This is a genomic window from Pseudarthrobacter sp. MDT1-22, assembly GCF_054511035.1.
Genome location: NZ_JBTNDK010000003.1, coordinates 1 through 57092 on the forward strand (window position 1 = coordinate 1; position 57092 = coordinate 57092).

The following is a 57092-nucleotide window of genomic DNA, read 5'->3' on the forward strand; positions in this document are numbered from 1 at the left end:
GGCCTCGTCCGCGGCCGGTGCACCCAGCGGGACCTCCTCGATCCGCAGATCCCCCGCCGCATGCGCCACCACCGCCAAACCCGACACCGGCACCCCGGAACCAGGCAGGGCTGTTGCTTCGGTCCCCTGAGCCACTGCTGAAGCGCCCATCAGACCACCACCGTCATTCCGCCGTCGATAAAGATCGTCTGCCCGTTCACAAAATCCGACCCGTCCGAAGCCAGCCACACCGCCGGGCCCGCCAGGTCCTGGACCGTGCCCCACCGGTGCGCCGGGGTCCGGCCCAGAATCCAGGCATTGAACTGCTCATCATCCACCAGGTTCTGCGTCATCTCCGTGTGGATGTAGCCCGGGGCGATCCCGTTGATCTGCAGCCCGGAGCCCGCCCACTCCGCCGTCATCGCCCGGGTCAGGTTCCGCAGCCCGCCCTTCGCCGCCACATACGGGGCGATCGTGGGCCGGGCCAGGTCCGTCTGCACCGAACAGATATTGATGATCTTGCCCCTGCCCCGCGGGATCATGTGCCGTGCCGCCTCACGCCCCACCAGGAACGCGCCCGTCAGATCCGTCCTGATCACCCGCTCCCAATCCGCCACATCGAGCTCCAGCATCGGCACCCGGTGCTGGATCCCGGCATTGTTCACCAGGATCTGCAACGGACCCACATGCTCCTCCACCCACGAAACACCCCGGGCAGCCTCGGCATCACTCGTGACATCAAACGCGACACCATGCACCCGCCCCGGCGCGAAGTCCGCGGCCATCGCCNCCACTCATGGTGCAGCTGTCCCTTTCGTTGCGGCATCCGCAGGTTCCGCGCTAGTGGTGTTGTCGCTCAGATTCGAAATGGCCTGGCGGACCACGGCAAGGTCCTGATCGCCAAGGCCCTGGCGCTTCAGTTCGGCGTAAAGCTCGACGCCGGCCGTCGCCATCGGCACGGCAGCGCCGGCCGCCCTGGCTGATTCGAGCACAAAGGACAGGTCCTTATGCATGAACTTCGCCGGGCCTGTTGGTGTGTAGTCCTTCCGGGCCAGTCGCGGTCCCACGTTCTCCAGCACACGGCTGCCCGCAAGGCCTCCGGCCAGGACGCCGAAAAGCGCCGCCGGATCCATCCCGGAGCGCTCGGCGAGCTCGGCCGCTTCGGCGAGCGCCGCCGTCGTGGTTCCTACAATGAGCTGGTTGCAGGCCTTGGCGAGCGACCCCGCGCCCAGTGGGCCCATGTGCCTGACGGTTGTCCCCATCGCGTTGAAGAAGGGCTCGAGCCGCCGGAAGTCGTCCGCGGTACCGCCGGCCATGATGGCCAGGGTGCCGTCGGTCGCGCCCTTGGTCCCGCCGCTGACTGGGGCGTCCACCACAGTGGCGCGGCCGTGGCTTGCCGCGTGGACCCGTCGCCCGAAGTCCTGGACCTTCGCCGGTGAGACTGAGCTTGCGACCACTACGGCAGTGCCGGCGTGCGGCGGATTCGCATCCCAGCTCGCCAGCAACCCCGCCGAGGCCTCCTCGATGAAGGACAGGTCCGGGAGCATAAAGGCGATGATTGGCAGGTCCCGCAGGGATGTAACGTCGGGCGCGGAGTGGCCACCCTGCGCCACGAATTCCTGGAGGGGAGCTTCGGATCTGTTCCAGGCGGTGACCGCCCAGCCGGCGCGGACCAGATTCGCTGCCATGGGCAGCCCCATCAGCCCCAGGCCTACAAAGCCCGCTGTTCTGTCTTCCATATCTAGGCCTCGACTCACATCGTTGTGTGGTTAATGAAGGGAAATCTGTCCAATATCCTAGCCGCTATTCAGTATGATGAACACTATGACGACTCTAACCACCGTCGCGATCGCCGTCCCGCTCGAAGCAGAGCTGGTGGACCGCATCCGCGCCGTAGACCCCTCCGTAACTGTCCTCTATGAGCCGGACCTGCTTCCGCCCGAGCGTTTTCCGGCCGACCACTCCGGGGATCCGGACTTCAAACGGACTCGCGCGCAGGAGGAGCAGTACTGGGCCATGCTCAACAAGGCGCAGGTTCTGTACGGCCTGCCCAATGAGAGCCCCTCGGGCCTTGCCCGCATCGCGAGCGAGAATCCACGGCTCCAGTGGGTCCACGCGATGGCCGCCGGCGCCGGCGGTGCCGTCAAGGCCTCCGGGCTGGACCAGAAAACACTCCTCAAGTTCAAGGTGACCACCTCCGCCGGCGTCCATGCCCTGCCGCTGGCAGAATTCGCTGCGCTGGGAATCCTCAATGGCTTCAAGCGCAGCGCCGAGTTGGCCCAGGACCAGGCCGCCAAGGTGTGGCCCGAGCTTCGGACCCCCACCCGTCTGGTCAGCGGTTCCACGCTGGTTGTGACCGGCCTGGGCGAAATCGGCCTGGAGACCGCCCGGATCGCCCGCGCCCTGGGCATGACGGTCAGCGGCACCAAGCGGAATGTTGAGCCGATCGAAGGAATCGAGCAGGTTGCCGGCAACGACGGACTGGCCGGGCTGCTCGCCTCGGCGGACGCCGTCGTCAATACGCTGCCCGGCACGCCGTACACGGAGAAGCTCTTCAACCGTGAGGTGTTTGCCGCAATGAAGCCGGGAACGGTGTTTGTGAACGTGGGCCGCGGCATTGTGGTGGACGAGGACGCCCTGCTGGAGGCCTTGGACAACCGCCAGGTCTCCTACGCCTGCCTTGATGTCTTTGCCGTGGAACCGCTCCCCCAGGACAGCCCGCTGTGGAAACACCCCAGGGTCATGGTGTCGCCGCATACCTCGGCGCTCAGTGCCGCGGAGAACCGCCTGATCGCGGAGCGCTTCTGCAGCAACCTGCGCACGTTCCTCGACGGCGGCGACCTCCCCCACCTGGTGGACCCGGTCCACTTCTACTAAGGCGCAGGCCCCGGCCCGCACTACAGAGCCCCTGCCGTGGATCCTGGAAACAGGAATCCGCAGCAGGGGCTCTTTTGTGTCAGGCGGTTGTGTCCGCGTGCTGTCAGCGGCGAATTAGTTACGTACTTACGCTGAGCAGCGGCGCCCAATTAGCGAGCGGCACGGAAATAGGCGGCCTCCCCATCAAGGGGAGGCCGCCTATTGCATGGGTGGAGTGCCTAGCGTGCGTCCTCCACCAGGATCAGGTCCCGGCCGTTGGTTTCCGGGGTGAAGAAGGTGGTGCCGAAGGAGATCAGCGCCAGGACCAGGGAGTAGATGGCGGGAACCAGCCAGGAATGGCCTGTCGCAGCCAGGAGGGCCACACCGATCATGGGTGCGAATCCGCCGGCCAGGACGGCGGAGAGTTCACGGCTCAGCGCCACGCCGGTGAAGCGGTGCTGGGAGCCGAAGAGTTCCGGCAGCATGGCGCACTGCGGACCGAGCATGGACTGCACGCCAAGTGAAATGCCCACCACCATGATCATCCAGACGAGGGTGACGTTGCCGAGCGTGACCAGGTAGAAGGCCGGCAGGGCGATGACGGCCTGAAAGAGGGCGCCGTAGCGGTATACAGGAACGCGTCCGAAGCGGTCGGAAAGGGCGCCGAAGGTGACCACCATGACCGCTGCGAATCCAGCGGCAATGAGGAGGCCGGTGGGGCCAATGAACTTGTCGCCGGCGAAGATTCCGGCGGGCATGCTGATGAAGGATACCAGGAGGGCGGAGTAAATGGAGGAGTTTCCGTTTTCTCCCATCCGCAGGCCGATGCCGATGAGCACGTTCTTCTTCGAGTGCTTCCAGATCTGCACGACGGGGTTCTTGACCACGGCCTTGTGCTTTTCCAGTTCCTGGAAGACCGGCGTTTCCTTGAGCCGGAGTCGGATGAAGACCGCGATGACAATCAGGATGACGCTCGCCAGGAACGGAACGCGCCACAGCCAGCCCTGCAGTACTTCCTTGTCCGCCAGTGCCATCAGGGCGAAGGTGCCTGCGCCGAGCAGGGTGCCCAGCTGGATGCCGACGAACGGCAGTGCGGCGAAGAATCCACGACGGCGGCGCGGGGCCACTTCTGAGATCAGGGTGGTGGCGCCTGCCTGCTCGGCACCGGCGCCCAGGCCCTGAAGGATCCGAAGGGCCACCAGGAGCACTGCGCCGACCATTCCCGCCTGTTCAAAGGTGGGCAGGAGCCCAATGGCGAAGCTGGCCATGCCCATCAGGCCGATGGTCAGGATCAGGACCATCTTCCGGCCGAACCGGTCACCGATGTAGCCGAAGACGATGCCGCCGAACGGCCGGGCTGCGAAGCCCACACCATAGGTGGCGAATGACGCGATCACGGCGCCGCTTTCCCCCAGCGGTGAGAAGAAGAGCGGCCCAAAGATCAAGGCCGAGGCGAGGCCGTAGATGTAGAAGTCGTAGTACTCCAGTGCGGAGCCTACCGAGCTGGCAAGGGTTGCCCTTCGCAGCTGCTCCGGATCGACGGCGGCGCCGTCCATGTCAGTCTGCGGTGATTTAGTACGAGTTGTCACAAGAACTCCCTCAAAAACACTCCAGGCCCCCGTTGGCCTGGTGGGATAGCGAGGACACTCCGTGGTGTCGATCACTATATTGAACAGAGTACAGCAAGTTGAACACGCAGCAAGTGGTTGACGGATGTTTTGTTCACAACCGGGGTGATGAACGTTAAATAGGGCCGCCAGAGCGGGGGCACTCAGCCCATGGGGTTGCCCAGGGACCGCGCCAGCTCGTTCAGTTCCTTGACCATCCGGGAACCCTGCTCCGCGGAGTATGTGGCCTTGAGGGCCGTGACTGACAACCCAAGGCTCGGGCCGTGGGCGCCGCGCGTAGGCACGGCCACAGCCAGGCAGACCACTCCAATAGTGGATTCCTCATCTTCGAACGCATAGCCCTGTTCACGGATGGTTGTGAGCTGTGCCTTCAATTCGGCCCCCGTGCGGAGGGACTTCGGGGTCAGCACCGGAAGTTGGGCGTCATCGGAAAACATTGCGTCGACGTCGTGGTCATGAAGGCGGGCAATCAGGGCCTTGCCCACGGCACACAGGGACACCGGCATCTTGTCGCCGATGTTGGACGTCAGGCGGACCGCCGGATGGCCCTCGTAGCGGGCCAAATAGATCACGTTGGTTCCGTCCAGCATGGCTATTCGTACCGTCTCCCCGGAAAGGGTCGGCGCCTGCTCGCAGAACCGGTAGAACTCCTGTACTTCGTCGAGCCGGCTGAGATAGGCGGCTCCGAGTTCCACGAGCTTGCGGCCCAGCGTGAATTCGGCGCCCTGGCGGCTGATCAGCCGGGCTTCTTCCAATGCCAGCAACAGGTTGGAGGTGGACGACTTGGGGATACCCAGCTCGCGGGCCAGATCGCTCAGTGTCAGCCGCCCCGTCGCAGAGGCTGACAAGGCGTCCATGACGGCGGCGGCACGCGTGACCGCCGGCGCCGGCGATGTGCTCCCCAAACCCTCGGAGGAGCGGGAAGTGCGGGAATCGGCCATGATTCTCCTTCGATCGGCACGCCGGGGCGCGTCGCGTAGATGCGTTCATTCTGCTGAACAGTAACCATCATAATGGCTTAGCGGCGATTCAGGGCCCGGGCCAAGGCACCGTCCACCGCGCCCCGCACCCCGGTTCGCGTGGCATTTGTTTGTTTCAGGAAGTTCACGGTATATTCATTTCAGACCCTCCACCGCGGCATCCCCCAATAGTCGCGGTGGAGGGTTTTCCAATGCCTGAATGTTGTCGTGGCCTTGGCCGCCGGGTTCAGGCGACGTCCACCACGGATTCCCTCAGCCTCCAGCCGCCACCAAGGCCGTCGCGCTCCAGCACCATGGTGGTCAACGCGGACTGCGGATTGCGGCCCAGCCGCACCTGGACCTGCAAGACCTCAACGTCCACGCGGCCCAGACCTTTGGGCATACGCCGCTGCGCCTCCCACCAGCTCACACGCTCAAACCATCTCACTGCGTCGGCACCGACGGCCCATTCCCTGCCGTTGCTGACCACCGCCGTCGGGCTGCCGTCCCTGGCCGTCTTCACCACCACATATTCCATAGCCGGAACACTAGGGACAGCCACCGACAATTTGGCGCCCTAGCGGTATTGAGCCAGGAGGGCACGGATTGTTGAACCCTTGGCTTCTGCGTAGTCCTGCATGAAAGTCCATTCCTGATCCGCCAGCCTACGTTTGAGCTGCTCGTATTCGATCCGGGCGTCCTGGCTACTTCGCAGGTAGTCCCGAAACCGGCGGTGTTCGAACCACGCCGGCTCGCGCTTCGAAGCAAGCTCGGGAACAGATGTCGAGCCGACGTGCTCCACTGTGATGCTTGTGGAGCCCAGTGCCGAACGGATGTTGTCGCGGAGGTCGCAAAAGATCTCCCGCTACCCTGCGTCGTATGCCACGAGCTCCACGGGTCTATTGAGGGAATCCCTGCCGCGGAGATACTCGACCCCATTCACATTCATGGGCCGACCCTACGCCCTGAACCGCACAGGGCAACAAAAACCCCGCCGTTCCCGGCCACTCGGGCCAGGAACAACGGGGTTTGGTGGTGGGTCCTACCGGGATCGAACCGATGACATCCACGGTGTAAACGTGGCGCTCTACCAGCTGAGCTAAAGACCCAAACTGCCGGCTTTTCGCACCTCAGCGCGTCAGCCAACGAACATAAATTCTACCTGACGGGCGGGACGAAAAGCCAATCGACACGGTCGGCCCCGAACGGTCAAAGATCGGGGAGTTCGGCGGCGAGCCAGGTCAGTGCCTCGCTGACGCCTGCGTCGAGCTTGATGGTGGCGTACTGGTCGCCCCGGGTACCGCCCCTGTTGATGATCACCACAGGCTTGCCGTCCTTCGCCGCGTGACGGACGAACCGCAGTCCGCTCATCACGGTCAGCGATGAACCGGCAACAAGCAATGCCTCTGCACTGTCCACCATCGCGTAGGCGGCTTCTGCGCGTTCTTTGGGCACGTTCTCGCCGAAGTAGACAAAGTCTGGCTTGAGCATTCCGCCGCAGGCGGGGCAGGCAGCGACCACAAAACTGCTGATCAGAGCAATGTCCTCAACAGTGGCGTCGGCGTCGGGCGCCATTTCCACCAGCCCGGAAGTTGTGGCGCGCGCCAGGAAGCCGGGATTGAGTTCTTCGAGCACCTCCGACAGCAGGCGGCGGGTGTACGTGCGCTTGCAATCGAGGCAGACTACCCGGTCATAACGGCCGTGGAGGTCAATGACATTCCGGCTGCCGGCGTCTTCATGCAGCCGGTCGACGTTCTGGGTGATCAACCCAGTGAGCAGGCCCCGCCGCTCAAGTTCTGCGGCCGCATTGTGCCCAGGGTTTGGATCTGCGTGCCGCAAGTGGGACCAGCCGATATGGTTCCGCGCCCAATAGCGCTGGCGGTTGGCGCCGTCGCGCACAAACTCCTGGTAAGTTATGGGCGAACGTGGCACGGCGTCCGGCCCGCGGTAATCCGGTATGCCCGAATCGGTGCTCAGCCCTGCGCCGGTAAGTAACACCAGCCGCTTGCCGGACAATAGCTCCCGGACGCGTTCAAGCCCCTGAAGGTCCGCACTGGACAGCGCGGCAGGGTCAGCGGCCGGCAGGCTGGCGAAGCCTGTCAGGCCGATGCCGTGCCGCTGCTGGTCCATGCGGCCTCAGGCCTGTTCCAGACCTGCCAGAGCATCCTGGTACTCGGCGAGCTCGCGGGCCTGCCCGCGCGGATTCACCACGACGTAGCGGATTGTTCCTGCTGCATCGATGATGAACGTCCCGCGCCCAGCCATGCCACTCTCCGGGTCGAAGACTCCATAGGCGGAAGCGACAGCGCCGTGCGGCCAGAAGTCAGCCAGAAGGTCAAAGCCGTAGCTTTCCTTCTCGGCATAAGCCCGCAGGCTGAACTTGCTGTCCACGGACACGGCCAGGACGGTGGCCCTGGCATCCTCGAACGCGGCCAGGTTGTCCCGGATTTCGCAGAGCTCGCCGGTACAGACACCCGAAAAAGCAAACGGATAAAACACGAGCACAACGTTCTGCCCGCGGAAACTGGATAACCGGACAGGTTCTCCGAACTGGTTTACCAGCTCAAAGTCCGGGGCAAGCTCCCCCACCGCCGGAACAGTCTGCCCGGCTACGGCAAGAGCTGCCGTCACTTGTTCTTCCTGCTGACCAGGCGGGTGGCACTCCAGTCCTTTGACACACCTGCCGAGGTGGTGAGGTGCAGGCCCGCAGTGGGCGCCGCTTCCTGAATTTCCGCCGGCGACACGTACCCGGTGCGCCCTGACTTTGGCGTCAACACCCAAACAACCCCGGTTTCACTCAGGGTGGTCAGGGAATCCATGAGGCTGTCGACCAGATCCCCGTCGCCGTCCCGCCACCAAAAAATGACGGCGTCAACAACGTCGTGGTCGTCCTCGTCCAGGAGCTCGGACCCTGTCAGGTCCTCAATATCATCACGTAAGTCGAAATCGACGTCGTCGTCGTAACCGAACTCCTGAATCAGATCCCCGTTTTTGAAACCCAATTTTTCCGCCACATTTACCGAAGTGGCGGCGTCGGCCTCGCTCACGTGTTCCTCCAATGCCTAATACATGCAATTCGCATAGTGATTTCCATTACTCCCAGCCAACACCCTTTGTGCCTGCGCTTCAAGCTGCCGCCACCGCGATCCGCCATATTCTGCGTCACATCCGGCGCCGTCAGCCTGCGTTGCAGCGGCTTTCGTCACACAACCAGTATGACGGCGAAATACAACAGGGACGCCATGGACGCGGCTACGCATCGTGCTGGAGTCACAGCTAGAGTGACTGGTGACAACTATGCCTGCGGGGCGACCGCCTGGAACAATGGCAGACATAGGCGTGATAGGACCCTGCCCGGCGCACATGACCGGGCTGTTGTAACCGATACGTCGCACACGTCGCATTCATGCCGGACAGTCACCCTGCCCGGCATGTGGGCGCCGATGCATGCGCGCAAAGAGAGGTTGGACGTGGCTGCAGGAGAAGATACCTCCCATATCCTCAGCGGGTTGACAAACCAGCTGCCTGATCGTGATCCGGAAGAGACCGCCGAATGGGCTGAGTCCCTGGATGCACTGATCAGGGAACAGGGCACGGAACGTGCCCAATACATCATGCGGAGCCTGCTGCAGCGCGCCGGCGCGCAGAGTGTCGGTGTGCCGATGGTGACCACCACGGACTACGTGAACACCATCCCGGTGGACCAGGAAGCTCCGTTCCCCGGCAACGAAGAGTTCGAGCGCCGGTACCGGGCGTACATGCGCTGGAACGCCGCCATCATGGTGCACCGGGCACAGCGGCCGAACATCGGGGTGGGCGGGCACATCTCCACGTACGCCGGGGCCGCCACACTGTACGAGGTCGGTTTCAACCACTTCTTCCGCGGCAAGGACCACCCCGGCGGCGGTGACCAGGTCTTCTTCCAGGGCCACGCCTCCCCCGGCATGTACGCCCGCGCGTTTATGGAAGGCCGGCTCGCCGAGGAGGATCTGGACGGATTCCGGCAGGAAAAGTCCAAGGAAGGCCACGCGCTCTCCTCCTACCCGCACCCGCGCCTGATGCCGGAGTTCTGGGAATTCCCCACGGTGTCCATGGGCATCGGTCCGATGAACGCGATCTACCAGGCCCAGTCCAACCGGTACCTGCACAACCGCGGCCTCAAGGACACCTCGGACCAGCAGGTCTGGGCGTTCCTGGGCGACGGCGAAATGGACGAGCCCGAGTCCCGCGGCCTGCTCCAGCTCGCCGCGAACGAGAACCTGGACAACCTGAACTTTGTGATCAACTGCAACCTCCAGCGCCTGGACGGTCCCGTCCGCGGCAACGGCAAGATCATGCAGGAACTCGAAGCGTTCTTCCGTGGCGCGGGCTGGAACGTCATCAAGGTCGTCTGGGGCCGGGAGTGGGATGACCTGCTCACCAAGGACGCCGACGGCTCGCTCGTGAAGATCATGAACGAGACCCCGGACGGTGACTACCAGACCTACAAGGCAGAATCCGGCGGGTTCGTCCGCGAGCACTTCTTCGGCAAGACCCCGCAGACCAAGGACATGGTCGCGGACCTGAGCGATGACGAGATCTGGAACCTCAAGCGCGGCGGCCACGACTACCGCAAGGTCTACGCCGCGTATAAGGCTGCCACCGAATTCAAGGGCAAGCCCACCGTGATCCTGGCCAAAACGGTCAAGGGCTACGGACTCGGACCCCACTTCGAGGGCCGCAACGCGACCCACCAGATGAAAAAGCTCACCCTCGATGACCTGAAGAAGTTCCGCGACCACCTGCGGATTCCGGTCACCGACGAGCAGCTGGAGAAGGACCCGTACCAGCCTCCGTACTTCCACCCGGGCACCGATGCGCCGGAGATCCAGTACATGATGGAACGCCGTGCCCAGCTGGGCGGTTCTGTTCCGGAGCGCCGCTCCAAGCACCAGGAGATCGCCCTCCCGGAGGCAAAAACGTACGAAGTCGCCAAGCGCGGTTCCGGGAAGCAGCAGGCCGCCACCACCATGGCGTTTGTCCGGCTCCTCAAGGACCTTATGCGGGACAAGAACTTCGGCAAGCACATCGCGCCGATCATCCCCGATGAGGCCCGCACGTTCGGCATGGACGCGTTCTTCCCCACGGCCAAGATCTACAACCCCAAAGGCCAGAACTACCTCTCCGTGGACCGGGACCTGGTCCTGGCCTACAAGGAATCGGCCCAAGGCCAGCTGATCCACCCCGGCATCAACGAAGCAGGCGCCGTGGCAGCGTTCACCGCCGCCGGAACCGCGTACGCCACCCACGGCGTACCGCTGATCCCGGTGTACGTGTTCTACTCCATGTTCGGATTCCAGCGCACCGGCGACGCCTTCTGGGCCGCCGGGGACCAGATGGCCCGCGGGTTCATCATCGGCGCCACCGCCGGCCGCACCACGCTGACCGGCGAAGGCCTCCAGCACGCCGACGGCCACTCCCCGCTGCTGGCCTCCACGAACCCGGCAGTGGTCACCTACGACCCCGCGTACGGGTACGAGATGGGCCACATCATCCGGGACGGCATCGAGCGTATGTACGGGCCCGATTCGGCTGACCGGAACCTGATGTACTACATCACGGTCTACAACGAGCCCATCACGCAGCCCGCAGAACCCGAAGAGCTCGACGTGGAAGGTGTTCTCAAGGGCATCTACCTCCTGGCTCCGGCGAAGATCGACGGTCCCCGGACCCAGATCCTGGCTTCCGGCGTCTCGGTTCCCTGGGCCATCGAAGCCCAGCGGCTGCTCGCCGAGGACTGGGGCGTCTCCGCCGACGTCTGGTCCGTCACGTCCTGGAACGAACTGCGCCGCGACGGCATGGCCGCCGAGGAAGAGGCGTTCCTGAACCCGGGCAAGCCCGCCCGTGTTCCGTTTGTGACCCAGCAGCTTGCCGGTGCCACAGGACCCGTGGTTGCGGTCTCGGACTACATGAAGGCCGTCCCGGACCAAATCCGCCAGTTTGTGCCGAACGAGTTCGCCACGCTGGGTGCGGATGGCTTCGGCTTCTCCGACACCCGCGCAGCGGCCCGCCGCTTCTTCAAGAACGACATCCACTCCATCGTGGTCCGTTCCCTGCAACTACTGGCGCGCCGCGGCGAAGTCGATGCCCAGGCCCCGGCCCAGGCAATCGAGAAGTACAAGCTGCACAACGTCAACGCCGGTTCCACCGGCAACGCGGGCGGCGAGTCCTGATCATCTCCCGCTGACCTGCTTGTCAGCGTAAATGAACGACGACGGCGACCCTCACCGAAAAGGCGAGGGTCGCCGTCGTCGTCCCCCTGCCTTTCTGGACAGGAGGCAGCCTGTGACGCAGGTCCAACAACGTTGTAGCCTTTGCACAAATAGAGCTTGCCGGGCAGGCACCGTATGCTCGTAGGATGCCAGAGCCAACCACCCCGCCCGTGAAGCGCAAGCCGTCCTCGCGCAGCATGACACCGGAGAAATCCGAAACCCTGAAAAAGCTCCGGGCAAGCGTGGGCCAGCTCTCCACCACCACCCTTCGCCAGCTGGAAAAGTCGCTGCCGTGGTATTCGCGCCTTAGCTCCGACGAGCGCTCGGCCCTGGGCATGGTGGCGCAAAACGGCATCGCAGCGTTTGTCACCTGGTATGAGCGGCCCAGCTCACCGTCGTGGATCCTCACCGACGTTTTTGGGACGGCCCCCACCGAGCTGACGCGCTCCATCAGCCTCCAGAAGGCGCTCCAGCTCATCCGCATCGTGGTGGAAGTGGTGGAAGACCAGGTGCCGGTCATCGCCCCGGAAGCTGACCAGCCCTCCCTCCGCGAGGCGGTGCTGCGGTACTCACGGGAAGTGGCCTTCGCGGCGGCAGACGTGTACGCACGGGCGGCCGAGTCCCGCGGTTCCTGGGATACGCGGCTGGAAGCGCTGATCGTGGACGCCATCCTCCGTGGCGAAAACACGGACGCGCTGCGGTCCCGGATCGCCGCGCTGGGTTGGAAGGCACAGGAGAGGTTCACTGTGATGGTGGGCAATTCGCCGTCTGAACCCAGTGCCAGCTACGTCAGCGAACTGCGCCGCCTGGCAGGCCGCTACGCCGAGGATGCGTTGGTGGGCATCCAGGGCGACCGGCTGATCCTGATCCTTGGCGGCGTCCAGGACCGCGAGACCGCATACCTGAAACTCAGCGAAATGTTCGCCCCCGGCCCGGTGGTCTACGGTCCGGAAGCCGGCTCCCTGCTGGAGGCCAGCGGCTCAGCGCAGTCTGCCTTTGCCGGCCTGACCGCGGCAAGGGCGTGGCCCGCCGCCCCCCGGCCCGTGGCCGCCGATGACCTGTTGCCGGAACGCGTCATCTCCGGTGACGAAGCGGCGCGCCGTTCCCTGGTCAAGAACATCTACCGTCCGCTTGTCGCCGCCTCCAACGGGCTGGTGGAGACCTTGGGCACCTACCTGGAGCTGGGCCATTCCCTTGAGGCGACCGCCCGCGAATTGTTTGTCCACGCCAACACCGTCAGGTACCGGCTCAAGCGCGTCTGCGACGTCACGGGCTGGGATCCGCTGCTCCCCCGGGAGGCGTTTGTGCTGCAGGCGGCGTTGGTTGTCGGGCGGCTGTCGGCGCCGCCAAAAGCCCCGGCGGAGCGTCATCCGGCGCGGAATCAGCCGTGAGTCGTTGTAGACTTCCTACAAACTGACCCCTTGAGCTTGGTGCAGTGAAACACCGCTGGATGACCCCGAAATTTGGAAAGCTGGATACGTGCTTGCAATAGTCTGCCCTGGACAGGGCTCACAGACCCCGGGTTTTCTGGCCCCTTGGCTGGAACTGCCTTCGGTAGCAGGCCATCTGGCCTCCCTCAGTGAGATCGCAGGCATCGACCTGACTGCCCACGGGACCACCTCTGACGAGGACACCATCAAGGACACCGCCGTTGCGCAGCCCCTGATTGTTGCCGCCGGACTGGTGGCCGCAAAGTCGCTGTTCGACGTCGAACTCGGCACGCTTCCCGTGATCCTTGCCGGCCACTCCGTCGGTGAAATCACCGCCTCGGCCCTCGCCGGCGTGCTCACCGAGCAGGAAGCCATGACGTTCGTGCGTGAACGCGCCAACAGCATGGCCGCCGCCGCTGCCGTAACCCCCACCGGCATGAGTGCCGTTGTGGGCGGGGACCCCGCAGAGGTCCTGGCCGCCATCGAGGCTACCGGCGCGACACCTGCCAATGTCAACGGCGCGGGCCAGACCGTGGCAGCCGGAACCTTCGAACAACTCAAGGCCCTGGCGGACAACCCGCCGGCGAAGGCGCGGGTCATCCCGCTGAAAGTGGCCGGGGCGTTCCACACCTCACACATGTCCCCCGCCGTGAGCGCCCTCGAGTCGCTCAAGCCTGGCCTCAAGCCGCAGAAGCCGCAGGTGCCCCTGCTGTCCAACTTTGACGGCCGGGAAGTGACCGACGGCGGCGCCGCCGTCGAGAGCCTCATCGCGCAGGTCTCCCGGCCGGTCCGCTGGGACCTCTGCATGGAAACCCTTGTGCAGCGCGGCGTCACCGGTGTCATTGAGCTGGCCCCGGCCGGCACCCTGGCCGGGCTCGCCAAGCGCGGCATGCCCGGCGTCAAGACCGTTGCAGTCAAAACCCCGGACGACCTCACGGCCGCACTGGCACTCTTCGCAGAACTGGAGGGAAACGCATGAGCGTTCCCACGCTGAAACAGGTTTCCGTAAACGAATACAGCCGCATCATCGGCCTCGGCGCATTCCGGCCTGACGTCATCGTCACCAACGACGACGTCTGCCAGTGGATTGATTCCTCGGACGAATGGATCCGCCAGCGGACCGGCATCGTGACCCGGCACCGGGCCGCTGCCGACGTCAGCGTCATCGATATGGCCGAGGGCGCTGCCCGGGAGGCCCTGCAGCAGGCAGGCATCGAAGCCTCCCAGCTTGGTGCCGTCATCGTTTCCACCGTCACCCACCCGTACGCCACGCCGTCGGCTGCCGCCGCCTTGGCTGACCGCATCGGTGCGACGCCGGCTCCGGCCTTCGATATCTCGGCCGCCTGCGCCGGGTACTGCTACGGCATCGCCCAGGGTGATGCCTTGGTCCGCTCCGGCACGGCCACCTACGTGCTGGTGGTCGGCGCGGAGAAGCTCTCCGACGTCATCGACAACCGGGAACGTACCATTTCCTTCCTGCTGGGCGACGGCGCGGGCGCTGTTGTCATCGGCCCCTCGGACACCCCCGGCATCGGACCCTCAGTGTGGGGTTCGGACGGCAGCAAGTGGGACGCCATCGGCATGACGCGTTCCATCCTGGATGTCCGCGACCTCAGCATGGCCGCCCGCCAGTCCGACGAGCCCGGCGACTTTGCCCTGCTCGAAGAAGCGCAGGAGCTCTACCCCACACTCCGCCAGGACGGGCAGACCGTCTTCCGTTGGGCGGTCTGGGAAATGGCCAAGATGGCACAGCAGGCTTTGGAGGCCGCGGGCGTCAAGGCTGAAGACCTCGTTGCGTTCATCCCGCACCAGGCCAACATGCGGATCATCGACGAGATGGTCAAGAAACTGAATCTTCCTGAATCCGTCACCGTGGCCCGGGACATCGCTGATGCCGGAAACACCTCGGCGGCCTCCATCCCCCTTGCTACCCACCGCCTGCTCAAGGAAAACCCTGAGCTCAGCGGCGGCCTCGCACTCCAGATCGGCTTCGGCGCCGGGCTGGTCTTCGGTGCCCAGGTAATCGTCCTTCCTTAGGAACGCCCCATACAGCCCGCATCCGCGGACTGCACCGTTTCCGGCACCCCCTGCCGGCAATAACAAGAAAAGGAGCCATCAATGGCTAGCAACGAAGAGATCCTGGCCGGCTTGGCTGAAATCGTCAACGAAGAAACCGGCCTTGCCCCCGAGGCTGTGGAACTGGACAAGTCCTTCACCGAGGACCTGGACATCGACTCCATCTCCATGATGACTATCGTGGTCAACGCCGAAGAGAAGTTCGGCGTGCGTATCCCGGACGAAGAGGTCAAGAACCTCAAGACCGTGGGCGACGCCGTCAGCTTCATCGCAGGCGCACAGGCCTAGCCAAGGCTTCAGCCCCTTAAGGCTGACTGGACTGCCGGTCCGTGCTCAGGCCGGACCGGCAGTCCACCACATTTTTCGGCAGCCAGCTGCCCCACACGCGGGACCCCGCCGGACAACCGGATACGGCCTGCCCACCGACAGAGAGTGATCCAATGACACGCAAAGTAGTCATTACCGGTCTGGGTGCCACCACGCCCATCGGCGGCGACGTACCCACCATGTGGAACAACGCGCTGAAGGGGGTCTCCGGTGCCCGCACGCTGGAAGACGAATGGGTCGCCAAGTACGAACTGCCGGTCCACTTCGCCGCCCGCTGCTCCACTCCGGCACTATCGGTCCTGAGCCGCGTTGAGGCCAAGCGGATGGACCCGTCCACCCAGTTCGGCGTCATCGCCTCCCGTGAAGCCTGGGCCGATTCCGGCATCACCGAGATTGACCCCGACCGCCTTGCCGTCGCCTTCGCCACCGGCATCGGCGGCGTCTGGACGCTGCTGGACGCGTGGGACACGCTGAAGGAAAAGGGCCCGCGCCGCGTCCTGCCCATGACGGTGCCCATGCTGATGCCCAACGGCGTCGCAGCAGCCGTCAGCCTTGACCTTGGCGCCCGGGCCGGCGCCCACACCCCGGTTTCGGCCTGCGCGTCGGGCACCGAGGCCCTTCACCTGGGCCTGGAGCTGATCCGCTCCGGCAAGGCCGACGTAGTGATGTGCGGCGGCGCCGAGGCAGCCATCCACCCCATGCCCCTGGCCGCGTTCTCGTCCATGCAGGCCCTCTCGCGCCGCAACGACGACCCCCAGGGCGCCTCACGCCCCTACGATCTGGGCCGCGACGGCTTTGTGATGGGCGAAGGCGCCGGCGCGCTGGTGCTCGAAGCTGAGGAACACGCCATTGCCCGCGGCGCCCGCATCTACGGCGAACTGGCCGGCACCTCCGTGACGGCCGATGCCTACCACATCACCGCCCCGGACCCCCAGGGCCTGGGCGCCACGCGCGCGCTGAAGGCAGCCATGTTCGACGGCCGGATCCAGGCCGAGGACGTTGTCCACGTCAACGCGCACGCCACTTCAACTCCCGTCGGTGACAAGCCCGAGTACACGGCCCTCCGCGCATCGCTGGGGAACCACCTCGACAACGTCGCAGTGTCCGCCACTAAGTCACAGATGGGCCACCTGCTGGGCGCGTCAGGTGCCGTGGAGGCAGTACTCACTGTGCTGGCCGTGTACCACCGCAAGGCCCCGGTCACCATTAACCTCGAGAACCAGGACCCGGAGATCCCGCTCGACGTCGTCACGTCGGCGAGGGATCTGCCGGCAGGCGACATCGTGGCCCTGAGCAACTCGTTCGGCTTCGGCGGCCACAACGCCGTGATCGCTGTCCGCAGCATCTAGCAGCAGCGCGGGAACAGCAAGTACCGCAGACGAAGCAGAGGCCCCGCCATGTGGCGGGGCCTCTGCTTTTGCTATGGAGCGCCGCCTTCCGATCCGGCACGTCTTCTGCCGGGACAGCGGACAGGAAGTACGACGTCGTGATGTCCGACGGCGGTCAGCCCACCTGGTGCAGCCAGCGGACCGGTGCGCCCTCGGCTGCGTGGCGGAACGGCTCTAGTTCCTCGTCCCACGCCTCACCCAAGGCCAGGGAAAGCTCGTGGTACACGGCCGAGGGATCGCCGGCACCCGATTCGTAGGCGTAACGGATGCGGTCCTCTGAGACCATGATGTTGCCGTGGACGTCCGTTGTGGCGTGGAAGATTCCCAGTTCGGGGGTATGCGACCAGCGGCCGCCGTCAACTCCCTGGCTCGGCTCTTCAGTGACCTCGTAGCGAAGATGGGCCCAGCCGCGAAGTGAGGATGCCAGCAGCGATCCGGTGCCCGGGGTTCCTGTCCAGGAGAGCTCGGCGCGGAACATTCCGGGCGCGGCAGGCTGAGGGGTCCACTCTAGATCCGTCCGCTTGTCCACGACGGATCCAATGGCCCACTCAACGTGCGGGCACAGTGCTGTAGGGGCTGAGTGAACAAACAGCACACCGCGGGTCATTGCAACAGACATTCCATCCTCCATAGCTGTAGGTACGTCTTCCCCAACGACCTCTGCCTGGATGAAACTGCCCGGTGCTGTATGTTCCAGCGGCGGTGTTCCCTGCCTGATTATTAAGCTGTGTCCGGACTTGCGGGTGACGCGCGAAGCGAAAGAGCTTCAAGCGTCACTTGAAAGTTGCCGGACGTGACTCTTATTGTGCCGTACGCCGCGTAATTACGCCAGTGCGATCCGCCATAGGTAACACAGTCCTGGAATTAACCCCGCGTTGGCGGGAATCCACGGCTCTCAGGCCCGGGGATGGGCCTGCTGGTAGCTGCTCCGGAGCCGCTCAACGGACACATGGGTGTAGATCTGCGTGGTGGCGAGGCTGCTGTGGCCCAGGATTTCCTGGACCGCACGAAGATCCGCGCCGCCATCGAGCAGGTGCGTTGCCGCAGTATGCCTTAGCGCGTGCGGACCGGTTGCTGAGGTGTCGCCCAAAGCTTCGAAGAGAGCATTCACCACGGTCCTGACCTGACGCTGGTCAACACGGTTTCCTCTGGCGCCCAGGAAAAGCGCCGGTCCGCTGTGGCCCGTCGCCAGGAGCGGCCTGGCCCTGCGGAGCCAGTCGTCGACCGCTACAGCTGCCGGGACGCCGTAGGGAACCGTCCGTTCCTTGTTGCCCTTGCCGACCACCCGTAGGGTCCGGCGGTCCGGGTTGAGATCGTCCACATCCAAGGCGGCCAGCTCCCCCACCCGCAGCCCCGTGGCGTATAGGAGCTCCACCATGGCCCGGTTACGCACCGGAACCGGTGACCCGTTAGCCGCGGCTTCTTCCAGACTGTTCAGCAGCCTGAGGAGTTGTTGGGACTGCAGCACCCCGGGCAGTGACTTTTCCGCTTTGGGAGCCCTGAGACGGAGGGCAGGATCGGTCTCGATGAGCTCTTCCCGCATGGCCCACGTGGTGAAGGAACGCGCTGTAGCCGATCGCCGCGCAAGGGTGGCCCGGGATATCCCGGCCTGGCTCTGCGCCCCGAGCCAGCGTCGGAGAGTGCCCAGCTCCAGTTCCGGCAGATCCGTGACGCCCTCGGAGGCGGCGTATTCCAGGAGGCTTCGAAGATCGGACAGGTATGCCCGAAGCGTATGCCCGGACCGGGCCCGCTCGGCGGTCAGGTATCTGCCGAAGTCTGCGAGTGCCTGCTCAAACGCCCGGGACAGTTCCTGATTCTGCACTGTTCCACTGTCCCAGAACTCCGCGGGAATCCCGTGCCGGACACAGGCAACTACGCTAATTCCCTGGCCCGTTTCCAGCCTCCCCTTTCTGAAGCTGCGAGCCCCAGCAGGCCTAGCCTGCCCAACCCGGCCCGCACGGAGTCCGCACTGAGGCCGGCAACTGCGCAGAGCTTGTCCACGGACGTGGTGGACCGCAGCGGCAGGGCGTCAAGAAGGATCAGATCCTCCAGGGTCAGTCCGTCATGGTCGGCCGCATGCGCTGTCCCGGGCGCCGCAAGCCCCACGCCGCTTGGGGAGGCCAGTTCGGCGATCTCCGCGGCGTCAGTCACGCAGACAGCCCCGCCATCCCGGAGTAGACGGTGGCAGCCGGCGGAGTTGGCGCTGTGCACGGACCCCGGCACAGCTCCCACCGCCCGGCCAAGCGTCTCCGCGTGGTGGGCCGTGTTCAGCGCACCGGACCGCCAGCGCGCTTCCACCACCACCGTCACAGCGGCCAAGGCCGCGATCAGCCTGTTCCGTTGGAGAAAGCGGTAGCGAGTGGGCGCCGACCCCGGCGGCACCTCTGCGAGCACCGCTCCCTGGTTGCAGACCGCCCGCAGGAGATCCTCATTGCCGGACGGATAGAACCGGTCCACACCACCAGCCATCACCGCGATGGTAGGCACCGCCGCTGATCCCCCGGCCAGTGCTGCCCGGTGCGCGTGGGCGTCGATGCCGTACGCGCCCCCGGACACCACGGTGAAGCCCCGCTGAGCCAGGGAGTAGGCGAGGTCCCCGGTCACCGATGCGCCGTAGCTGGTGCTGTCGCGGGACCCCACCAGCGCCACGCTCCGGGCCGGACCGGGAAGCTCCTGTTCCAGGCCCCGCCACCACAGACAGATGGGCTCCTGCATCCCAAGGTCCCCGAGCTGGGCAGGCCAGAGATCATCCGACGGGATTATCAGCCGGCCGCCAAGGCGTGCCATGGTGGCCAGGTCACGCTCGGGCGCCAGATCCGGAATGCGGGGAGCCCAGCGTTTGAGGGAGGCAGCCATCCCCGCCCAGCTGGTTCCGGCGCCGTTGTCCGCCAGCAGTCCGGTGATCTCCCGCTCCAGTGCCGGGCCGGCGGCCGCCTGGCCCGTGGCGATTTTCAAGGCGTCGGGTGCGCCGGTGGCCTGTACCAGGGCCAGTCCGGCCGCGTCCTGCGGTTCCATGAGCCGCGACAGGGCGGCCCGGGCGATCCGTTCGTTGTCCATGTGGTTTCTTCCTTCACGCAGCTGCCGAGGCAGCCTGCCGGAGGCCAAGGGCCTGGCCGATGTCGTTGGTGTCGGGCATGTCGCGGTGCGACAGGTCCGCCAGGGTCCAGGCCAGCCGGAGAACCCTGTCATAGCCCCTGGCGGTCAGTACGCCCCGCTCCAGTGAGTGGTCCAGGATCCGCGTGGCGTCGGCCGGCAGCCGCAGGGCGCCGCGCAGAATCCGGCCGGGCACCTGCGAGTTCGTTTCCATTCCCAGCGGCCGCAGCCGTTCGGCCTGGCGCCGGCGTGCGTCGCCTACCCTCCGTGCCACGGCGGCTGTGTCTTCTTCGGCGCCCGCCTGGCCGAAGTCGGCCAGTGACACGCGTTCCACCTGCAGCTGGATATCCACCCGGTCCAGCAGCGGACCGGACATCCTGGCCACGTAGCGGCGCCGCATCATGGGCGTACACGTGCAGTCCAGGCCCTTTCCCGAAGCCTTGCCGCAGGGACAGGGATTGGCGGCAAGGACCAGCTGGAACCGGGCAGGGTAGGCTGCCGTTCCTGCCGAGCGGTGAATGACCAGCTCCCCGCTCTCCAGGGGCTGGCGGAGGGCGTCCAGGACGCGCCGTTCGTATTCCGGGGCCTCGTCCAGGAACAGGACACCGCGGTGCGCCCGCGACGCCGCACCCGGGCGCGGCAACCCCGATCCCCCGCCGATAATGGCGGCGGCTGTAGCCGAATGATGCGGGTTTTCGAACGGCGGCCGCCGCACAAGCTGAACGGCGGATGAGGGAAGGCCGCAGAGGGAGTGGATGGCAGTGACTTCCATGGCCTCATTATCGGCAAGGTCCGGCAGGAGACCGGGAAGTCTTTCGGCCAGCATGGTCTTGCCCGCACCCGGGGGTCCGGTCAGGAGCAGGTGGTGGGCCCCGGCAGCGGCCACCTCGAGTGCACGTCTGGCTTCGCCCTGGCCGGAGACGTCGGCCATGTCAGGAACAGCCTGGGCTCCCGGTTCGGAGTCCCCGTGACCGGCCTCGTCCTCCGGCTCGAAGTCCAGTGCGAGCTCTTGCGGGTCTGCACCGAAATCGAGCGCCAGCCGCGCCAGCGTGCGGTACCCCTTGACGTTGGCTCCGGGGACTAGCGATGCTTCGCCGAGGTTGGCGTGCGCGACCACCACGTCCGGATAGCCGGCCTGCACCGACGCCATCACTGCCGGCAGGATGCCGCGCACCGGCCGTAGCCGGCCATCCAGCCCGAGTTCGGCGATGAAGACGGTCCGGCCGGTGGGCTTGATGTCATTTGCGGCCCTCAGGACTGCCATGGTCACGGCAAGGTCGAAGCCGGAACCGCGTTTGGGCAGCGACGCAGGGATGAGGTTGGCCGTGATCTTCCGCCGGCTCAGCGGAATTCCGGAATTTTTGGCCGCGGAACGTATGCGTTCCTTGGCCTCGTTGAGGGCTGCGTCCGGGAGGCCCAGGATCACGAATGCCGGCAGGGTCTGGCCAATATCTGCTTCTACCTCGACGATGTACCCGTTCAATCCCACCAGTGCCACGGAGTAGGCCCGGCCCAGCGCCATCTACCCCACCCCCTTGAGGTGTTCCACCACGGGTTCGCCGCCGCCGTCGTCCACCACGGCAATGACGTCCACGCGCCGTAGCGGCATCCGCAGCTCCCGGTCTCGGCACCACGCCGAACCGAGCCGATGCAGCCGGGCGAGTTTGTCCGGCCCCACGGCTTCGAACGGGTGCCCGTAGTCCAGGGAACGGCGGGTTTTCACCTCTGCGATGACCAGGGCGTCGCCGTCCAGGGCCACAATGTCTATTTCACCGTCGGCGCAGCGCCAGTTGCGTTCCACCACCAGCATGCCGAGCGATTCAAGATAGCCGGCCGCGAGTTCCTCGCCGCGCCGGCCCAACAGGTCTTTGGATTTCATTTCTACCTCCGCAACCAGCCTGCAGTGGCAGGACAGCGGAGGACAGCAGGCTATTCGCGTATGTGGGCAACCCGGGAAAACCGCCCCAATACAGCGGGGCTGTGGAGGAGCAGTGGGCCGGCGTCAGTTGCCGAGGTCAGCGTCCTTCGGCAGGGCGAGATCCTCGTTGCGGGGCAGTTCTTCGACGTTGACATCCTTGAACGTCAGGACACGGACTGTCTTCACGAACCGTGCCGAACGGTACACATCCCACACCCAGGCATCCTGGAGCGTCAGATCGAAGTAGACCTCGCCGTCGGCGCTTCGGGCCTGCAGGTCAACGTGGTTTGCGAGGTAAAAGCGGCGTTCGGTCTCGACAACGTAACTGAAGAGCCCGACAACATCGCGGTATTCACGGTAGAGCTGCAGCTCCATGTCGGTTTCATAGTTTTCAAGATCCTCTGCACTCATGCTTCCATCTTGCACCATCCAGGGCGCCGCAGTCGCAGCGTCCGCGCCGCACGAGCCCCACACCAGTGCGGCAGGCACTGGAGCGGCACGGAATCAGAGTTCGCCGCCCAGGAGGTTCCAACTCACCCGGTGGTACGGTGTGGCTCCGGCGGCGCGGAGCGCGTCCCGGTGAATTGCCGTGGCGTAGCCCTTGTTGACGTCCCAGCCAAACTCGGGGTATTCACAGTGCAGGCCGCGCATCTGCTCGTCGCGTTCCACCTTCGCAATCACGCTGGCTGCGGCCACGCTCAGGCACTGCATGTCCGCCTTGATCTTGGTGTGGACCGGGGCAAGGCACGCGAAATCCACGGGCGGCTCGTCAAACAGGGAGGGCTGCCCGGCGGGCGAGAGCCAGTTGTGGCTGCCATCGAGCAGCACCACATTGGGGCTGATGCCGGCCGCAAGGATGTCCTGCCAGGCGCGCGTACCGGCCAGCCGCAGCGCAGCGATCATGCCCAATGCGTCGATCTCCCGCGCGGAAGCGTGCCCGACGGCGGACGCAACACTCCAGCGTCTGACCAACGGTTCCAGCCGTTCCCGTTCGGCGGGGCTGAGGAGCTTGCTGTCCCGCACACCGGCCAGGGGCTTCTGGGTGTGGAGGTCCACGACGGCGATTCCGACGCTCACCGGTCCTGCCAGCGCCCCGCGGCCGACTTCGTCCACGCCGGCCAGGTAACGGGCGCCCTGCGCTTTGAACGTCCGCTCATGCCGGAGCGTCGGCGCTTTGGAGCGGACCCCGTCCGTCTGGCGGGCCGGAGCCTTGGACCCGGTGGCCGGTATCACTGCGGACACCCCTAGCCTCCCGCAGGCACGTTCCGGAAGACGGCCGGATAATTGTCAAGGACAGTGATCCGGTTCAGCGGCCATGCGATGACGGCGGCTTTGCCCTCTACGTCCACGAGGTCGACGAATCCGCCATTGGATTCCAGGTGCGAGCGGGAATCCGCGGAGTGATTGCGGTTATCGCCCATGACCCAGACCTTTCCTTCAGGAACAACGACGTCGAAAGCACGGATCTGCGGTTCCTCAGCCCCGTTGACATAGGTTTCATCAATAGGAGATCCGTTGATGGTCAGTTTACCGCCGGCGTCGCAGCAGATCACGTGGTCACCGGGTAGCCCGACAACCCGTTTGACGAGGTGCTGTTCCGAGTTGTCCGGCAAAAGTCCCACAAATGTCAGACCGTCCTGGACCCATGTGAAAGGTCCATTCGGTTCCTCCGGTGCGGAGCTCAGCCAGCCCTTGGTGTCACGGAAGACCACAACGTCGCCGCGTGAGAGGGAAAACGGCTCCGGAACCAGCAGGTTCACGAAGATGCGGTCGTTGACGTCCAGGGTGCTGACCATGGACTCGGACGGAATATAGAACGCGCGGAACAGGAACGTCTTGATCAGGAAGGACAGCACCACGGCGATCACCACTACCGTGGCAACCTCCTTCAGCCAGACAAAGAGCTGGCTGGGGGCGGCGGGCTCGGAAGTCGGTGCCGCGGATCGCCTGCCGGACTGTGGCGCCGACGGGCTGCTATCCGCCACGCCGTCGGATGTCCCGCCGCCGGAAATCGCGTTGGCGGACATACCGTCGGTGTCGGCACCGGGGGCGCCGTCGCGAGGCGGCTCAGGTGTCCGGGCTTTGTTCTCGGGCATCTACTGTCCGTCCTCTGTTGTTGATCCTGCCGCTGGCGGCCGTGGTACTGCAGCAAATCTATCAAGTGGCCAGACGATCTGGACCGGCCTGCCGATAACGCGGTCCATTGGCACCATGCCGCCGCCGGGCGCACCGAGCAGGCTGCGCGAATCGGCGGACGCCGAGCGGTGGTCACCGAGCAGCCAAAGCCTTCCGTCGGGCACCACGGCGCTGAAGACCTGCGTGCTTGGGCTGTCTCCGCCGAACAGGTACGGCTCATCGAGTGCCCCACCGTTGACGGTGATCTTTCCGTCTGCATCGCAGCAGACCACGGTGTCCCCGGGGATGCCGATGACACGTTTGACGTACGTGGTGTCGCTGCTGGCCAGGCCAAGCCACTGCCCGGCCGCTGCAAGGGAATCCAGAAAGGGGCCCTTCCCACTGTGCAGGGGAGCAAACGAACCCCTGCCGTCGAAGACCACAATGTCGCCCCGACGGATGGGTTCGGCATGGAAGTCTGTCCTGGAGACCAGGATGCGGTCCCCCTTCGCGAGGACCGGCTCCATGGATTCGGACGGTATGTAATAGACATCCAGCAAAAGTGAACGGACCAGCCCGCTGATGGCCACGGCCAGGAGAACTGCCAGGAACGCAAAACGCCAGCCCATTCGTCTGGGCTGGCGTTTTGTCTGGTCCATGATCCGTATTCCTGGGGCGCTGATGCGAAGGGCTCCGGCGCTGGCCTGGTACGGCTGGGGCCTGCTTTGTAGGTCCCTGGGGACTTACTTCTTGGGCTGGAAGTCGCGCTTTTCCTTGATCTTCGCAGCCTTGCCGCGCAGGTCGCGCATGTAGTACAGCTTCGCGCGGCGCACGTCACCCTTGGAGACAACTTCGATCTTGTCGATGATCGGGGAGTGCACCGGGAAGGTACGCTCCACACCGACGCCGAAGGAGACCTTGCGGATGGTGAAGGTTTCGCGAAGACCGTCGCCGTGGCGGCCAAGGACGAAGCCCTGGAACACCTGGACACGGGAGTTCTTGCCTTCGATGATGTTCACGTGAACCTTGAGGGTGTCACCCGCGCGGAAGACAGGAACATCGGTGCGCAGCGAGGCTGCATCTACGGAATCGAGAATATGCATAATTGCACTCCTGGTGAACGCCACAGGACATTCACTTTGGGTCACGGCGGGCAAGCCCGGAAGTACCGGAAATTACCGCCGAAAATTAAGTGGGGCCGGTTCCTTCACTGATTGAAGGTCCCGGGGTGTCCAGCTGTTGGTTGCGCTCCCCCTGTGGCAGGTGCGGACCCAGCAGACACAAAGACTAATTTTGCCACACTCGCGGGCCTACAGCCAATCGCCTTGGACCACAGACGCGCCGGTTCAGGTTGAGGCGTCGGTTCCGGTGTCCGTGCTGGTATCGGCCTGCCGCCGCGCCAGGAGGTGACCGTCGACGACCTCGTACCCGAGGTCGGCGAAAGCCGTCCGGTCGGCACGTGGCAGCTTCCCGGCGTCGAACGTTTCCAGGAGGTCCGGACGGCGTTCCGCCGTCCGCCGGTACTGCTCGTGGCGGCGCCACTGCGCGATCTTCCCGTGGTTGCCGCTCAGCAGCACTGCCGGGACTTCCCGGTCCCGCCAGCTGGCGGGCTTGGTATACACGGGGTATTCCAGCAGCCCGTCCGAATGCGACTCCTCCACCAGGGAATCAGGGTTGCCCACAACGCCTGGCAGCAGCCTGCCGATGGCTTCGACCATGGCCAAAACGGCCACTTCGCCGCCGTTCAGCACATAGTCACCAAGGCTCATGGGGCGCACCGTGAAGTGCTCTTCCGCCCACTCGATGACACGCTCGTCGATGCCCTCATAGCGGCCGCAGGCAAAAACCAGCTGGTCCTCTTCTGCGAGCTCATGGGCCAGGGCCTGGTTGAAGCGCTCCCCTGCCGGCGACGGGACGATCAGAACCGGTTTGGCGGGCTCGGCCGCCGTGGCCTCGGCGCCCCCTGCGGCTTCACCGGATCCGGCGACAGCAGCTGCGGCAACAGCAGCCAACGCCTGCGCCCAAGGCTCAGGCTTCATCACCATGCCGGCGCCGCCGCCGTACGGGGTGTCGTCCACTGAGCGGTGCTTGTCGGTGGTGAAATCACGCAGGTCATGGACGCGCAGGTCCAACAGGCCGTCCTGGCGGGCCTTGCCAATGAGCGAGAGCTCCAGGGGCGCCAGGTACTCCGGGAAGATACTGACGACGTCGATTCTCATCTACGCGTTTTCCTCCGCTTCACCGGGGCCGGCTTCGCCGTCGTTGACCTCAAAGAGACCGTCCGGCGGCGTCAGCAGGACGAAGCCATCGGCCACATTGACCTCCGGAACGATCTGCTCCACAAACGGGACAAGGATTTCCTTGCCGTCCGGCGTTTCAACCACGAGCAGGTCCTGGACGGGCAAGGTGTGCAGGGCGGCGATCCTGCCGACCACCTGCGACCCGACGCGCGCCTCGAGCCCTACTAGTTCGTGCTCGTACCAGCCTTCGTCGTCGTCCTCGTCCAGCTCTTCGGTTTCGATGAAAAGCTTGGCGCCGCGCAGGGTCTCTGCCTGGTTGCGGGTCTCGATTCCTTCGAATGCGAGCAGCAGGATGTCCTTGTTCCAGCGCGCACCCTCAACAATGAGCGGGCCGGCCGATGCAGGCTCCACCACAAACTCGGTACCGGGAACAAACCGGTCCCCCGGAGCGTCGGTCAGCACCTGGACCGTCACTTCGCCGCGGATTCCATGCGGTTTGCCGATTCGTGCCACCTGAAGCTGCATCTGTTCCTCTGTCTGTGATCGTGCCGGGATTGGGCGATGTGGTGAAAGCACTCCGGCCCCTCCACCGTTGCTGGTGGAAGGGCCGGAGCAAAAAACTGATGTTGCCGAGCGCTTAGCGGCGGCGGTCGGTGTCGACGACGTCGACCCTGACCGGCTCGCCGTCTGCCAGTGCCGCCACAACGGTGCGCAATGCCCGTGCGGTGCGGCCCTGGCGGCCGATCACCCGTCCCAGGTCATCCTGATGAACACGAACCTCGAGGGTGTCCCCGCGGCGGTTGTTCTTCGAGCTGACCTTGACATCCTCCGGCGAATCAACGATTCCCCGGACGAGGTGTTCGAGCGCTTCTGCCAGCAATCTACTCAGCCTCGGTGGTCTCTGCCTCGGCCGGGGCCTCGGCTGCGTCAGACTGCTTCGACTTCTTGGTGATGGCTTCCGGGATGATCACGGAACCCTTTTCAGGGGCAACAAAGGCAGCCTTCGGAGCTTTGGTCTTCAGGGTGCCTTCCTGGCCCGGCAGGCCCTTGAACTTCTGCCAGTCACCGGTGATCTTCAGGATCGCGGCAACCTGCTCGGACGGCTGTGCGCCGACGCCGAGCCAGTACTGGGCACGGTCCGTGTCCACCTCGATGTATGAGGGCTCTTCGGTGGGGTGGTACTTACCGATCTCTTCGATGGCACGGCCGTCACGCTTGGAGCGTGCGTCCATGACGACGATGCGGTAGTACGGTGCGCGCATCTTGCCAAAGCGCTTAAGGCGAATCTTTACGGCCACTTTTGTGGTCACTCCTGTTTCAGAAAAGGGGTGAACCGACGTTCTGCACCCGTGGGGCGGGCCATACTTGAGGGTTCGAAGGACAGGATCCGGACGCGGAGAGAGGGGCCACGCAGATCGAGTACCTGTTTATTGTGCCAGATCAGCGTCCGGATTTCGACTTGACACGTCGGGATGGGGCAGCCGGGCGGACCCGGCGGGCCACGGCCGGCCTACGACGACCAGACATACACGCCCGTGCGTGCGGCGTCATCGACGGAGTTGGCCAGCTCAGCGAACTGCTGGACATACGTCCGGGCCTCGGCCACGCCGAACGGCATGTCATCCTGGGCAGCCCACTTTTCAGCGACGTCGTCCAGGACATTGCCTTCGCCTTCAGTCTCGTAGCTGAGCAGGTCGGCGAGCGCACGCACCATGGCCGGCGGGACCCCGAGGAGGGAATCACTGGCCACGTCAACCATGGCCAGTTCGTAGTCCGCGCCACCGGCGTGCACCGCAACGCCGGCAAGATCGCCAAGCTGCTCGATTTCGAAATCGCTGATTCCGGGAATCCGCAGGGCCTGGCCCGCCGGGGAGCCGCCTGCATCCAGGACGTCCGCCCGCTTCAGCGCGGCATCGTGAGTGGAAACAAAAATTTCAGTGAAGCCCATGGGAACAGCCCTCATTCCGTCGACGGTGCGGCCTGGAAGGGCAGTAGCAAGTGCCGCCCCGGCCGTTCAGAATCAGCCTAGTACAAGGCAGGCCGCACTTTTGGCATCCGCACTCAGCGGACGGCGACACGGATATTGTTGCGCCACGGGTCCTCGAAGCGAAGCTCGGCGCCCGTGTGGTGCGAGGCCACACCGGCGACCTTCAGGCGGTCGGCGAGCGCTCCGACGTCATCCCCGGAAGGGACCTCGATGAGCACTTCGCCGAGGCCCAGGGTGTCCTTGCGGGGACCGGCTCCGCGGCTGTTCCAGACGTTCATGGCCATGTGGTGGTGATACCGGCCCGCGGAGACAAACAGTGCCTGCCCGTGCCAGCCGGCGGTCTTTTCGAAGCCCAGCGTGCCCACGTAGAAATCGTGCGCTGACTGGACGTCGCCCACCTGGAGGTGGACGTGGCCCACGCCGGCTTCGCTGGCCCGCTGGCCGGCCACGGATTCCTGGCTCAGGTGCTGCTCGAGATAGCGCTGCGGCGGCAGTGCCAGGCTGTCCATCACTACATCCTTCCCGTTCCAGGACCAGTTTTCGCGGGGCCTGTCCCAGTACAGTTCGACGCCGTTGCCTTCGGGGTCATTGAAGTAGAAGGCCTCGCTGACGAGGTGGTCGGCGCTGCCGGTGAAGGACCGGGGTTCGTACTGGGCGGCGGTGGCTACCGTGGCGGCCAGCGAAGCCTGGTCGTCAAACAGCAGTGCGGTGTGGAACAGCCCGGCCTCTCCCCTGCCAGGCAGATTCAAGGACGGGGCGGCCGCGAGATGGACCAGCGGGCGTTGAAGGCGGCCAAGATAGACGCCGCCGTCCTGTTCCGCGACGACCTCCAGGCCGAGCGCACGCTGGTAGTAGTCGGTCATCAGCTTCATGTCGCCTACCTTGAGCATCACGGTGCCCATGGAGAGGTCGGCAGGAAGGAGATCCCGGCTGGTGGCTTCTGCAGTCATTTGAACACTCCCGGTCCGTTGGCCTTCGGATGGAAGGCGGCTATGGTTCCAATTTACTTGAAGCTTCAATTTAATTCAAGTGGCGGCGCAGACAGATTGCGACCGCTTTCCGGTGATTGCTGTCACCAGTCCACCCTCGGCCTGTGGTAGCTTCGACTTGACCACACGGGAGCCCTTGCAGGGGCTGAGATCGGGCTGACGCAGCCTGCGACCGTTGAACCTGTCCGGGTAATGCCGGCGAAGGAAGTGAGTATTCATTGAATACACAAGAAACACAGCTGATCCCTGCCCAAAATGAAGCCGACGTGGATCAACCGCTCCAGCCTCAAACCCAGTCACTGAAGTCCCACTCGCTGGCGTTTATCAACGATGAGGCCACCGGGATCCGGGTTCCCGTGACCGAGATCGCCCTCGAACCGTCGCCAAACGGCGCGCCGAACGGGCCTTTCCGGACCTACCGCACGGCGGGACCGGGCAGCGATCCGGTGGTGGGCCTTAACCCGTTCCGCTCAGAGTGGATCGCCGCCCGCGGAGACACTGAGCCCTACAGCGGCCGGGAGCGGAACCTGCTCGACGACGGCAAGTCGGCCGTCCGCCGCGGCGCAGCCTCTGCGGAGTGGAAGGGCGCGCAGCCGGTGCCCCGCCGCGCCGTCGGCGGCCGGACCGTCACGCAGATGCATTATGCGCGGCAGGGTGTCATCACCCCCGAGATGCAGTTCATCGCCCTCCGCGAAAACTGTGATGTGGAACTGGTCCGCAGCGAAGTCGCCGCCGGCCGCGCCATCATCCCCAACAACATCAACCACCCGGAATCCGAACCGATGATCATCGGCAAGGCCTTCCTGGTCAAGATCAACGCCAACATCGGCAACTCGGCAGTGACCAGCTCCATTGCCGAGGAAGTGGACAAACTCCAATGGGCCACCCAGTGGGGCGCCGACACGGTGATGGACCTGTCCACCGGAGACGACATCCACACCACCCGGGAATGGCTCATCCGCAACTCCCCCGTGCCCATCGGTACGGTGCCCATTTACCAGGCGCTGGAAAAGGTCAACGGGGAGGCCAACGCCCTGACGTGGGAGATCTACCGGGACACGGTCATCGAGCAGTGCGAGCAGGGGGTGGACTACATGACCATCCACGCCGGTGTGCTGCTGCGTTACGTGCCGCTGACGGCCAACCGCGTTACCGGCATCGTCTCCCGGGGCGGCGCGATCATGGCCGGGTGGTGCCTGGCGCACCACCAGGAGAACTTCCTCTACACCCACTTCGACGAGCTGTGCGAAATCTTCGCCAAGTACGACGTCGCGTTCTCCCTGGGCGACGGACTGCGCCCGGGGGCGACGGCGGACGCCAACGACGCCGCCCAATTCGCCGAGCTGGACACCCTGGCTGAACTGACCCAGCGGGCGTGGGAATTCGACGTGCAGGTCATGGTGGAAGGTCCCGGGCACGTCCCGTTCCACCTGGTGCGGGAGAACGTGGAACGCCAGCAGGAACTCTGCAAGGGCGCCCCGTTCTACACGCTGGGGCCGCTGGTCACGGATATTGCCCCCGGCTACGACCACATCACGTCCGCCATCGGCGCCACCGAAATCGCCCGGTACGGCACGGCGATGCTTTGTTACGTCACGCCCAAGGAACACCTTGGCCTGCCGAACAAGGACGATGTGAAGACCGGAGTGATCACCTACAAGATCGCCGCCCACGCAGCAGACCTTGCCAAGGGCCACCCCGGCGCCCATGAGCGGGATGATGCCCTGTCCAAGGCCCGGTTCGAGTTCCGCTGGCGCGACCAGTTCGCGCTGTCCCTGGATCCGGTCACGGCGGAGGCCTTCCATGACGAGACGCTGCCGGCCGAACCGGCCAAAACCGCCCACTTCTGCTCCATGTGCGGCCCGAAGTTCTGCTCCATGAAGATCAGCCAGGACATCAGGGACGAATACGGTTCCGCCGATTCGCAGGCGGCCATCGCCGAGGCCTACAGCGGGATGCGCGAAAAGAGTGCGGAGTTCCTGGCCGCCGGCGGGAAGGTCTACCTCCCCGAGCTTCGGATCCCGGCCGGGAACTGACGGCTCAGGAAGCCTGAACCGAGCGTGACCTGCCGACGTCGGCGATGAAGGACCGGACGGCACGGTCACCTTCGGCAGAGTCCTGGGGCCGGTGTCCTCCCGCAGCGATGCGGTGCAGGGCACCGGTTTCCTGCAGATATCCGGCGATTTCCTCGTAGAGCGGTTCCCACCCACCCGTCAGGACCATGGTGGGGACGCCCGGAACTATGTGCAGCGGGGCCTCCCAGGACGGCGCCTGCAACCGGAGCCGGCGCGCCGACCGTTTTTCCTCCGGCGTGGCGGGCTCCTGCAGGTCCGCCGCGAACATTCGCCGCACGAACTCACGCTGGAAGTCTTCATCGCTGAGCTGGCGCCGGACGTCGAACAGCGGTTGCATCAGGGCGCGGTGTGCGGCCGTGGCCGGCAGTTCGGCGGTCAGGGACAGGCACGCCGGTTCTACCAGCGTGAGGGAATACACCAGTTCGGGGCGTTCGACGGCAGCCATCATGGCCGCAATCGCGCCCTCGGCGTGGGCAACAACATGGCCCCCAGTAGCCCCGCGGCCGTCATCGGCAAGTGAGCGCAGGATGATGGCGGTGTCTTCAGCGAACGAGGACTCCACGGGTTCAGCGACGGGGTCAAAACCGTGCCGCCGCAGGAACAGGGCGTCGTACGTCAGCGCCATGCCGTGCTGGCGCAGCCACGCCGCGGCACCGAAAGGTCCGGCGCCGTGCACGAACACTACCCGCTGTTTGAACATGACCCAACCCTATTCCACGGCACCGACATCCCAATTGGGCAGCTGCCAGTGTCGTTATGAGTGCCCACAACGACGCCTGCTACCCAGCCGGGAGGGGTGGCTACTTGCCGAGGAACTTGTCGAATCCCTTGGGCAGGTTCAGCTGCGACGGGTCGAAGTCGCCGGCCTGCTGGCCGAACGCCGCCCCCGTGGGGAGCGCCTTCGCCGCCCCGGCCCGCCGGGCCTCGGCGTCCTTCAGCTCCTGGGCAGCCTTGGCAGGGTTGCCTGAGCGGGCCTTCTTCTTCGGGGCGTTCTTGCCGCCCTTCCGCGCGCCGCCGGGGCCGCCCATGCCAGGCATCCCGGGCATTCCGGGCATGCCGCCGCCCTGGGCCATCTTCTTCATCATCTTCTGGGCCTGGCCGAAGCGCTCCAGCAGGCCGTTGACCTCGGAGACATGCACGCCGGAACCCCGGGCAATGCGTGCCCGGCGGGAGCCGTTGATGATCTTCGGGGCGACGCGTTCGTGCGGCGTCATGGAACGCACGATCGCTTCGACACGGTCGATCTCGCGCTCGTCAAAGTTTTCCAGCTGCTCACGGATGTTCTGCGCACCGGGCATCATCATGAGCATCTTTTTCATGGAGCCCATGTTGCGGATCTGCTGCATCTGGGAGAGGAAGTCGTCCAGGGTGAAGTCTTCCTGGTCGGCGAATTTCTTCGCCATCCGGGCGGCTTCGTCCTTGTCCCAGTTCTTTTCGGCCTGCTCAATCAGGGTGAGGACGTCACCCATGTCCAGGATGCGGGAGGCCATGCGGTCCGGGTGGAACAGCTCAAAGTCATCCACGCCTTCGCCGGTGGAGGCGAACATAACCGGCTTACCGGTGACCGACGCAACCGAGAGTGCGGCACCGCCGCGGGCGTCGCCGTCGAGCTTTGACAGCACGATTCCGGTGAAGTTCACACCCTCGTCAAACGCCACAGCCGTGTTCACGGCGTCCTGCCCGATCATGGCGTCGATCACGAACAGCACTTCATTGGGGACGATGGCGCGGCGGATCTCGCTCGCCTGCTCCATCATCTCGGCGTCAACACCGAGGCGCCCGGCGGTGTCAACAATCACGACGTCGTGCAGCTTCTGGCGCGCTTCCTCAACGCCGGCGCGGGCGACGGCGACCGGGTCACCGGCGGGGTGCTCCAGTTCCGAAGTGGCTCCGGGGTGCGGCGCGAAAACGGGCACGCCGGCGCGGTTGCCGACAACCTGAAGCTGGGTGACGGCATTGGGCCGCTGGAGATCACATGCCACCAGCAGGGGGCTGTGGCCTTGGGCCTTGAGCCATTTGGCGAGCTTGCCCGCCAGGGTGGTCTTACCGGCACCCTGAAGGCCGGCCAGCATGATGATGGTGGGACCGGTCTTGGCAAGGCGGATCCGGCGGGTCTCGCCACCGAGGATCTCAACGAGTTCCTCATTGACGATCTTGACGATCTGCTGGCTGGGGTTCAGCGCCCCCGATACCTCTGCCCCGAGGGCACGCTCGCGGACGCGGGCCGTAAACTCACGCACCACGGGAACGGCGACATCGGCATCCAGGAGGGCGCGGCGGATCTCCCGGACTGTGGCATCGACGTCGGCCTCAGTGAGGCGGCCCTTGCCACGGAGATTCTTGAAGGTTGCTGTCAACCGGTCAGAGAGTGAATTGAACACGCGCCGCGCACTTCTTTCAGTGGATTTACAGGGGGGACTCGACTATCTAGGGTACCAAGTCGGGCTTGCCGGATGGCATGCTGGCAGGGTGACCAGCGAAACAAGTGTAAAAACCCTGCTCATTCTGGGTGCCTCAGGCGATCTGACGGGACGCCTCCTGCTCCCGGGACTGGCCCGGCTGGTGGCGAGCGGCCGTGCCGATGGCCTGGCCCTGGTGGGCGCCGGCTCCGATGCCTGGACGCCGGAACAGTGGCGGACCCGGGTCCACGAAGCCTTCGCCCCCGCCGTGGAGGCCGCCGACGCGGCTGGAAAAAAGGCACTCACCGCCTTGGCGGAAGCTACCCCCTACCACCAGCTGGATGTTACGGCGGACGGAGCCCTGGCGGCATTGTTGGCAGGCTTGGAAGGCCCCACCGCGATCTATTTTGCGTTGCCTCCCCAAGTCAGCCAGCTGGCCTGCGAGTCCCTGCACCGCGACCAGGTTCCGGCCGGAACACGGCTGGTAATGGAGAAGCCGTTCGGCGCAAGTGTTGCTTCGGCCCGTTCCCTTAACCACACACTCGCCGCGCTGGTGCCGGAGGACCACATTCACCGGGTGGACCATTTCCTGGGCAAAGCGACGGTGCTGAACATCCTGGGCCTGCGTTTTGCGAACAATTTTTTGGAACCCGTCTGGAACCGCGATCACGTGGAAAAGGTCGAGATCATCTTCGACGAGGACCTGGCACTGGAGGGAAGGGCGAGGTATTACGACAATGCCGGCGCCCTGCGCGACATGATCCAGAGCCACCTGCTGCAGATCATGGCACTGATGGCCATTGAGCCGCCGGCCACCATCGGGGAGCGGGACCTACGGGACGCGATCGCAGCCGTGCTCCGCGCCAGCAGCATCAGCGCGCCGTACGCCAAATCCACGCGCCGGGCCACGTACACGGCAGGTTCGATTGCCGGCAGGAACGTCCCAGACTATACGCAGGAAGAAGGGGTGGACGCAGCCCGCGGGACCGAGACTCTGGCGGAAGTCCGGGTGGACATCGACAACTGGCGCTGGAAGGGGGTCCCGTTCATCCTGCGTTCGGGCAAGGCCCTCGGGGTGAAACGCAAGGAAGCCGTGGTCACGTTCCGCCCTGTCCCGCATCTGCCGGGAGGATTCACCGGCGTGGACTCCCCCAACCAGCTGCGGATCGGGTTCGGGCCGGATACCCTGGCGTTCGACGTCGACGTCAACGGCCCCGGCAGCATCTTCAGCCTGAGCCGCACAACGCTGAATGCGGAGCTGAGCGCTTCTGAGCTGCTGCCCTATGGCGAAGTGCTGGAGGGCGTCCTGAGCGGCGACCCGCTGCTCTCGGTGCGCGGCGACACCGCGGAGGAATGCTGGCGGATTCTTGAGCCCGTGCTGAAGGCCTGGCATCGGGGCACGGTGCCGCTGGAAAAGTACGACGCCGGTTCGGCCGGTCCCGCCGGATGGCCAAGTTCCGCGCCGACTGGCTAAGTGCTCGCTGGCTAAGGCTGGCTGGCTGAGCGGCGGCTGAGTAGGCCAGAACAAACGGAGCGGGCAGGGAGCCTTTTGAGGTTCCCTGCCCGCTCTTTCGTGTGGAACAGTCTGCTTTGCCGATCAATCAGCTTCCGGAACTGCTAGATGGCGGCGACGCCGCGTTCTCCCGTGCGGACCCTGACTGCTTCGAAGACGTCCACGGTCCAGACCTTGCCATCGCCCGCGCGGCCCGTGTTGGAGCTGGCGATGATGACGTCCAGGATGTCATCTGCCTGTTCGTCCGTGGCGAGGACTTCAACCCGGATCTTGGGCAGGAGGTCCACGTTGTATTCAGCTCCGCGGTAAACCTCTGTGTAGCCTCGCTGGCGGCCGTAGCCGCTGGCCGCGCTGACCGTCAGCCCCTGGACGCCGTAGGACTCCAGGCCTTCCCGGATGGCTTCGAGCTTCTCCGGGCGGACGATAGCTGTGATCAGTTTCATGCTTCCACGCTTTCCTTGCCCGCTGCCGGTTCGGTCTTCTTGGCTGCTTCGGCGCCACCGGCCGATCCCTTGATCAGTTCGTGGAGCGGCTGGAAGCTCCCGCCGTGGCCGCCCACTCCGAACTCGTACGCCGTCTCGGCGTGCAGGCTGAGGTCAACACCAACAACTTCCTGCTCCTGCGAGACGCGGAAGCCCATGGTCTTGTGGATGGCGTAGGCGATGATCGCCGTGAGGATTGCCGAGTACGCGATGGCGATGCCTGCAGCTGCGAGCTGGGCCCAAAGCTGGGCCGGACCGCCGCCGTAGAAGAGGCCGCCGCCCACACCGTCGGTGGGGAGTGCGATGAAGCCCAGGGCAACCGTTCCGATGACGCCGGAGACCAGGTGCACGCCCACAACATCCAGGGAGTCATCGAAGCCCCAGCGGAACTTGAGACCGACGGCCAGGGCCGAGGCGACACCGGCGATGACGCCGAGGCCCAGAGCGCCCACCGGGCTGACGTTGGCACAGGCCGGGGTGATGGCGACCAGGCCGGCAACCACACCGGAGGCAGCACCAAGTGAGGTGGGGTGGCCGTCGCGGATGCGTTCGGTGACAAGCCAGCCGAGCATTGCCGCGGCCGGGGCCGCGAGGGTGTTGACCCAGATCAGGCCGCCCTGCTCAGCAGTGGTGGCGGCGCCGCCGTTGAAGCCGAACCAGCCGAACCACAGGATGGCTGCACCGAGCATTACGAACGGGATGTTGTGCGGGCGGTGGTTCGGGTCCTTGCCGAAGCCGCGGCGGTTGCCGATGATCAGGACCAGTACGAGGGCTGCCACACCGGCGTTGATGTGGACCACGGTGCCGCCGGCGAAGTCGATGGCCGGGCCGAGGGCCTGGCCAATGGCGCCTTCCGGGCCGAAGAGGCCCCCGCCCCAGACCATGTAGGCCAGGGGGCAGTAAACGAGGGTGACCCAGACGGGGACGAAGACGGACCAGGCGCCGAACTTGGCACGGTCAGCGATCGCGCCACTGATGAGGGCGACGGTGATGATGGCGAAGGTGGCGGCGTAGCCGACCTTGATGAGCCCGTCCGGGGTGGTGATGCCTTCAAGGCCGAACGTGGCGAACGGGTTCCCGACAATCTGCAGGAAGCCCTCGCCGGAGCTCATCGAAGCGCCCCAGAGGACCCAGACCACGCCGACCATGCCGATGGAGATGAAGCTCATCATCATCATGTTCAATGCAGCTTTGGCGCGCGTCATGCCGCCGTAGAAAAATGCCAGACCTGGTGTCATGAACAGCACGAGTGCTGCTGCCACCATGAGCCATACGTGACCTGCGGTAAGTTCCATGGTGCACGTCCTCCCTATGATCGATGCTGCGGAATGCTCCGCCTTACTAACGCCTTTTGCGTCCTGTATCGAGTGTGTCGCTGCCGTGTTTCGCCCGCAGAGGATTTATATTGCCGGCTTGTTACAACAACCTCCCGGAAGTAAATGGTGCATATCTGGCTTGTTACGGTTATGTTTCACCACTGCCGCCGGCCACTCGGCTGCCTACTTTGCAAGGAACCCGCCCCATGACGGCACCATCACGCGTGAGCCGCGCCACAACGCGGATCTTGTCCGTTATCCGCCCGCAGCGGCCCACGCTTCCGCGCGACATCAAGGTGATGCTCGCTGCGGCGTTCCTGATTGCCCTCGGTTTTGGGCTGGTGGCGCCCGTCTTGCCCCAGTTCGCCACCACTTTCGACGTCGGGGCAACAGCCGCCGCCGTGATCGTGAGCATCTTCGCCTTCATGCGGCTGGTGTTCGCGCCGGCAGGCGGGGCCTTGATTGCCCGATGGGGTGAGCGGCCGGTCTATGTGGCGGGGCTGCTGATTGTTGCTGTTTCAACCGCGGCGTGCGCCTTTGCCCAGGACTATTGGCAGCTCCTGGTCTTCCGGGGGCTTGGCGGTGTGGGCTCCGTGATGTTCACGGTGGCTTCCATGGCCCTTGTGGTGCGGCTGGCGCCGCCGGAAAGCCGGGGCAGGGTATCCGGCGCTTACGCGTCCGCGTTCCTGATCGGCAGCGTCCTGGGCCCGGTGGTGGGCGGGCTGCTCGCCGGATTCGGCTTGCGGGTACCGTTCCTTTGCTACGCCGCCGCGCTGATCCTTGCTGCCGCGGTGGTGCAGACCCAACTCAGCCACGCGCCGTCCGCGGACCGGTCCACAGTGGGCCGCGCCCCGGACATGCGCTTCGCCGCGGCCTGGGGAATTGGTGTGTACCGCTCGGCGTTGCTGTCCAGCTTCGCCAACGGCTGGGCCACCTTTGGTGTGCGGATGGCCACCGTCCCGCTGTTTGCCGTTGCTGCGCTGGGTGCCGGTCCCGAGGCCGCCGGCCTTGCGCTGGCCGTTTTCGCCGCGGGCAATGCCGCCGCACTGACGTTCTCCGGCCGGCTGGCGGACAGCCTGGGCAGGCGGCCGTTGATGGTCGTGGGGCTCCTCGTCGCCGGGCTCGCCACGGCGGCCATCGGCTTCACGTCCCACCTGGGCTGGTTCCTCGCCGCATCGGTTGTGGCTGGGGTGGGGTCCGGCCTGCTGGGACCTGCCCAGCAGGCCGCCGTCGCGGATGTCATTGGCAATGAGCGGTCCGGCGGGCGGGTCCTGGCGGCCTACCAGATGACCTCGGACGTCGGGGCCATTGCCGGACCGGTGCTGGTGGGCGTCCTGGCGGACCGGCTGGGCTACGGCTGGGCATTCGGCGTCACCGGCGGTGTGCTGGTGCTCGCGGCGGCCTGCTGGTCCGTGACGCGCGAGCCGCTGAAACGCATCGAGGGGTGAGGTCCCGCCGCTGAGGCCTCGGCTTAGCGGCGGGAACTCACCCCTCGTTGGTGTCGACCCGGTGTAGACCCGGTCCCTAGTTCAGCAGGGCGTCGACAAAGCTCTCAACTTCGAACGGAGCCAGGTCATCGGCGCCTTCGCCAAGACCGATCAGCTTGACCGGCACGCCGAGTGATTTCTGGATGGCCACCACGATGCCACCCTTGGCGGTCCCGTCGAGCTTGGTCAGGACGATGCCGGTGATGTTCACTACCTCGGAGAAGACGCGGGCCTGGTTCAGGCCGTTCTGGCCGGTGGTGGCGTCCAGAACCAGCAGAACCTCATCCACCTCGGCCAGTTTCTCGATGACGCGCTTGACCTTGCCGAGTTCGTCCATAAGGCCGGTCTTGTTCTGCAGGCGGCCCGCCGTGTCGATCATGACAACGTCGACTTCCTGCTCAATGCCCGCCTTGACCGCCTCATAGGCGACGGACGCCGGGTCCGCACCGTCGACGTCGGACTTCACCGTGGGAACACCCACACGCTGGCCCCACGTGGCCAACTGCTCCGCGGCTGCCGCGCGGAACGTGTCCGCCGCGCCCAGCAGGACGTCCTTGTCCTCGGCAACGAGCACGCGGGCGAGCTTGCCCACGGTGGTGGTCTTGCCCACGCCATTGACGCCTACCACCAGCACGACGGCCGGCTTGTCCGCGTGCCGGTCGGTGCGCAGGGCGCGGTCCATGGTGGGATCCACGAGCTTGATCAGTTCCTCGCGGAGCAGTGCCTTGACCTGCTCCGGGGTCCTGGTGCCGAGCACTTTCACGCGCTCCCGCAGGGCGTCGACCAGCTGCATGGTGGGTTCAGTGCCGAGGTCGGCCAGCAGGAGGGTCTCCTCCACTTCGTCCCAGACGTGTTCGTCGATCTTGTCGCTGGACAGCAACGCGAGCAGGCTCTTGCCGAGGATGTTGTTCGACCGGACCAGTCGCTCCCGGAGGCGGGTCAGGCGGCCGGCGACGGGAAGGGGCGTCTCAACCTGGATGGTTTCCAGGCCCGCCACGTCATCAGGTACATCGGTGACTTCGAGGTCGACGCCGGCGGGGGCGTTGGGCTCGGCCGGAACCACGGGCGCGTCCTCGAGCAGTGTTCCCCCGCCTTGCGGGGTGGCGGGATCATTGGCGTCGCGCGTCCCGGGGTACTGGGTGATGTTCTTCCGCGTCTTCAACAGGACCGGGATCAGCCCGCCAATAACCGCCAGGGCAGCAACAATGGACAGAATAATGGGGAGGATGTCATTCACTCCCCTAGCTTCTCACAAACGCGGCAGGCGTTCGCGGCGGCCACCTGCCGCGGATGCTAGACGTCGGCGCCCAGCCGCTGGCTGATGACGGTGGACACGCCGTCCCCGCGCATGGTGACGCCGTACAGCGCATCAGCCACTTCCATGGTCCGTTTCTGGTGGGTGATCACGATCAGCTGGCTCGACTCCCGGAGCTCTTCGAAGATGGTGATGAGCCGGCCGAGGTTGGTGTCATCAAGGGCCGCTTCAACCTCGTCCATGACATAGAACGGCGAGGGGCGGGCTTTGAAGATAGCAACCAAAAGGGCGACGGCGGTGAGGGACCGTTCGCCTCCTGACAACAGTGAGAGGCGCTTGATTTTCTTGCCGGCAGGTCGCGCTTCGACCTCGATTCCGGTGGTGAGCATGTCCGAAGGGTCCGTCAGCACCAGCCGGCCTTCGCCGCCGGGAAAGAGGCGTTCAAAGACGTGGACGAACTGGTCCCGGGTGTCCTCAAAGGCCTCGGTAAAGACCCGCTGGACCCGGTCATCCACTTCCTTGATGATGTCCAGCAGGTCCTTACGGCTGGATTTCAGGTCCTCCAACTGGGTGCTGAGGAACTGGTGGCGTTCCTCCAGGGCCGCAAACTCCTCCAGCGCCAGCGGGTTGACCTTGCCCAGGGCTGACAGGTCCCTCTCGGCTTTCCGGAGGCGCTTCTCCTGCTCCTCGCGGACAAAGGGCTTGCCTTCGGGGACCGGTGTGCCGTCGTCGTCCACGGGTGTCCGCAGTGCCGCCCATTTGTCCCCGCTTTCCTCCACGGGGACGGGCACGGGAACGTCCGGGCCGAAGTCCGCCACCAGCACGTCAGGGGTGATCCCAAGTTCCTCGATGGAACGTGTTTCCAGGGCTTCAATCCGTGCCCGCTGCTGGGCGCGGGCCAGTTCGTCCCGGTGAACCGAGTCGGTCAGTTCCCCCAGCTCACGCGCCAGGGTGTCATTGGTTGTCCGGGTCGCCAGCAGCGCACGGTCCCGCTCTTCCCGGTTCTCTTCGGCGAGGTCACGTTCATGCCTGGCCAGCTCAACAGAAACATCGATGAAACGGATTGCCAGCTCCACCGCAGCGGAGACGGCGGCCGCCCGTCTGGCCTGGATCCGACGGCGGCGCGCCCGTTCGGCAGCCTCTTCACGCGCCCGTCGTTCGGTGGCCGCCGATCGCTCCAGCGAGAGAACCCGGTTGCGGGTGGCGGTCAGCTGCTCTTCGGTGCTGCGCAGCGAGAGCCTCGCGTCCATCTCCGCAGACCTGGCCAGGGATGCGGCCAATGCGAGCGCATCGCGCTGTTCGGTGGAGGGTTCCTCTTCGGCCGGCGCCTCCTGCGCCGCAGCCAGCCGCGCCGCAACGGCGGCGAGCGCCTGTTCCTCGGTAACAACATTGCCCTCGGCCCTGGCCAGCGAAGCGGCCAGCCTGTCGCTTTCGCCGACGGCGCTGCGCAGAATGGAGTTCAGGTGGCCGAGCCTTTCGGCCACGGCCGCGAGCCGGGCGTCAGAATCGTGCAGGCGGTCCAGGGCAGCTTCTGCCCTCGACAGCGCCTCGGCGCGCCGGACCTCGGCGCCTGCCAGGGCGAACCTGTTCCGTTCCAGATCCGCGGTGACAACGGCCAGCCGGGCCTCAGCGTCGTCCACGGCGGCCTGCACCTCAAGCAAGGACGGCGCCTTCGCCGAGCCTCCAGTCACTGTGAGGGCGGTAAACACGTCCCCGGCCCGGGTCACGGCTGTCAGGTCCGGGCGTTCGGCAACCAGCAGCCCCGCACCATCCAGGTCTTCAACAACTGCCACCCCGGTCAGGAGCGCGGCCACGGCGGGTGCGGTCACGCCCCCGCCGGATGCCAGGTCCACAGCCCAGCGTGCGCCTGCCGGCAAGGGTACGCCCGTGCCGGAGTTTGCGTCCCGCAGGGGCACAGCAGACGCCAGCAGCAGGGAGGCACGCCCCGCATCGTCGTCCTTCAGAAGTTGCACCACGACGGCGGCCACGGCTGGATCCCGGACCACTATCGCTTCGGAGGCGTCGCCCAGCGCCGCGGCAATCGCCGTCTCATAACCCGGCTGAATGGTGAGGCCCGAGGCAAGCGTGCCCACAACGCCATCCAGCCCGGAGTTGAGGGCGTGCGCCGCGCCGTCTTTTCGGTTCAGGCCGAGCTGCAGTGCGTCCCGTCGGGCCACGAGGGCGTCACGTTGGCGCACAGCTTCTCCCCCTGCGGAGGTCAGATCGGCAATGTCCTGGACGACGGCGTCGAGCTCTGCGCTGGCGTCCTCGTAGTCGGCGTCGAGGCTTTCCTCCCCCTCTTCGACCCCCGCCACCTGGGTTTCCAGGGCGGTGAACTCCGACTGGGCCCGGCGGCGGCGTTCCTGTCCGGCGGCGAGTGATTCCCGCAGCCTGCCCAGCTCGGCCTGCGCTGATTCAACCCGCGATCTTGCCGCACCAACTTGTCCGGCAAGTTTCGCCAAGCCCTCGCGCCGGTCCGCTGCGGCCCGCAGGACGGCAGTGAGCCTTTTTTCCTCGGCAGACGCCTCGAGTTCGGCCCCGGTCTTCGCAGCCGTCGCTGAGTCCAGCGCGCTGCGCCGGTCCAGGATGTGGCGCTCCAGCTCCGTCAGCTCATCCCTGACCCGGACGGCCTGCCGTTCCAGCTGCTCAGGATCCCTGCCCGAGTACGGTTCAGCATCAACGGCACCCAGCAGCCGGCCGCGTTCCTGGGCCAGTGAGCCCAGCGAACGGAGCCGTTCCCTGGAAGCGGAGAGCCGGTACCAGGTATCCCGCGCGGCGTTGAGCTTTGGCGTGGCCTCGGCGGCGAGCTGTTCCACAGCTGCCTGCTGGCGGCGCCCCTCCTCCAGCTGCTGCTCCATTACGGCACGGCGGGCCTTCAGCGCCGTTTCGTCAGCCACGTCCTGCTCGAGTGAACTCTGCTGCTGGACGAGGTCGTCGGCCAACAGCCGTGCGCGTGCGTCCCGGACATCGAACTGGACCCGCTGGGCGCGGCGCGCCACATCAGCCTGCTTGCCGAGTGGTGTGAGCTGCCGCCTGATCTCCCCCGTCAGGTCGCTCAGCCGTTGCAGGTTCGCCTGCATGGCCTCAAGCTTGCGGACCGTTTTTTCCTTGCGGCGGCGGTGCTTGAGGATCCCGGCCGCTTCCTCGATGAAGCCGCGGCGGTCCTCCGGAGTGGCGTGCAGGACCTTGTCCAGCTGCCCCTGGCCCACGATGACATGCATTTCCCGGCCCATACCGGAATCCGAGAGCAGTTCCTGGATGTCGAGCAGACGGCAGCTGGCGCCGTTAATGGCGTATTCAGAGCCCCCGGTGCGAAAGAGGGTCCGCGAGATGGTGACCTCGCTGTATTCGATGGGCAGCGCCCCGTCAGCGTTGTCGATCGTCAGGGACACATGGGCCCGGCCCAGCGGCGGCCGCCCGGAAGTCCCGGCAAAAATGACGTCCTCCATTTTGCCGCCGCGGAGCGTTTTGGCTCCCTGCTCCCCCATCACCCAGGAGAGGGCGTCTACCACGTTGGACTTGCCGGAACCGTTCGGCCCCACCACTGCCGTGACTCCGGGCTCAAAATCGAAGGTCGTGGCCGACGCAAACGACTTGAACCCACGGACGGTAAGGCTTTTGAGGTGCAAGGTGTTTCTGGTCTCCTGAATGGCTGAAGCGGCTGCTTTGCTGCCCCAAATCTACTGCGTCCCTGCGGGTTTCCACGGATTGCCGGGTGTCTGTCCCTGCACCGGGCAGCGCCCGATCATGGCCGGCAGGGCGACGGCGGCCTACCAGCGGCCGTTGCGCGGGCGCGGCTGACAGACCGGGCAGGTGTAGGACGAGCGGTTCATGAACAGCTCGCGGCGGAGTACGGAGTTAATCCCGACGGCGGCACAACGGCTGCAGGGTTTCCCTTCCCGCCCGTAGGCATTCAGGGAGCGGTCGAAGTAACCAGAGGCCCCGTTGACGTTGACATACAACGAATCAAAGCTGGTACCGCCGGCGGCAAGTGCGTCCAGCATGACTTCGCGCGCGCTGGTGATGAGCCGCTCCGCGTCGCCGCGTCGCAGCGTATCGGTGGGCCTGGCGTAATGCAGTTTTGCCCGCCACAGGGACTCGTCGGCATAGATGTTGCCGATGCCTGATACGAGACCCTGGTCCAACAGGGCGCGTTTGAGGCCCGTCTTGCGCTTTCGCAGCCGGCTGTAAAAAAGGTCAAAGGAAAACGCCGGATCCAGGGGATCCCGGGCGATGTGGGAGGCTTCCTCGGCGATGAACGCAACGGGAGATTCCGCCTGGCCGCCCGGGCCGCCGTCGTCCGTGGGAACCATGCCGGTGACGAACAGCCCGCCGAAAATCCGCTGATCCACAAACCGGAGCTGTTCAGGCATACCGGCCCCGGGACTCAGGCGCAGCCTGACCTTGAGGTGTTTCTCGTCGGGCACGTCCGCGTCCTGCATCAGGAGCTGGCCGCTCATCCCGAGGTGGGCCATCAGTGCGACGGTGGGCGTGTCGGTGGCGCCGGGTGTCTCACACAGCGGCATCCAAAGGAATTTACCGCGGCGCACCACGTCCACAACCGTGGCACCCTGGAGGTTGCCTCTGAAATCCTCGGCGCCCAGGGCATGGCGGCGGAGCGAACGCGGATCCAGCACGTCCACCGATGTGATGGTCCGGCCGCGGACCCAACTCACCAGTCCGCGGCGGACTACTTCGACTTCAGGCAGTTCGGGCACGGCTCAGCCTAGACGCTGCGGGAGGACTCTGGTGATGCGTCCTCCGCCGCTGAGGCCACGGCGGCTCCCGCGCTTGGGGAGAGCTGCCGCCAGGCGTCCGCGGCAGCTTCCTGCTCCGCTTCCTTCTTCGAATGGCCCGACCCATTGCCATATGGCTTGCCCCCTATATTCAGGACAGCCGTGAAAGTACGGGCGTGGTCGGGCCCGTCCCCCTCAACGGCGTAGTAGATAGTGCCCATCTGCCGGCTGGCTGCCAGTTCCTGGATGCTGGTCTTCCAGTCCGTGCCGGCACCGAGTGCGGCCGCATCCCTAAGGAGCGGCCCAATCAGGCGCATGACCAGCTGGCGGGCAGTCTCAATGTCGTTGGACACGTAAGTGGCACCAATGAGTGCCTCCATGGTGTCCGCCAGGATGGAGGCCTTGTTCTTGCCCTCGGTGAGCTTTTCGCCCTGCCCCAGGTAGATATAGTCCCCGATGCCCAGGCTGCGGCCGATGCCGGCGAGGGCGCGCGTGCTGACAACCGCAGAGCGGCGCTTGGCAAGGTCGCCTTCGGGCAGCGTGGGGTTGTCCCGGTACAGGGCATCGGTCACGGAGAAGCCCAGGATGGAGTCGCCCAGGAATTCGAGCCGCTCGTTGGTGGGGATGCCGCCGTTTTCGTAGGCGTAGGAACGGTGTGTGAGAGCAAGACGAAGCGTCCCGGCGTCAATGGAGACACCGAGACGCTTCAGAAGCTCTTCAGTTGAAGACATCATGTCAGCCCAAGCGGCCGATTAGACGTCTGCGACCTTGCGGCCCTTGTACTCAAGGAACAGCGCGGTGCCAGCCGAGTCGGTAACGACCTTTGCCTGGTGCGGCAGGCTGTAGGTAACCTGGCCGTTTTCGACAGTCTTCACCAAGTGGGGGGCAGTTGCCTTCCACTGGGAGCGGCGGGCGCGGGTATTCGAGCGAGACATTTTCCGCTTCGGGACAGCCACGGCTAACTCATTTCTCTCTAGACAAACACGTACAAATCAGTTTTGCCGGTCAGGCTTAGCCAAGTCGGCTAGGGCAGCCCAGCGAGGATCTACGATCTCGTGGTGATGCCCCGGCTCGTCTTCCAGGCGGACTCCACATTCGGAGCAAAGGCCCTGGCAGTCTTCCCGGCACACCGGCTGGAACGGCAGCATGGTTACAACTGCGTCCCGCAACACCGGCTCAAGATCGATGACATCGCGCTCGACTCGATATTGCTCTTCTTCGTCTTCTTCGTCCGAAAGCACAACGCCCTCGTAGAAGAAAAGTTCTTGCACATTGACCTCAAGGTCATACGCAAGGGGATCCAGGCATCTGCCGCATTCGCCTTTTACTTCGGCGACTGCGGTTCCTGATACCAGGATTCCTTCGTGTACGGCCTCAAGCCTCAGATCCAGCTCGATGTCCGAGCCTTCCTGAACGCCAATGAGTGCCACACCAAGATCACTTGGTGCGGGTACATGTTCCTTCAGTGTCCGCATGCTGCCCGGGCTGCGCCCGAGATCCTTGACGTCGAACGCCAAGGGCGAACTAGCATCTCGTTTAATGAGAACTCCTGTTGAACATATGACCGACGTACCATCTTAGCCTGAAGAACCGCAGGGACTCAAACCAGGCGACGGACGGCCGTCGAAGTACCGGACTAGCCTACCCTCTTGCCGGCTGATCGGGCGCAGACCCGCCCGCGAGCAACCTTTTATGTACGGACCGGGGCACATAGTCGGACACGCTGCCACCCAGACCGGCCACCTCTTTGATCAGGGTGGATGACAAATGCAGGTAGTGCGCCTCCGCCGGCAGGAACACTGTTTCCACGCCGCTGAGCTGGCGGTTCATCGTGGCCATCGGAAGTTCGTAGTCGAAGTCTGAGGATGAGCGGAGACCTTTGACGATCGCGGAGACGCCGCGCTGGCGGCAGTACTCGGCCAGGAGACCGTCGCCCACCGGTTCCACCACAATGCCTTTGAGGGATGCCAGGGTTTCGCGCGCCATATCCAGGCGGTCCCCCAGGCTGAACATGTACTTCTTCGCATAGTTGGTCGAAACCGCCACGATCACCTCATCGAAGAGGCCGGCGGCACGGGCGATGACCTCGAGATGGCCGTTGTGAATGGGGTCAAAGGATCCGGGGCAGACAGCGCGTCTCATGCACCGAACCTACCGCATGGGGCGGCCGGGATACCATGACTGGATGCATCCACCACGGGACCTTTCCATGCCCAGCGTGCCTGCCCCGTGGCAGCGCACCGCCTCAGGCGCCAATCTGCTGGGACCTGCCGGCCAACTGGGCGTCACCATCTTCGAGGAGATGACCACGCTGGCGGCGCAGACCGGTGCCATCAACCTTGGGCAGGGCTTTCCTGACGAGGACGGACCGCGGGAAATCAAGGCGGCAGCGATGGCCGCGATCGAAGCCGGGGCCAACCAGTACGCGCCCGGCAAGGGCATCCTGGAACTGCGTGAGGCCGTGGCTGCCCACCAGGAGCGGTTCTACGGGCTGGCCCCGGACCCGCACACAGAGGTCATCATCACTACCGGCGCCACAGAGGGGATCGCCGCAACGTTGCTGGCGTTCGTCGGCCCTGGCGACGAGGTGCTGACGTTCGAACCGTTTTATGACTCGTACGGCGCCGTCATCGGCTTGTCAGGCGCCACTCACGTCACCGCCCCGCTGCTGGCTCCCGACTTTTACCCGGACATGACGGCCATGGAGGCGGCCTTCACCGACCGCACCAGGGTGGTGCTGTTGAACAACCCGCACAATCCCACCGGTGCCGTCTTCCCCCGCCATGTTCTGCAGCGCGTCGTTGAGCTTGCCGCAAAGCATAACTGCCTCATCATCACCGACGAAGTGTACGAGCACCTCACCTTCGGCGCCAGGCACATTCCTGTCGCCACCCTGCCGGGTGCAGCGGAGCGGACCATCACCATCTCGTCTGCCGGAAAGACCTTCTCCTTCACTGGCTGGAAGATCGGTTGGCTGACCGGCCCGGATCATCTGGTGGCGGCTGTCCGGACGGTCAAGCAGTTCCTGACTTACAGCTCCGGTACACCGTTCCAGGCGGCCATTGCGACCGGCCTCGCACTGCCGGATGAGTTTTACCAGGGCGTTGCGGCCACTCTCCAGAAAAAACGGGACATCCTCAGCGAAGGCCTTCGCGCCGCAGGATTCGACGTTTACACGCCGCAGGGAACCTATTTCGTCAACGTGGACACCGCACCCCTTGGCATTGGCGACTCCGTGGACCTGGCCCGCAGGCTGCCCGGACTGGTGGGAGTGGCCGCGGTCCCCGTCCCCGTCTTCTGCCACCCGGAGGGCGCGGAACGGACACGGAGCCTGCTCAGATTCGCGTTCTGCAAGAAAGTGGAGCTCCTCGAGGAGGCCGCCGCCAGGCTGGCGACCCTCAGCGGAAAGCTCTGATGGCGGAGCCCGGCGGCACACGTTCCACGCGGTTCCTGCGGACCACGGGACAGCACGCGTCCATCGAGCCCGATGCTTTCACCGACGGCGGCTACGTCCTGAGCATCGGCGGGGCCGAGCAGTCCCATGTTAACCTGGCGCATCCTGAGGAGATCTTCTACGAGTACCTGCGACGGATCGGCCACATTGTGGACCTCGCCGCTCCCGAAGGCCGGCCAATCACCGCGCTCCATCTTGGGGCCGGAGCCCTGACCCTTGCGCGCTACATCCAGGCGACGAGGCCCGGATCCGTCCAGTATGCGGTGGAGCTGGAACGCGAACTCCTCGACTTTGTCCTGCAGCAACTCCCCCTGCCTGACGGTACCGAGCTGCACACCGTCATCGGCGATGCCCGCGACGCCCTGGCGGACCTGGACCCGGAACTTCAGTTCGACGTCGTGATCCTGGACATCTTTTCGGGTCCGGAAGCCCCTGCCCATATCGCCTGCCAGGAGTTCTACCAGGAGGCCCGTGCACGCCTTGCACCGGAAGGCTTGCTGATCGTCAATGTGGGTGATGAACCCGGACTGACCTTGGTGCGAAGCCAGGCCGCCGCCATGCGCCGCGCCATGACCGACGTGGCGGCCTTCGCCGAAACCGGGATGTTCGCGGGCCGCTACCCCGGCAATATCATCCTCGCCGGAACGCAGACTCCGTGGCCCGAAGCCTGGACAGCCGAACTGACGGCACGAGGCCCCCACCCCGCGAAGGTTCTCGCCGGCGTGGACCTGGATAGGCTGGCCGGCTGAGCCGCAGACTCCCCGCCGTCCCAGGCGTCCCAGGCGTCCCAGGCCCTAAACCTGCTTCGGCGGCTGCTCCTCAATAACAACGTCCGGCGTGATGGCGTCCGGCGTGATGGCGTCCGGCGTGATGGCGTCCGGCACAAATGGCTCCGCGAACCAGAGCCGCGTTTCGCCGTACTTCTTCTCGGCAAACCGTTCCAGGCCGGCGGGCCAGAACGGCTCCGGTGAACGCGAGGACCGCTCCACCACTACCACGGCCGCCGGAGCCAGATGATCGGCGAGTTTGCCCAGCACCGCCGACAGGGCAGGGTCATCCAGCGGATACGGCGGGTCCAGGAACACCAGGTCCCAGCTGGCCGTCTCCGCCGTGCGCTCCAGGAAGGACTCCACCTTGGACCGGTGGACCGTCACTGCCTTGCGGCCCAGCACGCCGTTGATCAGGTCCGCGTTGCGTTGGCACACGGAACTGGCCTTGGCATCGAATTCCACGAGGTCGACGGCCTCAGCGCCCCTGCTGCTGCTCTCCACGCCCAACGATCCGGACCCTGCGTACAGGTCCAGGACCCGGGCGCCGGCAATGATCCGGAATGCGTCGAGCCGGGAGAACAGTGCTTCCTTCACGCGGTCGGTAGTGGGCCTGGTCAGGGAGCCGGGGACGCTGACCAGGGGGGTCCCGCCTGCGGCGCCCGCGATGATGCGGCTCATGGCCGCCTCCTATCCGCGCTCAAGGAACGCCTCCTTCTCGGGGTTCAAGTACTCGTCAATGGCCTCCGCCAACCGCGGATGCCGCGCCAGGGCCGGATCCGAGCCCACAATTTCCTGGGCGTCCTGGCGCGCCTGCGCAATGATGTCCTCGTGTTCCAGCACGCGCAGCAGTTTCAGGGTGGAGCGGCCGCCGGACTGCGACGCGCCCAGGATGTCGCCCTCGCGGCGCAGCTTCAAGTCCTCCTGCGACAGTTCGAAGCCGTCGGTGGTTGCCGCCACGGCATCGAGCCGGCGCCGGCTCGGGTGCCCGCGTTCGAGGTTGGTGACGAGCAGGCACGTTCCGGGAAGCCCGCCACGGCCCACCCGGCCGCGCAGCTGGTGCAGCTGGGAAATGCCGAAGCGGTCGGCGTCGAGGATCACCATCAAGGTGGCGTTATGGACGTCGACGCCGACTTCGATAACGGTGGTGGAGACCAGGAGCTTGGTCCGGTTGGCGGTGAAGTCGGCCATCGCGGCGGATTTCACTGCGGTGTCCAAACGGCCGTGCATTGGCCCAAGGGGCACACCGGCCAGAGCCGGCACCTGCTGGAGATGTTCGACGACGGCGGTCACCGACGCGAGCTCCCGCGCAGCGCCGTCGCCCGCCAGGTCAGCCGCGGAAGGTTCCGCTTCCCCCGGGCTGAAGTCGCCGTCGTCGTCCGTTCCGATCCTGGGGCACACCACATACACCTGATGACCGGCGTCGATCTCCTCACGGGAGCGGGACCAGATGCGGTCTGCCCAGCCGGGGTTCTCGGCGAGGCCCACCACATGCGTGGAAATCGGCGCCCGGCCGGCCGGGAGCTCGTCCAGGACGGACGTTTCGAGGTCGCCGAAGACCGTCATGGCCACGGTGCGTGGAATGGGCGTGGCCGTCATGACCAGCAGGTGTGGCGGTTTGTTGGCCTTTGACCTGAGGACGTCCCGCTGCTCCACACCGAACCGGTGCTGTTCGTCCACCACGATCAGGCCAAGGTCGTAGAACGCTACGTTGTCGCTGAGCAGCGCGTGCGTGCCGATCACAATCCCGGCGGCGCCGGATGCGGCGTCCAGCATGGCCCGTTTCCGGGCGCCGGTGGGCATGGAGCCGGTGAGGAGGGCGACCTGCACCGCCCCTTCGGCCAGGCTGCCCAGCAGCCCGTCCGCGGACAGCATCGGGTCACGGGACAGGGAGCCCAGGGTCCGCCGGATGGATTCGAAGTGCTGGGCGGCGAGGACCTCGGTGGGCGCCAGGAGGGCCGCCTGCCCGCCGGCATCCACTACCTGCAGCATGGCCCGCAGCGCGACGATGGTCTTGCCCGAGCCGACCTCACCCTGCAGCAGCCGGTTCATGGGGCTGTCCTGCGCCAGCTCCGTGGCCAGCGTTTTTCCGACGGCGGCCTGGCCGCCGGTGAGCGTGAAGGGCAGCTGCCTGTCGAACGCCGCCAGCAGCCCGTCCGTGGCCGGGCGCCGCGCCGTGGCTTCCTCGGCCGCAAGCTGGGCACGGCGCCGCGCCAAGGCCGCCTGCAGGACCAGGGCCTCCTGGTAGCGCAATCGCTCCTGGGCCTTCATCCAGTCAGCCTGCGATTCCGGCCTGTGGATGAGCCGGTAGGCCTCGGCCACGGGAAGGAATTTCTCCCTACGGGCCACCGCCTCCGGCAGCGGATCCGGCAGGGCATCCAGATCCACGGTTTCCAGGAGCGTGGCGATGACTTTCTGAATCGACCAGCTGGTGAGCTTTGCGGTGGCCGGATAGACCGGGATGGGCATCGCGGCGAGCTTTTCGGGGTCCATGACCGGCATGTCCGGGTCCTCGTCGAGGAGGTGGAAGTCCGGGTTGGTCAAGCCCAGGGACGCTCCGTAGCGCGTCACCTTGCCGGAGAACATCACGCGCCGGCCCGGCAGGAGCTGCGCCTGTGCCCGGTGTCCGCTAAAAAAGGTGATCTTGAGCGTGCCGTGCCCGCTGCCGGGGCCTACCGCGGAAAGGCGCGGACGGCCGTGGGAGGCGGCGTCGTCGGTGATCACAACGTCGGTGATGGAACCACGGCGCGTATGCATCTTGCGCGTGCTGTTGGAGAGCACCCGCGCAAAAAGCGTGACCTCTTCATCCAGCGGCAACTCGCTGATGGGCGTCAATTCACCCCGGTTCAGGTAGCGGCGCGGGAAGTAGTTCAGGAGGCCGCCGACTGTGGCGATGCCCAGGTGCTTCTCAATGGCCGACGCTGACCGCTTTCCGATCAGGCGTTCCAGGCCCAGGTCCAGTTCAGCGTTCATGCCCACTGGAGTTCACCGGAGCTGGTTCGGGTTCGCGGGCCAGGGCGAGTTCGCTGACCGAAATGTCGCTGGGCTCGCCGAGGGAACGGATCAGGGCCACCGCGGGTGCGGCGTCGGGGACGTGGACATGGACGCGCCACCGGTAGCTGCCTTCAGCATCGGCCAAACTGTCCACCTGGCTCATGATGACGGACTGGCCGATTTCGTCGAGCCGCTGGCGCAGCGTGGCCGCGCTGAGCGGCGAAAGGCTGATGGTGCACATGACCTCAACGCCGTCGTCAGCCGGCATGTCAGCGTGGATGTGGGGGTCCTGGACGTCGAAGCCGTGCAGCCCGTCGAGGAGTTCGCCCTGCAGTTCTTCGCCCAGGACGGCGGAGCGGAGGCAGTCAAGGATGAGCAGCATGCCAACGCCCCCGGCATCGACAACATGCGCGGCTTCAAGGGCTGCCAACTGGCTCTCGGTGCTGACAACTGCTCTCAGCGCACCGTTGACGGCAGCGTCGAGGGCTTTGCCCAGGGCCTGGTTGCTGTCGTCGCCGTTGTGGCCGGCGTCCACTGCCGCGGCGGCCCGTGCGGCGGCTTCCATCACCGACAGCATGGTGCCGGGGACGGGATCGCTCAACGCGGACCACGCCCGGATCTGGGCGCGGTTCAGCGCGGCGGCCAGGAGGGTTGACGTCAGTCGGGTGTGACCGGCCAGGGGTTCAGCCGCGGCGCAGAGAAAGACCGAGAAGAGGGTTCCGGAATTGCCGCGGGCCTGCTCCATCGCGGCCCTTCCGGCACGCGCCAGCACCGCTCCGACATCCGCCTGGCCGGCGTCAGCCGGGACTGCCGCGCCTTGGCCCGCCGGGCCGCTGTGCAGGGCACGGGCGGCCGCCCGAACGGTGAGGTAAAGGTTGGTGCCGGTGTCACCGTCCGCCACGGGGAAAATGTTGATGGCATTGAGGCGGTCGCTGTGGTTGGCAATGGCGGTTTCAGCCTTGTCCAACCACCGCTTCATCGCTTGCGCGTTGGCGGCAACCTTAGTCTGCAAAGTGATCCCATCCCCCGGTGCCAACGGCGTGGCCCGCAATTGTGACGCCCGGAAGTGTGGCGCTTCCCAAGGCTTGTACTGAGCCTATCGCAGTGAATCCGGCAGGCAGCTGAACGCCGGCCGGGAATGTGGCCAGCAGCCCGTGGTCCTCTCCCCCGCCCAGCACCCAGGCCATGGGGTCAGCTCTGAGAAGGTCCGACGCCGGGCGCAAGGCTTCCGCGAGAGGTTTCAGTGCGGCGGGGTCAAGGTCCAGGACAACCCCACTGGCCGCGGCGAGGCGGCCGCCGTCGCGCACCAGGCCGTCCGATATATCCAGCATGGCAGTGGCTCCGGCTGACCTGGCCAGCGGCCCCGCGGACAGTGGCGGCCGTGGCCTGCACTGCACTTCCACGAGCGCCCATTGCGCGGGCACCAGGGATTGCACAGCAGCCTCTGCTTCCAGGAGCGCAAGCCCGGCCGCGGCCCTGCCCACCGTACCGGCCAGGGCCACAACGTCGCCGGCACGGGCCCCCGACCGCAGGACCGCGTTGCCGCCAGCCAATGAGCCCAGCACGGCGACCGTCACGGAGATTTCCCTGCCGCGGCCCAAATCGCCCCCAGCCACCGAACAGTCTGTTGCCCCGAGTTCCCGGATTCCCGCAGTCAGGCCGTCGGCCAGGTCCGCCACCCAGCTGACAGGGGTGTCGGGCGGCAACGTCAGGCTCACCACCAGCGACGTGGCCACGCCGCCCATGGCGTTGATATCGCTGAGGTTCTGGGCCGCCGCCTTCCAGCCGACGTCGAAGCCCGTGGTGCGGTACCCGCTGGGCCATTGGAGCCGGAAGTCCTGGTCCTGCACCTGGGTATCGATGCTGATTACTGTCCTGCCATCCGGAGCGGCGATAATGGCGGCATCGTCGCCCGGGCCAAGCAGGGTTGCCGAACTGTACGTTCCGGCCATTTCCAGCCGCGGAAAGATCCGGGCCAGCAGTTCGGCTTCGGACAGCGCGGCGACAGTCAGCGTTTCTTCAGTCAACGGAATTTCAGGCACGCCCCTACGCTACAGCGCGGCACCGACATTGCTGGTCCGCCCCTTGTTGTAGAGATCCTCGCGACGGACGTCCGGTCCTTCCTGCGTCCCGCTCCATACGGCGGCGACGCTAGGCTGGATGGATGCGCAATCCCCGTTTTCCCTTGCCTGTCAGCGTGTCCGGAATCCTGCTGACCGCGGCCCTCACTGCAGCCGCTTTGTCCGCCTGTGCCCCGACTGTGGATGTCACCGCCGCAGGCGACGCGGCGAACCCGGCCTGCGCTCCGATGATGGTGGCCCTTCCTGACGCCATCGGCGATGCTGCCCTGCGGAAAACCAACAGCCAGGCCACCGCCGCCTGGGGGGACCCGTCTCAGGTGATCCTGCGCTGCGGCGTCAACGCTCCTGGCCCGACGACGGACCGCTGCGTGAGTGTCAACGGCATCGACTGGGTCATCAAGGAGGGCGACCCGATCTACACGCTGACGACATTCGGCCGCGAACCTGCTACCGAAGTCCTGATGGATCCGGAGGTCATCAGTTCAGCGACCGTCCTGGCTGATCTCTCCGCCGCGGCCGCAAAGATCCCGGCCAGCCGGAACTGCGTGGGTCAGGAAGACCTGCAGAGCCTGCCGTCCAGTCAGTAGGGTCCCGGTGGTGGGCCCACGCCGGCAGGGTTCCCTGGCCGAAGCGGAGCGAGGTTAGGGTGCCGGTGGGGACCGGTCAGCGCAGGCCGGTCTTCCGGTTCAAGGCCAGATGGATCAGCTCATCAATCAGGTCCGCGTAGTTCAGGCCTGATGCTGCCCACATCTGCGGGTACATGCTTTTGGGCGTAAACCCGGGCATGGTGTTGATCTCGTTGATGATCAGTTCGCCGTCGGGCGTGTAGAAGAAGTCCACTCGGCTCAGGCCTTCGGCACCCACAGCGTCGAAGGCAGCTGCTGCGAGTTCCCGGACCCGCACGATGGCTTCGTCGGGAATGTCGGCGGGGCAGCTCAACGCGGCGGCGTCGTCCTCAACATACTTCGCGTTGAAATCGTAGAATTCGTGCGTTCCGGCGGCGACGGAAATTTCGCCCGGCATGGACGTCCGGGGGGAATCGGTCCCGCGTCCTTCCAGGACCGCGCACTCAATCTCACGCCCTACGATGCCAGCCTCGATGACCAGTTTGAGGTCGTGGCGCCGGGCTTCCTCGACGGCGGCGTCGAGTCCCTCGAGGGAGTCCACCTTGGAGATCCCCATGGACGAACCCGCCCGCGCCGGCTTGACGAACACAGGAAAGCCGAGCTGGTCCACCTGCTTGCGGACGGCCTCCGCGTCCTTGACCCACTGGCGGTCCGTGACGGCAATGTAGGGCCCCACGTGCAGCCCGGCGGCCTCGAACACAACCTTCATGTAGTGCTTGTCCATGCCCACAGCCGACGCAAGCACGCCGGCGCCGACGTAGCGCGTGTCGGACAGTTCCAGGAGCCCCTGGATGGTGCCGTCCTCGCCAAAGGGACCATGGAGAAGGGGAAAAACGACGTCCACGGTTCCGAGTTCCTGCGGGACCTGGTTCGGTGCGGCGACGATCAGCTGGTGCTCGCCGCCGATCTCGGCGAGCGTCACGGTTTCCGACGACGGCGGGACCTCCGGCAGCGACGACGCGGACAGCGACCATTGGGCGGTATCCCCCGCGGCCAGCACCCATTGCCCCGATTTGGCGATGCCGATGGGGATGACATCGTACTTGTCTTTGTTGATGGCGCCCAGGACGCCGGCAGCGGTCACGCAGCTCACGGCATGCTCGCTGGACCGGCCACCAAAAAGCACCGCGACGCGGGGTTTGGCCCGTGGGGCTTCATCCGCTGCGGTCAGGTTTTCATCGGACATCGTCAGTAATCGCCTTCGGGTTTCAGGTCCCGGGCCAGCAGCAGCGGCCCCAGTTGGTCAACGGACAGTTTGCCAGCCAGGACGGCAACGACGGCGGCGGTGATGGGCATCTCGACGCCCAGTTTCCCCGCTAGCTCGTGCACGGCCTGGCCGGATTTGATGCCTTCGGCTGTTTGGGTCATCTTCAGTGCCAGCTCGTCAAGAGTGAGTCCCTGGCCCAGCAACCGGCCAGCCGTATGGTTTCGCGACAGAGGCGAGGAACACGTCGCCACCAGATCCCCCAGGCCCGCCAGCCCGGCCATGGTCCGTGCCTCGCCACCAAGGGCAAGGGCGAGCCTGGATGTTTCGGCCAAGCCTCGGGTGATCACGGAGGCCTTGGTGTTGTCCCCCATCTGTTTACCTTCACAGATGCCCACGGCCAGCGCTATGACATTCTTGACGATGCCGCCAATTTCCACACCGACGACATCCGCCGTGGTGTACGGACGGAAGTACGGTGCGGTGCAGCTCCTCGCGATCCAGCCCGCGGCCGCCGCATCGGAACAGGCCACCACAGAAGCAGTCGGTTCCTCCCGGGCGATCTCCATGGCCAGGTTGGGACCGGAAACCACGGCAATGCGGTCCTTGGGAATCCCCAGTTCGTCGCTGATCACCTCACTCATCCGGGAGTCCGTGCCGAGCTCCAGGCCCTTCATCAGGGACACCACCACGGCGTCAGCGGCGATCAGCGGCTTCCATTCACGGAGCTGGAGTCGCAGTGACTGTGCAGGAACGGCCAGGACCACCAGGTCCGCGCCCGCCAGCACCTCGCTGACGTCTGTGGACGCTGTGATGCTGGGCGGCAGCTCTGTGTCCTTCAGGTACTGGACGTTTCGGTGCGTGCTGTTGATCTGCTCCACCACTTCGCTGCGTCGGCCCCAGATCCGGATGCTCCGCTGTTCCCCCGCTGCCCGAGCCGCATCGGCGAGGATCTTGGCGAACGTGGTACCCCAGGAACCGGCGCCCAGGACGGCGACAGACCGGGCGGAACCCTGACGGCTTCCGTCAGCCATCAGGTGGCATCCGCAGCGTCGTCAGGATTTTCCCGCACAACGAAGCGACCGTGCGTGGCTTGATTGTGCTTGGAAGGGTCCCAGCGTTCAGCGGGCGGCTCCTCCCCGCGGATGTCGGCCAGCAAACCGGTCACGGCATCCATGATCTTCTCGGTGGCCGCGGTCAGCGTTGCTTTGTCCAGTGGCCGGCCCATGAACTGGCTGAGGTCAACGGGCTTGCCCACCATCACCCTGGACGTCCTGCGCGGGAAAAGGTGGAACCGCTTCGCATAACGCGGGAACACCTCATGGGCGCCCCAGTGCGCGATCGGTACCACGGGAATGCCGCCTTCCAAGGCAAGGCGGGCAGCGCCGGTGTGGCCCTTCATCGGCCACAGCGCGGGATCGCGGGTGAGTGTGCCTTCGGGGTAGATGATGATGGCCCCGCCGTCCG

General features: G+C 65.6%; 55 protein-coding genes, 1 tRNA gene, 1 pseudogene and 1 riboswitch (1 of these 58 running past the window's edge). Of the genes and pseudogenes, 13 read left to right on the top strand and 44 right to left on the bottom strand.

Features of this window, described 5'->3' with window-relative positions:
• Positions 1-149 precede the first annotated feature (149 nt).
• Both ACX80M_RS03365 and ACX80M_RS03370 read right to left on the bottom strand, forming a co-directional pair.
• A pseudogene (locus ACX80M_RS03365) lies at positions 150-767 on the bottom strand (SDR family oxidoreductase); the annotation flags it as partial.
• A gap of 6 nt (positions 768-773) precedes the next feature.
• Positions 774-1718, bottom strand: coding sequence for an NAD(P)-dependent oxidoreductase (locus ACX80M_RS03370; RefSeq protein WP_252601550.1), 945 nt, complete (start codon positions 1716-1718; stop codon positions 774-776).
• A gap of 73 nt (positions 1719-1791) precedes the next feature.
• Here ACX80M_RS03370 and ACX80M_RS03375 point away from each other — a divergent pair, with 73 nt between their 5' ends.
• A complete protein-coding gene (locus tag ACX80M_RS03375; protein WP_459308841.1) occupies positions 1792-2856 on the top strand; it encodes a D-2-hydroxyacid dehydrogenase in 1065 nt (354 codons plus the stop codon).
• Positions 2857-3074: 218 nt separating this feature from the next.
• Here the strand turns inward: ACX80M_RS03375 and ACX80M_RS03380 are convergent, their stop codons facing one another.
• The 8 genes from ACX80M_RS03380 to ACX80M_RS03415 all read right to left on the bottom strand — a co-directional run bounded on the left by ACX80M_RS03380 (position 3075) and on the right by ACX80M_RS03415 (position 8469).
• Positions 3075-4391 carry an MFS transporter gene (locus ACX80M_RS03380; RefSeq protein ID WP_459309070.1) on the bottom strand — a complete coding sequence of 439 codons (1317 nt, stop codon included), beginning with the start codon at positions 4389-4391 and terminating at the stop codon, positions 3075-3077.
• Between the two features lie 215 nt (positions 4392-4606).
• A complete protein-coding gene (locus ACX80M_RS03385) occupies positions 4607-5404 on the bottom strand; it encodes an IclR family transcriptional regulator (RefSeq protein ID WP_252610017.1) in 798 nt (265 codons plus the stop codon).
• Positions 5405-5669: 265 nt separating this feature from the next.
• The gene (locus ACX80M_RS03390) at positions 5670-5960 is read right to left on the bottom strand and encodes a hypothetical protein (protein WP_252601558.1); all 291 of its coding nucleotides are present in this window, start codon (positions 5958-5960) and stop codon (positions 5670-5672) included.
• Between the two features lie 39 nt (positions 5961-5999).
• Positions 6000-6281, bottom strand: a complete 282-nt coding sequence (locus ACX80M_RS03395; RefSeq protein WP_374209886.1) for a GrpB family protein — start codon at positions 6279-6281, stop codon at positions 6000-6002.
• Positions 6282-6455: 174 nt separating this feature from the next.
• Positions 6456-6531 (bottom strand) — tRNA-Val (locus tag ACX80M_RS03400).
• Positions 6532-6631: 100 nt separating this feature from the next.
• Positions 6632-7552 (bottom strand): NAD-dependent protein deacetylase, encoded by a 921-nt coding sequence (locus tag ACX80M_RS03405; RefSeq protein WP_459308844.1) that lies wholly within the window; start codon positions 7550-7552, stop codon positions 6632-6634.
• Between the two features lie 6 nt (positions 7553-7558).
• On the bottom strand, positions 7559-8053 hold the full coding sequence (locus tag ACX80M_RS03410; RefSeq protein ID WP_252601561.1) for a peroxiredoxin: 495 nt from the start codon (positions 8051-8053) through the stop codon (positions 7559-7561).
• Entirely contained in the window at positions 8050-8469 is a 420-nt protein-coding gene (locus ACX80M_RS03415; RefSeq protein ID WP_056341561.1) for a DUF3052 domain-containing protein, read from the bottom strand. The genes ACX80M_RS03410 and ACX80M_RS03415 overlap by 4 nt, the downstream gene beginning before the upstream one ends.
• A 396-nt stretch (positions 8470-8865) precedes the next feature.
• Here ACX80M_RS03415 and aceE point away from each other — a divergent pair, with 396 nt between their 5' ends.
• The 6 genes from aceE to ACX80M_RS03445 all read left to right on the top strand — a co-directional run bounded on the left by aceE (position 8866) and on the right by ACX80M_RS03445 (position 16855).
• Positions 8866-11634 (top strand): pyruvate dehydrogenase (acetyl-transferring), homodimeric type, encoded by a 2769-nt coding sequence (gene aceE / locus ACX80M_RS03420; protein WP_252601653.1) that lies wholly within the window; start codon positions 8866-8868, stop codon positions 11632-11634.
• A 185-nt stretch (positions 11635-11819) separates the two neighbouring features.
• The gene (locus ACX80M_RS03425; protein ID WP_056349053.1) at positions 11820-13064 is read left to right on the top strand and encodes a PucR family transcriptional regulator; all 1245 of its coding nucleotides are present in this window, start codon (positions 11820-11822) and stop codon (positions 13062-13064) included.
• Between the two features lie 88 nt (positions 13065-13152).
• Complete coding sequence (locus ACX80M_RS03430) at positions 13153-14082, top strand: ACP S-malonyltransferase (RefSeq protein WP_181037144.1); 930 nt, start codon at positions 13153-13155, stop codon at positions 14080-14082.
• Positions 14079-15140 carry a beta-ketoacyl-ACP synthase III gene (locus ACX80M_RS03435; RefSeq protein WP_252601563.1) on the top strand — a complete coding sequence of 354 codons (1062 nt, stop codon included), beginning with the start codon at positions 14079-14081 and terminating at the stop codon, positions 15138-15140. Before ACX80M_RS03430 ends, ACX80M_RS03435 begins: the two co-directional genes overlap by 4 nt.
• Positions 15141-15221: 81 nt before the next feature.
• The gene (locus ACX80M_RS03440; RefSeq protein ID WP_009359314.1) at positions 15222-15467 is read left to right on the top strand and encodes an acyl carrier protein; all 246 of its coding nucleotides are present in this window, start codon (positions 15222-15224) and stop codon (positions 15465-15467) included.
• A gap of 152 nt (positions 15468-15619) precedes the next feature.
• Positions 15620-16855 (top strand): beta-ketoacyl-[acyl-carrier-protein] synthase family protein, encoded by a 1236-nt coding sequence (locus tag ACX80M_RS03445; RefSeq protein ID WP_252601565.1) that lies wholly within the window; start codon positions 15620-15622, stop codon positions 16853-16855.
• A gap of 154 nt (positions 16856-17009) precedes the next feature.
• On the opposite strand, the gene ACX80M_RS03450 is transcribed toward ACX80M_RS03445, so the two are convergent.
• From ACX80M_RS03450 to ACX80M_RS03525, 16 genes are all read right to left on the bottom strand, one after another.
• Complete coding sequence (locus ACX80M_RS03450) at positions 17010-17513, bottom strand: DUF3145 domain-containing protein (protein ID WP_056349065.1); 504 nt, start codon at positions 17511-17513, stop codon at positions 17010-17012.
• A gap of 276 nt (positions 17514-17789) precedes the next feature.
• Positions 17790-18716 carry a tyrosine recombinase XerC gene (locus ACX80M_RS03455; RefSeq protein ID WP_252601567.1) on the bottom strand — a complete coding sequence of 309 codons (927 nt, stop codon included), beginning with the start codon at positions 18714-18716 and terminating at the stop codon, positions 17790-17792.
• Positions 18717-18766: 50 nt separating this feature from the next.
• Positions 18767-19951, bottom strand: coding sequence for a DNA-processing protein DprA (gene dprA, locus ACX80M_RS03460; protein WP_459308851.1), 1185 nt, complete (start codon positions 19949-19951; stop codon positions 18767-18769).
• A gap of 13 nt (positions 19952-19964) precedes the next feature.
• Complete coding sequence (locus ACX80M_RS03465) at positions 19965-21509, bottom strand: YifB family Mg chelatase-like AAA ATPase (protein WP_252610007.1); 1545 nt, start codon at positions 21507-21509, stop codon at positions 19965-19967.
• Positions 21510-21866, bottom strand: a complete 357-nt coding sequence (locus ACX80M_RS03470) for a YraN family protein (protein ID WP_252601576.1) — start codon at positions 21864-21866, stop codon at positions 21510-21512.
• Positions 21867-21989: 123 nt separating this feature from the next.
• Complete coding sequence (locus tag ACX80M_RS03475) at positions 21990-22316, bottom strand: DUF2469 domain-containing protein (protein WP_252601579.1); 327 nt, start codon at positions 22314-22316, stop codon at positions 21990-21992.
• A 93-nt stretch (positions 22317-22409) separates the two neighbouring features.
• Entirely contained in the window at positions 22410-23138 is a 729-nt protein-coding gene (locus tag ACX80M_RS03480) for a ribonuclease HII (protein ID WP_459309072.1), read from the bottom strand.
• Between the two features lie 11 nt (positions 23139-23149).
• On the bottom strand, positions 23150-24001 hold the full coding sequence (gene lepB / locus ACX80M_RS03485; protein WP_252610005.1) for a signal peptidase I: 852 nt from the start codon (positions 23999-24001) through the stop codon (positions 23150-23152).
• Positions 24002-24679, bottom strand: coding sequence for a signal peptidase I (gene lepB / locus ACX80M_RS03490; protein ID WP_252610002.1), 678 nt, complete (start codon positions 24677-24679; stop codon positions 24002-24004).
• Positions 24680-24763: 84 nt separating this feature from the next.
• A complete protein-coding gene (rplS, locus tag ACX80M_RS03495; RefSeq protein WP_056349088.1) occupies positions 24764-25123 on the bottom strand; it encodes a 50S ribosomal protein L19 in 360 nt (119 codons plus the stop codon).
• 243 nt (positions 25124-25366) lie between these two features.
• Entirely contained in the window at positions 25367-26239 is an 873-nt protein-coding gene (gene trmD, locus ACX80M_RS03500) for a tRNA (guanosine(37)-N1)-methyltransferase TrmD (protein WP_459308855.1), read from the bottom strand.
• A complete protein-coding gene (gene rimM / locus ACX80M_RS03505; protein WP_252609997.1) occupies positions 26240-26785 on the bottom strand; it encodes a ribosome maturation factor RimM in 546 nt (181 codons plus the stop codon).
• 112 nt (positions 26786-26897) lie between these two features.
• A complete protein-coding gene (locus tag ACX80M_RS03510; protein ID WP_056349097.1) occupies positions 26898-27140 on the bottom strand; it encodes an RNA-binding protein in 243 nt (80 codons plus the stop codon).
• A 1-nt stretch (position 27141) separates the two neighbouring features.
• Positions 27142-27558 carry a 30S ribosomal protein S16 gene (gene rpsP / locus ACX80M_RS03515; protein ID WP_056349101.1) on the bottom strand — a complete coding sequence of 139 codons (417 nt, stop codon included), beginning with the start codon at positions 27556-27558 and terminating at the stop codon, positions 27142-27144.
• Between the two features lie 212 nt (positions 27559-27770).
• Positions 27771-28208, bottom strand: coding sequence for a hypothetical protein (locus ACX80M_RS03520; RefSeq protein ID WP_200950819.1), 438 nt, complete (start codon positions 28206-28208; stop codon positions 27771-27773).
• Positions 28209-28321: 113 nt separating this feature from the next.
• The gene (locus ACX80M_RS03525) at positions 28322-29197 is read right to left on the bottom strand and encodes a VOC family protein (RefSeq protein WP_252609995.1); all 876 of its coding nucleotides are present in this window, start codon (positions 29195-29197) and stop codon (positions 28322-28324) included.
• A gap of 155 nt (positions 29198-29352) precedes the next feature.
• Positions 29353-29460: riboswitch (TPP riboswitch) on the top strand.
• Between ACX80M_RS03525 and thiC the strand changes: the two genes are divergently transcribed.
• Positions 29455-31272: a phosphomethylpyrimidine synthase ThiC gene (gene thiC, locus ACX80M_RS03530; RefSeq protein WP_459308858.1), complete on the top strand. Its 1818-nt coding sequence runs from the start codon at positions 29455-29457 to the stop codon at positions 31270-31272. It overlaps the preceding riboswitch by 6 nt.
• Before the next feature lie 4 nt (positions 31273-31276).
• Here thiC and ACX80M_RS03535 read toward each other — a convergent pair whose 3' ends face one another.
• Positions 31277-32011 (bottom strand): alpha/beta fold hydrolase, encoded by a 735-nt coding sequence (locus ACX80M_RS03535; RefSeq protein ID WP_252601592.1) that lies wholly within the window; start codon positions 32009-32011, stop codon positions 31277-31279.
• A gap of 100 nt (positions 32012-32111) precedes the next feature.
• Positions 32112-33692 (bottom strand): signal recognition particle protein, encoded by a 1581-nt coding sequence (ffh, locus tag ACX80M_RS03540; RefSeq protein WP_252609991.1) that lies wholly within the window; start codon positions 33690-33692, stop codon positions 32112-32114.
• Positions 33693-33780: 88 nt separating this feature from the next.
• Here ffh and ACX80M_RS03545 point away from each other — a divergent pair, with 88 nt between their 5' ends.
• Complete coding sequence (locus ACX80M_RS03545) at positions 33781-35184, top strand: glucose-6-phosphate dehydrogenase (protein WP_459308861.1); 1404 nt, start codon at positions 33781-33783, stop codon at positions 35182-35184.
• Positions 35185-35327: 143 nt separating this feature from the next.
• Here ACX80M_RS03545 and ACX80M_RS03550 read toward each other — a convergent pair whose 3' ends face one another.
• The gene (locus ACX80M_RS03550) at positions 35328-35666 is read right to left on the bottom strand and encodes a P-II family nitrogen regulator (RefSeq protein ID WP_056349123.1); all 339 of its coding nucleotides are present in this window, start codon (positions 35664-35666) and stop codon (positions 35328-35330) included.
• A complete protein-coding gene (locus ACX80M_RS03555; RefSeq protein WP_252609987.1) occupies positions 35663-37000 on the bottom strand; it encodes an ammonium transporter in 1338 nt (445 codons plus the stop codon). Before ACX80M_RS03555 ends, ACX80M_RS03550 begins: the two co-directional genes overlap by 4 nt.
• A gap of 227 nt (positions 37001-37227) precedes the next feature.
• Here ACX80M_RS03555 and ACX80M_RS03560 point away from each other — a divergent pair, with 227 nt between their 5' ends.
• The gene (locus tag ACX80M_RS03560) at positions 37228-38469 is read left to right on the top strand and encodes an MFS transporter (RefSeq protein ID WP_459308863.1); all 1242 of its coding nucleotides are present in this window, start codon (positions 37228-37230) and stop codon (positions 38467-38469) included.
• 76 nt (positions 38470-38545) lie between these two features.
• Here the strand turns inward: ACX80M_RS03560 and ftsY are convergent, their stop codons facing one another.
• The 7 genes from ftsY to coaD all read right to left on the bottom strand — a co-directional run bounded on the left by ftsY (position 38546) and on the right by coaD (position 46641).
• Positions 38546-39745 carry a signal recognition particle-docking protein FtsY gene (gene ftsY, locus ACX80M_RS03565; protein WP_459308865.1) on the bottom strand — a complete coding sequence of 400 codons (1200 nt, stop codon included), beginning with the start codon at positions 39743-39745 and terminating at the stop codon, positions 38546-38548.
• A 56-nt stretch (positions 39746-39801) separates the two neighbouring features.
• Positions 39802-43392 (bottom strand): chromosome segregation protein SMC, encoded by a 3591-nt coding sequence (gene smc / locus ACX80M_RS03570; RefSeq protein WP_459308867.1) that lies wholly within the window; start codon positions 43390-43392, stop codon positions 39802-39804.
• Between the two features lie 141 nt (positions 43393-43533).
• Complete coding sequence (gene mutM, locus ACX80M_RS03575; RefSeq protein WP_252609981.1) at positions 43534-44481, bottom strand: bifunctional DNA-formamidopyrimidine glycosylase/DNA-(apurinic or apyrimidinic site) lyase; 948 nt, start codon at positions 44479-44481, stop codon at positions 43534-43536.
• An 8-nt stretch (positions 44482-44489) separates the two neighbouring features.
• Entirely contained in the window at positions 44490-45230 is a 741-nt protein-coding gene (gene rnc / locus ACX80M_RS03580) for a ribonuclease III (protein ID WP_459309074.1), read from the bottom strand.
• A 21-nt stretch (positions 45231-45251) separates the two neighbouring features.
• Complete coding sequence (rpmF, locus tag ACX80M_RS03585) at positions 45252-45455, bottom strand: 50S ribosomal protein L32 (protein ID WP_009356569.1); 204 nt, start codon at positions 45453-45455, stop codon at positions 45252-45254.
• 36 nt (positions 45456-45491) lie between these two features.
• Positions 45492-46016, bottom strand: coding sequence for a YceD family protein (locus ACX80M_RS03590; RefSeq protein WP_082576166.1), 525 nt, complete (start codon positions 46014-46016; stop codon positions 45492-45494).
• A gap of 124 nt (positions 46017-46140) precedes the next feature.
• The gene (gene coaD, locus ACX80M_RS03595) at positions 46141-46641 is read right to left on the bottom strand and encodes a pantetheine-phosphate adenylyltransferase (RefSeq protein WP_141140891.1); all 501 of its coding nucleotides are present in this window, start codon (positions 46639-46641) and stop codon (positions 46141-46143) included.
• Between the two features lie 43 nt (positions 46642-46684).
• Here coaD and ACX80M_RS03600 point away from each other — a divergent pair, with 43 nt between their 5' ends.
• Entirely contained in the window at positions 46685-47914 is a 1230-nt protein-coding gene (locus tag ACX80M_RS03600; protein ID WP_459308872.1) for an aminotransferase class I/II-fold pyridoxal phosphate-dependent enzyme, read from the top strand.
• Entirely contained in the window at positions 47914-48702 is a 789-nt protein-coding gene (locus tag ACX80M_RS03605) for a spermidine synthase (RefSeq protein WP_459308874.1), read from the top strand. Before ACX80M_RS03600 ends, ACX80M_RS03605 begins: the two co-directional genes overlap by 1 nt.
• A gap of 45 nt (positions 48703-48747) precedes the next feature.
• On the opposite strand, the gene rsmD is transcribed toward ACX80M_RS03605, so the two are convergent.
• The 4 genes from rsmD to thiL are packed head-to-tail and all read right to left on the bottom strand — an operon-like array spanning position 48748 to position 53756.
• The gene (gene rsmD, locus ACX80M_RS03610; protein ID WP_459308876.1) at positions 48748-49401 is read right to left on the bottom strand and encodes a 16S rRNA (guanine(966)-N(2))-methyltransferase RsmD; all 654 of its coding nucleotides are present in this window, start codon (positions 49399-49401) and stop codon (positions 48748-48750) included.
• 9 nt (positions 49402-49410) lie between these two features.
• Positions 49411-51693, bottom strand: coding sequence for an ATP-dependent DNA helicase RecG (locus tag ACX80M_RS03615; protein WP_459308878.1), 2283 nt, complete (start codon positions 51691-51693; stop codon positions 49411-49413).
• Positions 51683-52693, bottom strand: a complete 1011-nt coding sequence (locus ACX80M_RS03620) for a DAK2 domain-containing protein (protein ID WP_459308880.1) — start codon at positions 52691-52693, stop codon at positions 51683-51685. The genes ACX80M_RS03615 and ACX80M_RS03620 overlap by 11 nt, the downstream gene beginning before the upstream one ends.
• Before the next feature lie 22 nt (positions 52694-52715).
• Positions 52716-53756, bottom strand: coding sequence for a thiamine-phosphate kinase (gene thiL / locus ACX80M_RS03625; RefSeq protein WP_459308882.1), 1041 nt, complete (start codon positions 53754-53756; stop codon positions 52716-52718).
• A 122-nt stretch (positions 53757-53878) separates the two neighbouring features.
• Between thiL and ACX80M_RS03630 the strand changes: the two genes are divergently transcribed.
• A complete protein-coding gene (locus tag ACX80M_RS03630) occupies positions 53879-54382 on the top strand; it encodes a DUF3515 domain-containing protein (protein ID WP_252609965.1) in 504 nt (167 codons plus the stop codon).
• Positions 54383-54458: 76 nt separating this feature from the next.
• Here ACX80M_RS03630 and ACX80M_RS03635 read toward each other — a convergent pair whose 3' ends face one another.
• The 3 genes in view from ACX80M_RS03635 to ACX80M_RS03645 are tightly spaced (at most 2 nt apart) and all read right to left on the bottom strand, a layout consistent with a single transcriptional unit that may run on beyond the window.
• Complete coding sequence (locus ACX80M_RS03635; RefSeq protein WP_252609963.1) at positions 54459-55607, bottom strand: D-alanine--D-alanine ligase family protein; 1149 nt, start codon at positions 55605-55607, stop codon at positions 54459-54461.
• 2 nt (positions 55608-55609) lie between these two features.
• Positions 55610-56659 carry an NAD(P)H-dependent glycerol-3-phosphate dehydrogenase gene (locus tag ACX80M_RS03640; RefSeq protein ID WP_252609961.1) on the bottom strand — a complete coding sequence of 350 codons (1050 nt, stop codon included), beginning with the start codon at positions 56657-56659 and terminating at the stop codon, positions 55610-55612.
• Positions 56659-57092 carry the 3' portion of a lysophospholipid acyltransferase family protein gene (locus ACX80M_RS03645; RefSeq protein WP_058932093.1) on the bottom strand. It continues 334 nt past the right edge of the window, so 434 of the gene's 768 nt are visible here — the last part of the coding sequence; its start codon lies beyond the right edge, outside the window; the stop codon is at positions 56659-56661. The genes ACX80M_RS03640 and ACX80M_RS03645 overlap by 1 nt, the downstream gene beginning before the upstream one ends.

Coding starts and splice junctions, on each gene's coding strand:
- ACX80M_RS03370 (WP_252601550.1), bottom strand. CDS start 1,718: ATGGAAGACAGAACAGCGGGCTTTGTAGGCCTGGGGCTGATGGGGCTG.
- ACX80M_RS03375 (WP_459308841.1), top strand. CDS start 1,792: ATGATGAACACTATGACGACTCTAACCACCGTCGCGATCGCCGTCCCG.
- ACX80M_RS03380 (WP_459309070.1), bottom strand. CDS start 4,391: ATGGACGGCGCCGCCGTCGATCCGGAGCAGCTGCGAAGGGCAACCCTT.
- ACX80M_RS03385 (WP_252610017.1), bottom strand. CDS start 5,404: ATGGCCGATTCCCGCACTTCCCGCTCCTCCGAGGGTTTGGGGAGCACA.
- ACX80M_RS03390 (WP_252601558.1), bottom strand. CDS start 5,960: ATGGAATATGTGGTGGTGAAGACGGCCAGGGACGGCAGCCCGACGGCG.
- ACX80M_RS03405 (WP_459308844.1), bottom strand. CDS start 7,552: ATGGACCAGCAGCGGCACGGCATCGGCCTGACAGGCTTCGCCAGCCTG.
- aceE (WP_252601653.1), top strand. CDS start 8,866: ATGCATGCGCGCAAAGAGAGGTTGGACGTGGCTGCAGGAGAAGATACC.
- ACX80M_RS03425 (WP_056349053.1), top strand. CDS start 11,820: ATGCCAGAGCCAACCACCCCGCCCGTGAAGCGCAAGCCGTCCTCGCGC.
- ACX80M_RS03435 (WP_252601563.1), top strand. CDS start 14,079: ATGAGCGTTCCCACGCTGAAACAGGTTTCCGTAAACGAATACAGCCGC.
- ACX80M_RS03440 (WP_009359314.1), top strand. CDS start 15,222: ATGGCTAGCAACGAAGAGATCCTGGCCGGCTTGGCTGAAATCGTCAAC.
- ACX80M_RS03445 (WP_252601565.1), top strand. CDS start 15,620: ATGACACGCAAAGTAGTCATTACCGGTCTGGGTGCCACCACGCCCATC.
- ACX80M_RS03450 (WP_056349065.1), bottom strand. CDS start 17,513: ATGTCTGTTGCAATGACCCGCGGTGTGCTGTTTGTTCACTCAGCCCCT.
- dprA (WP_459308851.1), bottom strand. CDS start 19,951: ATGGACAACGAACGGATCGCCCGGGCCGCCCTGTCGCGGCTCATGGAA.
- ACX80M_RS03465 (WP_252610007.1), bottom strand. CDS start 21,509: ATGGCGCTGGGCCGGGCCTACTCCGTGGCACTGGTGGGATTGAACGGG.
- ACX80M_RS03470 (WP_252601576.1), bottom strand. CDS start 21,866: ATGAAATCCAAAGACCTGTTGGGCCGGCGCGGCGAGGAACTCGCGGCC.
- ACX80M_RS03475 (WP_252601579.1), bottom strand. CDS start 22,316: ATGAGTGCAGAGGATCTTGAAAACTATGAAACCGACATGGAGCTGCAG.
- lepB (WP_252610005.1), bottom strand. CDS start 24,001: ATGCCCGAGAACAAAGCCCGGACACCTGAGCCGCCTCGCGACGGCGCC.
- lepB (WP_252610002.1), bottom strand. CDS start 24,679: ATGGACCAGACAAAACGCCAGCCCAGACGAATGGGCTGGCGTTTTGCG.
- rplS (WP_056349088.1), bottom strand. CDS start 25,123: ATGCATATTCTCGATTCCGTAGATGCAGCCTCGCTGCGCACCGATGTT.
- trmD (WP_459308855.1), bottom strand. CDS start 26,239: ATGAGAATCGACGTCGTCAGTATCTTCCCGGAGTACCTGGCGCCCCTG.
- rimM (WP_252609997.1), bottom strand. CDS start 26,785: ATGCAGCTTCAGGTGGCACGAATCGGCAAACCGCATGGAATCCGCGGC.
- ACX80M_RS03520 (WP_200950819.1), bottom strand. CDS start 28,208: ATGGGCTTCACTGAAATTTTTGTTTCCACTCACGATGCCGCGCTGAAG.
- ACX80M_RS03525 (WP_252609995.1), bottom strand. CDS start 29,197: ATGACTGCAGAAGCCACCAGCCGGGATCTCCTTCCTGCCGACCTCTCC.
- ACX80M_RS03535 (WP_252601592.1), bottom strand. CDS start 32,011: ATGTTCAAACAGCGGGTAGTGTTCGTGCACGGCGCCGGACCTTTCGGT.
- ACX80M_RS03550 (WP_056349123.1), bottom strand. CDS start 35,666: ATGAAACTGATCACAGCTATCGTCCGCCCGGAGAAGCTCGAAGCCATC.
- ACX80M_RS03555 (WP_252609987.1), bottom strand. CDS start 37,000: ATGGAACTTACCGCAGGTCACGTATGGCTCATGGTGGCAGCAGCACTC.
- ACX80M_RS03560 (WP_459308863.1), top strand. CDS start 37,228: ATGACGGCACCATCACGCGTGAGCCGCGCCACAACGCGGATCTTGTCC.
- rnc (WP_459309074.1), bottom strand. CDS start 45,230: ATGTCTTCAACTGAAGAGCTTCTGAAGCGTCTCGGTGTCTCCATTGAC.
- coaD (WP_141140891.1), bottom strand. CDS start 46,641: ATGAGACGCGCTGTCTGCCCCGGATCCTTTGACCCCATTCACAACGGC.
- ACX80M_RS03600 (WP_459308872.1), top strand. CDS start 46,685: ATGCATCCACCACGGGACCTTTCCATGCCCAGCGTGCCTGCCCCGTGG.
- ACX80M_RS03605 (WP_459308874.1), top strand. CDS start 47,914: ATGGCGGAGCCCGGCGGCACACGTTCCACGCGGTTCCTGCGGACCACG.
- rsmD (WP_459308876.1), bottom strand. CDS start 49,401: ATGAGCCGCATCATCGCGGGCGCCGCAGGCGGGACCCCCCTGGTCAGC.
- ACX80M_RS03615 (WP_459308878.1), bottom strand. CDS start 51,693: ATGAACGCTGAACTGGACCTGGGCCTGGAACGCCTGATCGGAAAGCGG.
- ACX80M_RS03620 (WP_459308880.1), bottom strand. CDS start 52,693: ATGAAGCGGTGGTTGGACAAGGCTGAAACCGCCATTGCCAACCACAGC.
- ACX80M_RS03630 (WP_252609965.1), top strand. CDS start 53,879: ATGCGCAATCCCCGTTTTCCCTTGCCTGTCAGCGTGTCCGGAATCCTG.
- ACX80M_RS03635 (WP_252609963.1), bottom strand. CDS start 55,607: ATGTCCGATGAAAACCTGACCGCAGCGGATGAAGCCCCACGGGCCAAA.
- ACX80M_RS03640 (WP_252609961.1), bottom strand. CDS start 56,659: ATGGCTGACGGAAGCCGTCAGGGTTCCGCCCGGTCTGTCGCCGTCCTG.